Annotated in this window: 50 protein-coding genes (1 of these 50 cut by a window edge); 26 read left to right on the forward strand and 24 right to left on the reverse strand. The window is 72.7% G+C overall.

Annotated features, from left to right (window positions below; translation table 11 throughout):
• Window positions 1–16: 16 nt before the first annotated feature.
• Window positions 17–427, reverse strand: coding sequence for a GvpU-like protein (locus tag IE278_RS10715; RefSeq protein WP_189771106.1), 411 nt, complete (start codon window positions 425–427; stop codon window positions 17–19).
• Window positions 428–943: 516 nt separating this feature from the next.
• Here IE278_RS10715 and IE278_RS10720 point away from each other — a divergent pair.
• The 4 genes from IE278_RS10720 to IE278_RS10735 all read left to right on the forward strand — a co-directional run bounded on the left by IE278_RS10720 (window position 944) and on the right by IE278_RS10735 (window position 5,152).
• A complete protein-coding gene (locus tag IE278_RS10720; RefSeq protein ID WP_189771108.1) occupies window positions 944–1,291 on the forward strand; it encodes a MerR family transcriptional regulator in 348 nt (115 codons plus the stop codon).
• Window positions 1,292–1,541: 250 nt separating this feature from the next.
• Window positions 1,542–2,480, forward strand: coding sequence for an SCO2400 family protein (locus IE278_RS10725; RefSeq protein ID WP_189771110.1), 939 nt, complete (start codon window positions 1,542–1,544; stop codon window positions 2,478–2,480).
• Window positions 2,481–2,569: 89 nt separating this feature from the next.
• Entirely contained in the window at window positions 2,570–3,862 is a 1,293-nt protein-coding gene (locus IE278_RS10730; protein ID WP_189771113.1) for a PP2C family protein-serine/threonine phosphatase, read from the forward strand.
• Between the two features lie 660 nt (window positions 3,863–4,522).
• Window positions 4,523–5,152: a GNAT family N-acetyltransferase gene (locus IE278_RS10735; RefSeq protein ID WP_246570246.1), complete on the forward strand. Its 630-nt coding sequence runs from the start codon at window positions 4,523–4,525 to the stop codon at window positions 5,150–5,152.
• A gap of 76 nt (window positions 5,153–5,228) precedes the next feature.
• On the opposite strand, the gene IE278_RS10740 is transcribed toward IE278_RS10735, so the two are convergent.
• Window positions 5,229–6,260, reverse strand: coding sequence for a hemolysin family protein (locus IE278_RS10740; RefSeq protein ID WP_189771115.1), 1,032 nt, complete (start codon window positions 6,258–6,260; stop codon window positions 5,229–5,231).
• Window positions 6,257–7,654, reverse strand: a complete 1,398-nt coding sequence (locus IE278_RS10745; protein WP_189771117.1) for a hemolysin family protein — start codon at window positions 7,652–7,654, stop codon at window positions 6,257–6,259. Before IE278_RS10745 ends, IE278_RS10740 begins: the two co-directional genes overlap by 4 nt.
• Before the next feature lie 328 nt (window positions 7,655–7,982).
• On the opposite strand from IE278_RS10745, the gene IE278_RS10750 reads away from it, so the two are divergent.
• Window positions 7,983–8,981 carry a sporulation protein gene (locus IE278_RS10750; protein ID WP_189771119.1) on the forward strand — a complete coding sequence of 333 codons (999 nt, stop codon included), beginning with the start codon at window positions 7,983–7,985 and terminating at the stop codon, window positions 8,979–8,981.
• A gap of 19 nt (window positions 8,982–9,000) precedes the next feature.
• Here IE278_RS10750 and IE278_RS10755 read toward each other — a convergent pair whose 3' ends face one another.
• Complete coding sequence (locus tag IE278_RS10755) at window positions 9,001–9,432, reverse strand: BlaI/MecI/CopY family transcriptional regulator (protein WP_189771122.1); 432 nt, start codon at window positions 9,430–9,432, stop codon at window positions 9,001–9,003.
• A 79-nt stretch (window positions 9,433–9,511) separates the two neighbouring features.
• On the opposite strand from IE278_RS10755, the gene IE278_RS10760 reads away from it, so the two are divergent.
• Together IE278_RS10760 and IE278_RS10765 are read left to right on the forward strand one after the other, a co-directional pair.
• Entirely contained in the window at window positions 9,512–10,087 is a 576-nt protein-coding gene (locus tag IE278_RS10760) for a TerD family protein (protein WP_189771124.1), read from the forward strand.
• A gap of 31 nt (window positions 10,088–10,118) precedes the next feature.
• Complete coding sequence (locus IE278_RS10765) at window positions 10,119–10,340, forward strand: twin-arginine translocase TatA/TatE family subunit (protein ID WP_189771127.1); 222 nt, start codon at window positions 10,119–10,121, stop codon at window positions 10,338–10,340.
• Window positions 10,341–10,752: 412 nt separating this feature from the next.
• Here the strand turns inward: IE278_RS10765 and IE278_RS10770 are convergent, their stop codons facing one another.
• The 4 genes from IE278_RS10770 to IE278_RS10785 all read right to left on the reverse strand — a co-directional run bounded on the left by IE278_RS10770 (window position 10,753) and on the right by IE278_RS10785 (window position 14,872).
• Window positions 10,753–11,997 carry a cation:proton antiporter gene (locus tag IE278_RS10770; protein ID WP_189771129.1) on the reverse strand — a complete coding sequence of 415 codons (1,245 nt, stop codon included), beginning with the start codon at window positions 11,995–11,997 and terminating at the stop codon, window positions 10,753–10,755.
• 3 nt (window positions 11,998–12,000) lie between these two features.
• Window positions 12,001–12,486: a cation:proton antiporter regulatory subunit gene (locus tag IE278_RS10775; RefSeq protein WP_189771131.1), complete on the reverse strand. Its 486-nt coding sequence runs from the start codon at window positions 12,484–12,486 to the stop codon at window positions 12,001–12,003.
• 357 nt (window positions 12,487–12,843) lie between these two features.
• Window positions 12,844–14,250: a flotillin family protein gene (locus IE278_RS10780; protein ID WP_189771133.1), complete on the reverse strand. Its 1,407-nt coding sequence runs from the start codon at window positions 14,248–14,250 to the stop codon at window positions 12,844–12,846.
• Window positions 14,251–14,356: 106 nt separating this feature from the next.
• Complete coding sequence (locus IE278_RS10785; RefSeq protein WP_189771135.1) at window positions 14,357–14,872, reverse strand: NfeD C-terminal domain-containing protein; 516 nt, start codon at window positions 14,870–14,872, stop codon at window positions 14,357–14,359.
• Window positions 14,873–15,310: 438 nt separating this feature from the next.
• On the opposite strand from IE278_RS10785, the gene IE278_RS10790 reads away from it, so the two are divergent.
• Window positions 15,311–16,381, forward strand: a complete 1,071-nt coding sequence (locus tag IE278_RS10790; protein WP_189771137.1) for a PucR family transcriptional regulator — start codon at window positions 15,311–15,313, stop codon at window positions 16,379–16,381.
• Window positions 16,382–16,422: 41 nt separating this feature from the next.
• Here IE278_RS10790 and IE278_RS10795 read toward each other — a convergent pair whose 3' ends face one another.
• The 3 genes from IE278_RS10795 to IE278_RS10805 form a co-directional block, all read right to left on the reverse strand.
• Window positions 16,423–17,946, reverse strand: a complete 1,524-nt coding sequence (locus tag IE278_RS10795) for a serine/threonine-protein kinase (protein WP_373311968.1) — start codon at window positions 17,944–17,946, stop codon at window positions 16,423–16,425.
• 291 nt (window positions 17,947–18,237) lie between these two features.
• Window positions 18,238–19,224 (reverse strand): FkbM family methyltransferase, encoded by a 987-nt coding sequence (locus IE278_RS10800; protein WP_189771139.1) that lies wholly within the window; start codon window positions 19,222–19,224, stop codon window positions 18,238–18,240.
• 41 nt (window positions 19,225–19,265) lie between these two features.
• Window positions 19,266–21,086 carry a glycoside hydrolase family 15 protein gene (locus IE278_RS10805; RefSeq protein ID WP_189771140.1) on the reverse strand — a complete coding sequence of 607 codons (1,821 nt, stop codon included), beginning with the start codon at window positions 21,084–21,086 and terminating at the stop codon, window positions 19,266–19,268.
• A 199-nt stretch (window positions 21,087–21,285) separates the two neighbouring features.
• On the opposite strand from IE278_RS10805, the gene IE278_RS10810 reads away from it, so the two are divergent.
• On the forward strand, window positions 21,286–22,257 hold the full coding sequence (locus IE278_RS10810; RefSeq protein ID WP_189771141.1) for a hypothetical protein: 972 nt from the start codon (window positions 21,286–21,288) through the stop codon (window positions 22,255–22,257).
• Between the two features lie 22 nt (window positions 22,258–22,279).
• Here the strand turns inward: IE278_RS10810 and IE278_RS10815 are convergent, their stop codons facing one another.
• Window positions 22,280–24,361, reverse strand: a complete 2,082-nt coding sequence (locus IE278_RS10815) for an AfsR/SARP family transcriptional regulator (protein WP_189771142.1) — start codon at window positions 24,359–24,361, stop codon at window positions 22,280–22,282.
• Window positions 24,362–24,646: 285 nt separating this feature from the next.
• On the opposite strand from IE278_RS10815, the gene IE278_RS10820 reads away from it, so the two are divergent.
• The 3 genes from IE278_RS10820 (at window position 24,647) to IE278_RS10830 (ending at window position 27,112) form a co-directional block, all read left to right on the forward strand.
• Window positions 24,647–25,540: an alpha/beta fold hydrolase gene (locus IE278_RS10820; protein WP_189771144.1), complete on the forward strand. Its 894-nt coding sequence runs from the start codon at window positions 24,647–24,649 to the stop codon at window positions 25,538–25,540.
• A gap of 161 nt (window positions 25,541–25,701) precedes the next feature.
• Window positions 25,702–26,535, forward strand: coding sequence for a class I SAM-dependent methyltransferase (locus IE278_RS10825; RefSeq protein ID WP_189771146.1), 834 nt, complete (start codon window positions 25,702–25,704; stop codon window positions 26,533–26,535).
• A gap of 154 nt (window positions 26,536–26,689) precedes the next feature.
• Complete coding sequence (locus tag IE278_RS10830; RefSeq protein WP_189771148.1) at window positions 26,690–27,112, forward strand: luciferase domain-containing protein; 423 nt, start codon at window positions 26,690–26,692, stop codon at window positions 27,110–27,112.
• Between the two features lie 248 nt (window positions 27,113–27,360).
• Here IE278_RS10830 and IE278_RS42915 read toward each other — a convergent pair whose 3' ends face one another.
• Window positions 27,361–28,269: a L,D-transpeptidase gene (locus IE278_RS42915; RefSeq protein WP_189771151.1), complete on the reverse strand. Its 909-nt coding sequence runs from the start codon at window positions 28,267–28,269 to the stop codon at window positions 27,361–27,363.
• A complete protein-coding gene (locus IE278_RS10840) occupies window positions 28,259–28,768 on the reverse strand; it encodes a SigE family RNA polymerase sigma factor (RefSeq protein WP_189771153.1) in 510 nt (169 codons plus the stop codon). Before IE278_RS10840 ends, IE278_RS42915 begins: the two co-directional genes overlap by 11 nt.
• Before the next feature lie 185 nt (window positions 28,769–28,953).
• On the opposite strand from IE278_RS10840, the gene IE278_RS10845 reads away from it, so the two are divergent.
• The 3 genes from IE278_RS10845 (at window position 28,954) to IE278_RS10855 (ending at window position 33,831) form a co-directional block, all read left to right on the forward strand.
• Entirely contained in the window at window positions 28,954–30,087 is a 1,134-nt protein-coding gene (locus IE278_RS10845) for a sigma factor-like helix-turn-helix DNA-binding protein (protein ID WP_189771155.1), read from the forward strand.
• Complete coding sequence (locus IE278_RS10850; protein ID WP_189771157.1) at window positions 30,084–31,862, forward strand: transglycosylase domain-containing protein; 1,779 nt, start codon at window positions 30,084–30,086, stop codon at window positions 31,860–31,862. Before IE278_RS10845 ends, IE278_RS10850 begins: the two co-directional genes overlap by 4 nt.
• 166 nt (window positions 31,863–32,028) lie before the next feature.
• A complete protein-coding gene (locus tag IE278_RS10855) occupies window positions 32,029–33,831 on the forward strand; it encodes a SpoIIE family protein phosphatase (RefSeq protein WP_189771159.1) in 1,803 nt (600 codons plus the stop codon).
• Between the two features lie 50 nt (window positions 33,832–33,881).
• On the opposite strand, the gene IE278_RS10860 is transcribed toward IE278_RS10855, so the two are convergent.
• From IE278_RS10860 to IE278_RS10870, 3 genes are read right to left on the reverse strand one after another with little or no spacing between them, the layout of a single operon-like run.
• Entirely contained in the window at window positions 33,882–34,448 is a 567-nt protein-coding gene (locus tag IE278_RS10860; RefSeq protein ID WP_189771161.1) for a hypothetical protein, read from the reverse strand.
• 55 nt (window positions 34,449–34,503) lie between these two features.
• A complete protein-coding gene (locus IE278_RS10865) occupies window positions 34,504–35,280 on the reverse strand; it encodes a TIGR03943 family putative permease subunit (RefSeq protein ID WP_246570247.1) in 777 nt (258 codons plus the stop codon).
• Window positions 35,277–36,287, reverse strand: coding sequence for a permease (locus IE278_RS10870; protein ID WP_189771163.1), 1,011 nt, complete (start codon window positions 36,285–36,287; stop codon window positions 35,277–35,279). Before IE278_RS10870 ends, IE278_RS10865 begins: the two co-directional genes overlap by 4 nt.
• A gap of 422 nt (window positions 36,288–36,709) precedes the next feature.
• Here IE278_RS10870 and IE278_RS10875 point away from each other — a divergent pair, with 422 nt between their 5' ends.
• Entirely contained in the window at window positions 36,710–38,053 is a 1,344-nt protein-coding gene (locus IE278_RS10875) for a helix-turn-helix domain-containing protein (protein WP_189771165.1), read from the forward strand.
• Window positions 38,054–38,115: 62 nt separating this feature from the next.
• Window positions 38,116–38,439 (forward strand): DUF6401 family natural product biosynthesis protein, encoded by a 324-nt coding sequence (locus IE278_RS10880; RefSeq protein WP_189771167.1) that lies wholly within the window; start codon window positions 38,116–38,118, stop codon window positions 38,437–38,439.
• Between the two features lie 195 nt (window positions 38,440–38,634).
• On the opposite strand, the gene IE278_RS10885 is transcribed toward IE278_RS10880, so the two are convergent.
• The gene (locus IE278_RS10885; RefSeq protein WP_189771169.1) at window positions 38,635–39,429 is read right to left on the reverse strand and encodes a mechanosensitive ion channel family protein; all 795 of its coding nucleotides are present in this window, start codon (window positions 39,427–39,429) and stop codon (window positions 38,635–38,637) included.
• Window positions 39,430–39,543: 114 nt separating this feature from the next.
• On the opposite strand from IE278_RS10885, the gene IE278_RS10890 reads away from it, so the two are divergent.
• On the forward strand, window positions 39,544–40,836 hold the full coding sequence (locus IE278_RS10890; protein WP_189771171.1) for an amidohydrolase: 1,293 nt from the start codon (window positions 39,544–39,546) through the stop codon (window positions 40,834–40,836).
• A 24-nt stretch (window positions 40,837–40,860) separates the two neighbouring features.
• On the opposite strand, the gene IE278_RS10895 is transcribed toward IE278_RS10890, so the two are convergent.
• The gene (locus tag IE278_RS10895; RefSeq protein WP_189771173.1) at window positions 40,861–42,108 is read right to left on the reverse strand and encodes a hypothetical protein; all 1,248 of its coding nucleotides are present in this window, start codon (window positions 42,106–42,108) and stop codon (window positions 40,861–40,863) included.
• Window positions 42,109–42,298: 190 nt separating this feature from the next.
• Window positions 42,299–43,471 carry a PP2C family protein-serine/threonine phosphatase gene (locus IE278_RS10900; RefSeq protein WP_189771175.1) on the reverse strand — a complete coding sequence of 391 codons (1,173 nt, stop codon included), beginning with the start codon at window positions 43,469–43,471 and terminating at the stop codon, window positions 42,299–42,301.
• Between the two features lie 567 nt (window positions 43,472–44,038).
• Here IE278_RS10900 and IE278_RS10905 point away from each other — a divergent pair.
• Entirely contained in the window at window positions 44,039–44,455 is a 417-nt protein-coding gene (locus IE278_RS10905) for a hypothetical protein (protein WP_246570248.1), read from the forward strand.
• A gap of 94 nt (window positions 44,456–44,549) precedes the next feature.
• Here the strand turns inward: IE278_RS10905 and IE278_RS10910 are convergent, their stop codons facing one another.
• Complete coding sequence (locus tag IE278_RS10910; protein WP_189771177.1) at window positions 44,550–44,987, reverse strand: SH3 domain-containing protein; 438 nt, start codon at window positions 44,985–44,987, stop codon at window positions 44,550–44,552.
• Between the two features lie 188 nt (window positions 44,988–45,175).
• On the opposite strand from IE278_RS10910, the gene IE278_RS10915 reads away from it, so the two are divergent.
• The 3 genes from IE278_RS10915 (at window position 45,176) to IE278_RS10925 (ending at window position 48,134) form a co-directional block, all read left to right on the forward strand.
• Complete coding sequence (locus tag IE278_RS10915) at window positions 45,176–46,237, forward strand: ATP-binding cassette domain-containing protein (RefSeq protein ID WP_189771179.1); 1,062 nt, start codon at window positions 45,176–45,178, stop codon at window positions 46,235–46,237.
• Complete coding sequence (locus IE278_RS10920) at window positions 46,234–47,106, forward strand: ABC transporter permease (RefSeq protein WP_189771181.1); 873 nt, start codon at window positions 46,234–46,236, stop codon at window positions 47,104–47,106. Before IE278_RS10915 ends, IE278_RS10920 begins: the two co-directional genes overlap by 4 nt.
• Before the next feature lie 122 nt (window positions 47,107–47,228).
• A complete protein-coding gene (locus IE278_RS10925) occupies window positions 47,229–48,134 on the forward strand; it encodes a hypothetical protein (protein WP_189771183.1) in 906 nt (301 codons plus the stop codon).
• Here the strand turns inward: IE278_RS10925 and IE278_RS10930 are convergent.
• On the reverse strand, window positions 48,049–49,383 hold the full coding sequence (locus tag IE278_RS10930; protein ID WP_189771185.1) for an aminotransferase-like domain-containing protein: 1,335 nt from the start codon (window positions 49,381–49,383) through the stop codon (window positions 48,049–48,051). The two genes, IE278_RS10925 and IE278_RS10930, sit on opposite strands and share 86 nt — an antisense overlap.
• An 82-nt stretch (window positions 49,384–49,465) precedes the next feature.
• Here IE278_RS10930 and IE278_RS10935 point away from each other — a divergent pair, with 82 nt between their 5' ends.
• Window positions 49,466–50,254: an alpha/beta fold hydrolase gene (locus IE278_RS10935; RefSeq protein WP_189771187.1), complete on the forward strand. Its 789-nt coding sequence runs from the start codon at window positions 49,466–49,468 to the stop codon at window positions 50,252–50,254.
• Window positions 50,255–50,914: 660 nt separating this feature from the next.
• Complete coding sequence (locus IE278_RS10940) at window positions 50,915–51,988, forward strand: endonuclease/exonuclease/phosphatase family protein (RefSeq protein ID WP_189771525.1); 1,074 nt, start codon at window positions 50,915–50,917, stop codon at window positions 51,986–51,988.
• A gap of 123 nt (window positions 51,989–52,111) precedes the next feature.
• Here IE278_RS10940 and snpA read toward each other — a convergent pair whose 3' ends face one another.
• A complete protein-coding gene (snpA, locus tag IE278_RS10945; RefSeq protein WP_189771189.1) occupies window positions 52,112–52,801 on the reverse strand; it encodes a snapalysin in 690 nt (229 codons plus the stop codon).
• Window positions 52,802–52,987: 186 nt separating this feature from the next.
• On the opposite strand from snpA, the gene IE278_RS10950 reads away from it, so the two are divergent.
• Window positions 52,988–53,917: a LysR family transcriptional regulator gene (locus IE278_RS10950; RefSeq protein ID WP_189771191.1), complete on the forward strand. Its 930-nt coding sequence runs from the start codon at window positions 52,988–52,990 to the stop codon at window positions 53,915–53,917.
• Window positions 53,918–54,062: 145 nt separating this feature from the next.
• Here IE278_RS10950 and IE278_RS10955 read toward each other — a convergent pair whose 3' ends face one another.
• Window positions 54,063–56,165 (reverse strand): PhoX family protein, encoded by a 2,103-nt coding sequence (locus tag IE278_RS10955; protein WP_189771193.1) that lies wholly within the window; start codon window positions 56,163–56,165, stop codon window positions 54,063–54,065.
• A gap of 238 nt (window positions 56,166–56,403) precedes the next feature.
• Here IE278_RS10955 and IE278_RS10960 point away from each other — a divergent pair, with 238 nt between their 5' ends.
• Window positions 56,404–56,961: the beginning of a VWA domain-containing protein gene (locus IE278_RS10960; protein WP_189771195.1), read on the forward strand. Its footprint extends 1,119 nt past the window's final position; only the first 558 of its 1,677 coding nucleotides appear in the window; its start codon is at window positions 56,404–56,406; its stop codon lies beyond the right edge, outside the window.

The raw sequence follows: 56,961 nt of genomic DNA on the forward strand, positions 1-56,961 counted from the left end.
GAGGTGTACCGGCGGTTCAGTGGTCGGAGTAGCTGAAGTCGCCCACGGTCCAGGCGCTGACATCCGTGATCGCGACGCGGTACATCCCGCCGGTCTCGGGGATCCCCACATTGCCTTGCAGGATTCGGGCGAGATGGAAGTGCAGATGTGTGGGCGCCTCGGCGCGGTCGCCATGGTCGGTGTGATCGGCGCGGTCGGTGTGATCGGCGCGGTCCTGTGGGCGGTCCGCGAGGAAGACGCCGGAGAACGGGCCCAGATGGTCGGAGTCCTTCAGCACCTCGGAGACCCGCTCCCGCCACACGGCTTCGGGGGCCAGTCTGCCGGTGATGACAGCACCACCTACGACCACGGTCAGTGACATCCGATTGCTCTGCCCGGACTCCACCAGGGCTGAGATACCGACGAGCAGTTCGTCAGGGTTCGACATGGGAGCCGATTCTATCCAGCGGTCGCCCCTGCCCACCTCCCGCACGGATGACACCCAGATACCTGGGACTCATGCCGATAAAAATCTACCTTTGCCAAGGTAGACATTGGCCGTGCGCGTGGCTAAGGTTTCTCTTGTGCGCAGTTCAGAGCGGTCGTGGAGTACCGAAGCCATACGGTTCGCAGGACGGTGACGGGACTGACGACCGCACTGGGTGGCTCGCGGGTAGAGGAGCCGCCAACAGCACCACCACGGATTTCGAGAAAGGACGGAAGGACCAGACGCCATCAGGATCGCCCGGCCGAGAACATTCGACCGGGTCCGCCAGACCCCGGATTGGAAGGTGGTCCCCGGTCACGCAACCACGGTCCCCGTACTCCCTGCCCTCTCCCGGGCCGGGCGGCGGAAACAGAAGGTCGGCGCGACAGTAGCGTCGGCAGATGGTGTTCAATTTCCTTCGGGGCCCTGGTGCCGTACGGCACCAGGGCCCCTCGACGCGTTGCAGAACGAGGTGACATGACAGCAGAAAATCCGCTGGGCGATCGACTGGAAGACGACGACTACCCGGCGTACACGATGGGCCGGGCCGCCGAGATGCTCGGCACCACTCCTGGTTTCCTCCGGGCCATCGGCGAGGCCAGGCTCATCACTCCGCTGCGCTCCGAGGGCGGGCACCGGCGCTACTCCCGCTACCAGCTGCGCATCGCGGCCCGCGCGCGCGAGCTGGTCGACCGGGGCACCCCGGTCGAGGCCGCCTGCCGCATCGTGATCCTCGAGGACCAGCTCGAGGAAGCACAGCGGATCAACGCCGAGTACCGGCGTGCGGCGGGTCGGACGGCTTCGGAAGGTTCCGGGACGTCCTGACCCGGCTCCGGACGCGCGGTGGCCGGTCGGGCGGTTCCCCGCGCCTCGGGGCGGGCGGGCGCGATGTCCTGATGCGCGCGGCATTGCCCTCGGGCCCCCGGCGAATCCGTGCAGGAGCGTCACACAGGCTGCACACAGTGGCTCGGCCGCCTGGTTAGCGTGGCTGGCGCTCGACCCCACGTACCCACGTACGACGACGACCGGGCACGGAACCGGCGGGGCGGCGACCAGTCAACTCAGGAAGACGCTGATGGACTACTGCTCCTCATGTCGTCGGCATCTCAACGGCGCCCTGGTGTGCCCCGGATGCGGCGCCTACGCCCCCGACATCGCTCCGGTCACCGTCAGCCGCCACCCCGTCCAGCCCCGGGTCACGATGGCCGCGGCGAGCACGCCGACGGACCACGCCCCGGAGGTGCCGGATGTGCCGGACGTCTCGGTGTGGGAGCCCGCCGCTCCCGGCCCGTCCGGCGTCGGCGACGACGACGACCCATACAACGGCCACGGCGCGTACGACGTGGGCTTCGAGGGGGTGGCGCCCGCACCGCAGGGGCGGGCCGCACGCCGTCGTCAGCGCATCCGCTGGAAGAAGAACCAGCGCCGGGCCGTGGTCGCGACCGCCGTCGCGCTCGTCGGAGGCGGCCTGACCTTCACCGCCATGGACCGGCTCCCGGCCGACCGGGCGGAGGCCGCGTCGGCTCCGGAAACCGCGGGCCTGGGCACGAATACGCAGACGGGCGCGGGCTCCGCGGTGGAAGAGGTGCCGGAGTACACGCGTCCCTCGTCGACGCGGCCCGACACCCAGCGGTCCTCGACGGCCACGTCCCCGCGGTCACCCGCGAGCGGCCGGTCGGCCGAGCGGGGCGCCGTCGCCCCGTCCTCCGCCGCCCCGCAGGGGTCCCGGCCGGACGCGCTTCCCGCACCCGGTACGGCGTCGGCGTCCGACCAGCGGTCACGGAGCGCGTCCTCGGCCTCTTCGTCGGCCTCGTCCTCAGCCTCTTCCCCGGCCTCCTCCTCCGCTTCGTCCTCGTCGTCGTCCTCCCCGCAGCCGTCCACGCCCGCCGCCACCGACGAACCCAGTGGGTCGGGCGGCACGGGCGGGCCGGACTCCGGGACGTCACCGGCGAGCCCCTCGCCGTCGGCGACGGCGCCGTCGCAGCTCTGCCTGCTCGTGCTCTGCGTCGGCTGACACCCACGGGTCCGCACGGGCCGGGCTCACCGGCCGGGGTCGTTCGCGCCGGGTCGCACGGGGCACGGTGACGGAGTAGACATGGGGGCATGAACGGCAGCGGTGCGCCCGGTGGGGGACAGGGGCCTGCCGGCGAGTCGTACATCGACTTCGCCGAGGTCTTCCAGTCCCTGCCCAGCCCCGTGCTGCTGCTCACCCCCGGCCTGGTGATGCTCGACGCCAACCGGGCCTATGTGAAGGTCTCGGGGCGCGGCCTCGACGAGTTGCGCGGCCGGTCGGTCTTCGACGTGTTCCCCGACAGCCCCGCCGACCGGCGCGAGGGCGCCCGAACGCTCCGGGCGTCGCTGGAACGGGTGCTGGCCACCGGCGAGCGGGACACCATGGCCCTGCAGAAGTACGACGTCGAGGTGCCGGGCGGGCCCGGCGTGTTCGAGGAGCGCTACTGGAGCCCGGTCAACTTCCCGGTCCTGGACGGCGACGGCCGGGTGACGCTCGTCGTCCACCGCGTCGAGGAGGTCACCGAGCTGGTACGCGCCCGGCAGGCCGCCAACGACCCGGGCGACGCCTTCGCCACGCTCAGCCGCGAGGACACCATGACCGCCGATCTGCTCACCCGTTCCCAGGAACTGCAGGAACTCAACGAACGGCTGCGCGAGGCCCACGCCAGGTCGCACGAGGTCGCCGTCACCCTCCAGCGCGCCATGCTGCCCGGCACCGCGCTGCCGCGGCACCCCTTCGCCGCCGTGCGCTACCGGCCCGCGGCCAGCTTCCTCCACGTCTGCGGCGACTGGTACGACCTGATCGACCTCGACGCGGACCGGCTGGCCACCGCGGTCGGGGACGTGGTCGGGCACGGTCTGGAGGCGGCCGGGGTCATGGGGCAGCTGCGCAGCGCGCTGAGCGCCGCGATCCGCGCCACCGGCCGGCCCGCCGCCGCGCTCACGACCCTCGCGGAGCACGCGCGCACGGTCGAGGGCGCGCTCGCCACGAGTGCCGTCCAGGCCGTCGTCGACCGCGTCGGGCACACCGTCACGTACAGCTGCGCGGGCCATCCGCCGCCGCTTCTCGCGCACGTCGACGGGTCCGTCGAGATCCTCGACGGGGCCACCGACCCGCCGCTGGGCGCGTGCGACGCGGCCATGTCCCGGGGCGAGGCGACCGTGGGGTACGCGCCGGGCGCCACGCTCGTCCTCTACACCGACGGGCTGATCGAACGCCGTGGGGAGGACATCGACCTCGGCCTGCGCCGTCTGGCCGACAGCGTCGAGCGCCACCAGGCCCTGGATCCCGAGCTCCTCGCCGACGCGGTCCTGGCCGATCTGCTCCCCGCTTCGAGACGCGGTCCCGACGACGACACGGCGCTCGTGGTCATCCGTCTGTGACGCGCCGGTCGGGCGGCCGAGGAGAGCGCCGCCGACGCGGCGCGTGTGGTGTGACGGTCGCCGCCGGTGTCGTGCCCACCGGCGGCGACCGCACCGCCCATCCACGCAGCCCCCCGGCAGCGGTTTCAGGGCATGGGATCCCTCGTCGGGTCGCGGCGGCACGCGGGAGTGCACCGCTGGCGGGTCCGCAAGGGACATGTGGTCAGGGGCCCGCTCGCGAGGGAAGCGGCGGGAAGGGGTACTCGCTCGGCGTTCTCGACCGCCTCGTCCTGGCACCCGGGATCAGGGGCTGGTGCACCCGGGGGCCGGGGGCGCGAGGGAAGCCGTGGACCACGGCTTCGTCATCGGCGGGCTCGGGTCCTGGCCACGGGGTCCAGGTGAGCCTCGCTCATCATTCTGTTCCGAGCGTAGGCGAGAGCGGCGGCCCTGCACAGCCCCTGTGACCGTCGTCCGTCGTACGTCGCCCGTCGGGCCAGGCCGTCCACGGCCACACACGAGCGGCCCGCGACCGGCCCGCGCATGCCCTCGTACGCATGCGAACGCCCGCGAGACATGACGGGACATCACCGATCGGCTCGGAGGCCCCGTTTACCCCGGCGGCTCCTGCTGTGATGATGCCGAGTCCGGGGATACCCGTCCCGCGGCCGGGGGGAGGCCCGTATGGCAGAGGTGTACTTGCGCAGACTGTCCCGGTGGCAGGCGGAGCAACAGCGGGACGCCGTCGCGAACGTGTACGTCAGCGCGTACCGGGGCGCGGCCGGGGAGGAACACCGCGACCGCCAGGACTTCCTGCACCGGCTCGAACAGCATGTGCAGCACACGGGCTTCGACATGGTGGTCGCCGACACCGCCGGGACGGTCGGCTGCGCGTACGGGTTCCGGGTGCCGCGCACCGGCGAGTGGTGGTCGGACCTCCAGGGGGACCTGCCGAGGGACATCGAGGAACTCACCGCCTCGGGCCGTGCGTTCCTGCTCGCCGAACTGATGGTGCTGCCGGCCCACCGCCGCCGCGGCATCGCCACCCGGCTGGTCGAGCGGCTGCTGATCCGGCTCGACGCCGATCTGGTCGTCGCCGCCACCGGCCGGGCCACGGACCACCCCACCGCCGGCCGCGGCACCGGGGACGGGGGTGGCGAGTCGTCGGGCGCCGCGGCGGAGGCGTTCCGTGCCTGGGGGTGGTCCAGGTTCGGTGTCCTCGGTCCGCACGTCGCCCCGGACATCGCTTTCGGCGCCGGTCCGGGACAGGAGCCGATGACCGGGGAGGTCTGGATCCGCAGGCCACTGCGGTGACCCACCCCACCGCGGCCGATCCAATGGCGGCGATCAGTGGTCGGTAATTACTGACCACTGATCAACAGGGCATCGGTCAGACCCCCGCGGGGGACGGTCCGACCAGTTCCGACAGGACGTCCTCCATCGTGACGAAGCCGAGGACCTTGCCCGCCTCGCCGGTGACCGCCGCGAGGTGACTGCCCGTGGCCCGCAGCGCGGTGAGCGTGTCGTCGAGCGGGGTGTCGATGCGGACGCGGGTCACCGGGTGCAGGGCGGCCCGGGGGAAGGGCCGGTCGCGGTCGATGACGCCGAGGGTGTCCTTGATGTGGAGGTAGCCGAGCAGCGTGCCGTCCCTGCCGGTCACGGGGAACCGGGAGAAGCCGGCCTCGGCCGCCGCGCGTTCCAGCCGCGCCGGGGTCACCGTGTCGTCGACCGTGCGCATCCGCTGGGCCGGTACAAGGATCTCGCCGACCGGGCGGGTGCCCAGCTCCAATGCGTCGCGCAGCCGTTCGCCGTCGGCGGCGGTCAGGAGTCCGGCCTCGCTGGAGTCGACGACCATCCTGGCCAGCTGATCGTCCGTGAACGCCGACTCCACCTCGTCCTTGGCCTCCACGCGCAGCAGTTTCAGCAGGGCGTTGGCGAAGGCGTTGATTCCGAAGATGAACGGCTTCAGGGCCCGGGTGAGGGCCACCAGCGCGGGGCCGAGGAGCAGCGCGGTCTGCGCGGGCGCGGCGAGCGCGATGTTCTTCGGGACCATCTCGCCGAACAGCATGTGCAGATACGTCGCCACGGTGAGCGCGATCACGAACGCGATCGGATGCACCAGGCCGTGCGGGATGTGCGCCGCCTCGAAGGCGGGCTCCAGCAGGTGTGCGATGGCCGGTTCGGCTACCGCGCCGAGGACCAGCGACGAGACGGTGATGCCGAGTTGGGCGGTGGCCATCATCGCCGAGATGTGCCGCAGACCCCACAGGGTCATCCGGGCCCGCTTGTTGCCCGCCTGGGCCAGCGGTTCGATCTGGCTGCGGCGTACGGAGATCAGGGCGAACTCGGCGCCGACGAAGAACGCGTTGGTCAGCAGGGTCAGGGCACCGATGAGCAGCTGGATCGTGGTGGACGTGTTCATCGGGACTCCCGCGCGCTCTGGCCGACCGGTTCGCCGTCGTGATCACCGTCGTGATCACCGTCGTGATCGCCGCCGGGACCGTCGTCCGGCTCGGCGGCCGGTCCGGTGATACGGACGCGGTCGGCCCGGTGGTGCTCCACGGCGAGGACGTCCAGCCGCCAGCCGTCCAGGTCGAGGACATCGCCCTCGGCCGGGATGCGGGCCAGCCGGGTGGCGACCAGGCCCGCGACCGTCTCGTACGGTCCGTCCGGTGCGCGCAGGCCTATGGCGGCCAGCTCGTCCAGCCGTACACCGCCGTCCGCGTCCCAGGCCGCGCGGCCGTCCGCCGTGGCGGGGGCGGGCAGCAGGTCGGGGATCTCGACGGGGTCGTGCTCGTCGCGTACCTCGCCGACGACCTCCTCCACGATGTCCTCCACCGTGGCGACGCCCGCCGTGCCGCCGTACTCGTCGATGACGACGGCCATCGTGCGGGCCGTGCGCATGCGCTCCAGGAGCCGGTCGGCGGGCAGGCTGTCCGGCACCAGGAGCGGGGCGGTGGCCAGCTCGGTGACGGCGGTCCTGGCCCGCCTGTCCGGCTCCAGGGCGAGTACGTCACGGATGTGGACCGTGCCGACGACCTCGTCCAGGGTGTCGCGGTAGACGGGGAAGCGGGACAGGCCGGTGGCGTGCGAGAGATTGGCGGCGTCGGTGGCCGTGGCGTGCGCCTCAAGGGCGCGCACGTCGACGCGCGGGGTCATCACGTTCTGGGCGGTCAGTTCGCCCAGGTGCAGCGTACGGACGAACAGTTCGGCGGAGTCCTGCTCCAGGGCGCCCTGCGCGGCCGAGTGCTGGGCCAGCGCGACGAGTTCCTCGGGGCCGCGCGCGGAGGCCAGCTCCTCGGCGGGCTCCAGACCGAAGCGGCGTACGAACCGGTTCGCGGTGTTGTTGAGGTGCCGGATGAACGGGCCGAACGCGGCCGTGAAGCCACGCTGCGGTCCCGCGACCACCTTGGCGACGGCCAGCGGGCGGGAGATCGCCCAGTTCTTCGGGACCAGTTCGCCGACGACCATCAGGACGACGGTGGAGACCACCACGCCGAGCAGGGTCGCCGTGGTCGAGGCCGCGCCGCCCAGACCGACGGTCCGGAGCGGGCCCTCCAGGAGGACGGCCAGCGACGGTTCGGCGAGCATGCCGATCACCAGGGAGGTGACGGTGATGCCCAACTGGGCGCCGGACAGCTGGAACGTCAGCTTCCGTACGGCCTTCAGCGCGCCGTCCGCGCCCCGTTCGCCCGCTTCGGCCGCCCGCTCCAGGTCACCGCGCTCGACGGTGGTCAGCGAGAACTCGGCCGCCACGAACACCGCGCAGGCGAGGGTGAGCGACAGGGCGAGCACAAGCAGCAGGATCTCGGTCACCGTGCCACCCCCGCTCCCGTACGCATGCGTCTCGGGCCGGAAACGGCACGGTTGGTACTGGGAGGTTCACCCATGGTGGAACCGCTGCTCCTTGGTCGTCGTGGCGGGCCGTCGGTCACCCGCGCGTTCCACCCAGTGTAAAGGAATCGCAAAGTAGCCGGTCCAGAGGTGACGGGCACGAGTGGCGCAGCTCACGTGCCCGCCAGGTGGGGGCGTGGACGGGGGGCCCGGTCCTGTTCCAACCGGCCGCATCTAACCTCTACTTGAACCTGGACCTCTACATGCACGTAGAGGATGACCACCCGCACATGAAGGAGTGGACCCCTCAATGGTGTTCAAACGGCTGCTCGGATCACTCGGCGTGGGCGGCCCCACGGTGGACACGGTCCTGAGCCCCGCCCCCGCCCTGCCCGGCGGGACCCTCTCGGGCGAGATCCGGCTCAGGGGCGGCGCCTCGGACGTCGACATCGAGCACATCACGCTGGAACTGGTCGCGGGCGTCGAGGCCGAACACGAGGACGGGGAGAGCGAGAGCGGGATCGTCTTCGACCGGTTCACCGTCGGCGGCGGCTTCCGGCTCGCCGAGGGCGAGGAGCGGACCGTCCCGTTCGGCATCACGCTCCCGTGGGAGACCCCGGTCACCGAGCTGTACGGGCAGGAGCTGGGCATCGCCCTCGGCCTGCGTACGGAACTCTCGGTGGCGGGCGCGCGGGACAAGGGCGACCTGGACCGGCTGAACGTGGCGCCCCGGCCCGTCCAGGAGGCGATCCTGGAGGCCTTCGGGCAGCTCGGCTTCGGCTTCAGGTCCGCGGACCTGGAACTGGGCCGGATCGGCGGCACGGGCCAGCAGCTCCCCTTCTACCAGGAGCTCGAACTCACCCCGTCGCCCGCGTACGCCCACGCGGTCAACGAGATCGAGGTGACCTTCCTCGCCGCGCCCGCCGGTATGGAGGTGGTCCTGGAGGCCGACAAGCGCGGCGGCCTCTTCTCCTCCGGCGACGACACACTCACCCGGTTCACCGTCTCCCACGAGGGGGTCGGCCACCAGGACTGGAACGCCGTGGTCGACGGCTGGGTCCGGCAGCTCGTCGAGCACCGGGAGTCCTACGGTCCCGACGCGGCGTACGGGCACGACCGGCACGAGCCGCACGAGCGGTCGGTGCCCGGCCTCGGCGCGGGGGTCGCCGCGGGTGCGGCGGGGCTCGCCGTCGGAGTCGCCGGCGGGCTGGTGGCGGCGGAGGTCGTGGACGAGGTGGGCGACTTCTTCGAGGGGGACGAGGAGGAGGGCGAGGACGAAGCGGAGTCCGCGGAGGGAGAAGAGGAGTAGGGGAAGGGCGGAGTGGGGGTCAGTCCTCCCTTTCCGCCTCGGGGTGGGCGGGCTGCGCCTCGGGGTGGGTGAGCTGGGCCTCGGGGTGGGCCAGCAGTTCCCGCAGCAGCCGTTCGTCGCCGGGCTCCAGGGATGTCACGAAGCTGGCGAGTACGGCCTCCCGGTCCCGCTCGCCGTCGAGGACCCGGCGCATCCGGCGGGCGGCCAGACCCGCCTCGTCCGACGCCGGGGTCCACACGAAGGACCGGCCGGCCCGCTCCCGGGTCACCGCGCCCTTGGCCAGCAGCCGGGTCAGGATCGTGATCACCGTCGTATAGGCGAGATCACCCCCGAGCCGCTCCTGCACCCACCCCGCCGTCGCGGGCCCCTCCCCCGCGCGCAGGGCCGACAGGACCTGCGCCTCCAGCTCACCCTGTCCCCGCCGCGGGGAACGCTGCCGCCGGTCCGTCACGTCCTGTCTCCTTCCTTATTTTCTACAGTGCTGTAGATTCTGCCCTACGAGGTACGTTCGCACCACTAAGGAGATCGGCGTGGGAGTTTCCCTTTCCAAAGGCGGCAATGTCTCGCTCAGCAAGGAGGCACCGGGCCTGACCGCCGTACTGGTCGGCCTCGGCTGGGACGTACGGACCACCACGGGCACCGACTACGACCTCGACGCCTCCGCGCTGCTGGTCGACGAGTCGGGCAAGGTCCTCTCCGACCAGCACTTCATCTTCTACAACAACCTGAAGAGCCCGGACGGCTCGGTCGAGCACACCGGCGACAACCTCACGGGTGAGGGCGAGGGCGACGACGAGTCGGTGAAGGTGAACCTGGCGGGTGTGCCGGCCGAGGTCGCGAAGATCGTCTTCCCCGTCTCCATCCATGACGCCGAAGCCCGCGGGCAGAGCTTCGGGCAGGTCCGGGGGGCCTTCATCCGCGTCGTCAACCAGGCGGGCGGCGCCGAGATCGCGCGCTACGACCTGTCCGAGGACGCGGCCACCGAGACGGCGATGGTCTTCGGTGAGCTGTACCGGCACGGCGCGGAGTGGAAGTTCCGTGCGGTGGGCCAGGGGTACGCCTCCGGGCTCGCGGGCATCGCCTCCGACTTCGGCGTCGGCGTCTGACGGCGGCGGGACTGAAGGGGAGGGCACGCACATGTTCGGGCTGAGCGAGCTCGCCGTCATCCTCGTCGTCGTGATCGTCGTCCTGGCCGTGAGGAAGGGCCCGGCGCTGGCCCGCTCCGCGGGGAAGTCGGCGCGGATCCTGAAGGCGGAGAGGAACGCGGACGCGGACGCGGGGGCGGACGCTCCGCGGGTGGTCCAGGGGGAGGTCATCCCCCCGGACGGCCCGCCGCGGGGGGCTGGGCCGGGGGCCTGAACGGGGGGTGCGGGTCGGTCGTGGCCGGCCGCGCCGTTCCCCGCGCCCCTTAGGTGAGTGGAGGTTGCGGCTGACCGTCCAGTACAGGTCAGTTACAGCTGAGCGCGCCGTTCCCCGCGCCCCTTAAGTGAGTGGGGGTGGCGCCTGACCGTCCAGTACAGGTCAGTTACAGCTGAGCGCGCCGTTCCCCGCGCCCCTTAAGTGAGTAGGGGCTGGGGTGCATCGTCCAGTGCGGGCCGTTCCCCGCGCCCCTGGGTGAGTCGGGGTGCGGGGCGGTTCGGGCTGGGCGTCCGTGAAAGCCAGGGCGCAGCCCGGCTTTCAGGGGCGCGGGGAACGGCGCGGCCAGCACAGACCGACCCGCAGCCGAAACCCCACCGGCCAAAGGCACCCCGCAGGGACCCGCACCAGACATTCACTTCTCCGCGGGAGCGTCCGGGCTCGGGACCAGGTCCCGGTCCCGGTCGCGCGCCGCGTCGGCCGCCGCCTCGGACGAGGACGACCGCCGCCCGAGCAGCAGCGCGGCCACCGGCTCCGTATACCGCGCCGTGAGCGGCCCGACGATGACCAGGATCAGCACATACGCCGTGGCCAGCGGCCCGAGCCGCGGCTCGATCCCGGACGTCACCGCCAGCCCGGCGATGACGATCGAGAACTCCCCGCGGGCGACCAGCGTGCCCCCGGCCCGCCACCGCCCCTTCGCCGAGATCCCCGCCCGCTTGGCGGCCCAGTACCCCGTCGCGATCTTCGTCCCGGCCGTGACCACGGCCAGTGCGAGCGCGGGCAGCAGCACCGGCGGAATGCTCGCCGGATCCGTGTGCAGCCCGAAGAAGACGAAGAAGACGGCCGCGAACAGGTCCCGCAGCGGCGACAGCAACCCGTGTGCCCCCTCCGCCACCTCCCCCGACAGCGCGATCCCGACGAGGAACGCGCCCACGGCCGCCGACACCTGCAACTGCTGCGCCACTCCGGCCACCAGCAGGGTCAGCCCCAGTACGACCAGCAGCAGCTTCTCCGGGTCGTCGCTCGACACGAACCGGGAGATGTGGCGGCCGTAGCGGACCGCGACGACCAGGACGAGCCCGGCGACGCCGAGCGCGATGGCGAGCGTGGCACTGCCCGCCGCCAGACCCGCGCCGGCCAGCAGCGCGGTGATGATCGGCAGGTAGACCGCCATGGAGAGGTCTTCGAGGACCAGGATGCTCAGGATCACCGGAGTCTCACGGTTGCCGAGCCGGCCCAGGTCGCCGAGGACCTTGGCGATGACACCGGAGGAGGAGATCCAGGTGACTCCGGCGAGGACGACGGCGGCCACCGGCCCCCACCCGAGCAGCAGCGCCATCGCCGCGCCGGGCAGGGCGTTCAGGGCGGCGTCCACGAGGCCCGCCGGGTACTGGGTCTTGAGGTTGGTGACCAGGTCGGTCGCCGTGTACTCCAGCCCGAGCATCAGCAGCAGCAGGATGACGCCGATCTCGGCGCCGATCGCGACGAACTCCTCGCTGGTGCCCAGCGGCAGCAGTCCGCCCTCGCCGAAGGCCAGGCCGGCCAGCAGATAGAGGGGTATCGGCGAGAACTGGAAGCGTCCGGCGAACCGGCCGAGCAGCCCCAGACCGAGGATGATCGCGCCGAACTCGATCAGGAAGACCGCGGACGAGTGCACGTGTCACTCCCTTCCGAGTATGGTCGCGGCCGACTCCACGCCCTCGCGGGTGCCGATCACGATCAGGGTGTCCCCGCCGGCCAGCCGGAAGTCCGGCTTCGGCGAGGGGATGGCCTCGGCCCGGCGCAGTACGGCGACGATCGAGACGCCGGTCTCGGTCCGCATGCACGTCTCGCCCAGCAGGCGGCCGTTCCAGTGCGAGACCGACGACAGCTCGATGCGTTCGGCGACCAGGCCCAGTTCGGTCGTGGAGAGGAGGCTGGGGCTGTGGTGGGCGGGCATGAGGGCGTCGATGAGCGCCGCGGATTCTCCTGCGGAGAGCCGGACGGACAGGGCGCAGGCGTCCGGGTCGTCCTTGCGGTACGCGCTCAGGGTGCGGCCGCCGTCGCGGTGCGCGACGACCGAGAGGCGGCGTTGCTCGCGGGTCGTGAGGTCGTACCGCACCCCGATTCCCGGCAACGGCGTACTGCTCAGGCGTGGAGTGCCCATGGGTGGTCCCCTGTCCGATGTCGATCTGCTGATCCGTTCACCCTACGGCGGGCCGAGAAATGAGTTTCTGCGACGTAGCCGCGCTTTCTGCCTGCGGCCCGGCGCCCCTTGGGTGAGTGGAGGTGACGGTCGCCCGTCCAGTACGGGTCAGTCATGGCTGAGCGCGCCGTTCCCCGCGCCCCTGAGGTGAGTGAGGGTGCGGCTGCTCGTCCGGTACAGGTCAGTTGCCGCTGAGCGCGCAGTTCCCCGCGCCCTTGGAAGGCCGGGGCCGTTTTTTAGGGGCGCGGGGAACTGCGCGGGTGACCCCCACCGGCCGCAGCCGACAATTGGGCCCGGAACCGGTTTTTATGGGGCGTGTCAGTCGGTTACCTCCACCTTGCCGTTCGTGGGCGGGGCCTGCGGGTTCGTGATCCTGCGTAGGAGGTCCGGGAGGTCGACGCCGGTCGTGGAGTTGAGCAGTTCCACCCCCTGCGCGACGTTGTCCGCGACCGTGCGGGACAACTGGCTCGCCCCGTCCGTCGAGATGACCGTCATCTTGCCGATCGCACTGAGCGGCTCGGACGCCTTCGCGACGACCTGCGGCAGCACCTCGACCAGCATCTGCAGCACCGCCGCGTCGCCGTACCGCGAGAACGCGTCCGCCTTCAGCCGCATCGCCTCCGCCTCGGCGGAGCCCCTCGCCGCGATCGCCGCGGCCTCCGCCTCCCCCTCGATCCGTACGGCGTCGGCGAGCGCCGCCCGGTGCGCCTTCTCGCCCTCACCGGTCAGCCGGGACCGCTGCGCGTCCGCCTCGGCCTGCTTGACCAGCGCGACCCGCCGGGCCTCGGCCTCCTGCTCGGCCTGGTAGCGCGCCGCGTCGGCCGGCTTGCGGACCTTGGTGTCCAGTTCGCGGTCGGTCAGCGCGGCCTGCCGCTGGGCGACCTTCTCCTGCTCGGCGAGGACTTCCTGGCTGCGGGCCGCCTGGGCGAGCGGACCGGCCGCCGCGGCACGGGCCGCCGCCTCGTCCGTCTCGGCCTTGATCTCCGCGGTCTTGAGCGCGAACGTCCGCTGGGCGATCGCGATCTCCTCCTCGGCCTTCAGCCGCGCCTGCTCGGCGGCGCGCCGGGCGACCGCCTCCGCGATGTCGGCCTCCTGCTTGGCGCGGGCGGCCTCGGGGCGGCCGAGGTCCTCCAGGTAGGAGCCCTCGGTGGTGATGTCCTGGATCTGGAAGGCGTCGAGCACCAGGCCCTGCCCGGACAGGCTCGCCTCGGCCTCCTCCGCGACCTGCCCGGCGAACGCGGCACGGTCCCGGATGATGTCCTCCACCGACATGCGGCCCACGATGGAGCGCAGGGCGCCGGACAGGACTTCCTGGGTGAAGCCGACGATGCCGTTCTGCTGCATCAGGAACCGCTGGGCGGCGGCGCGGATGGAGTCCTCGGTGCCGCCGACCTTGACGATGGCGACGCCTTCGAGGTTCGCCTTGACGCCGCGCAGGGTGACCGCGCCGCGTACCGCGATCGGGATGTGCCGGCTGGACAGGTCGAGAGTGAACTTCTGCTGGACGAACGGCACGACGAAGACACCGCCGCCGACCACGACCTTCTGGCCGCTGTTGTCGGTGAACACCCGTCCGGTGTCCGGGTCGGTGGACTTCTTGCCGCGCCGGCCGGTGACGATGAAGGCCTGGCTGGGCCCGGCCACCTTGTACCGCGTGACGACGACGAGTGCGAGCAGGACGAGGAGTACGACGACTCCCACGACCGCGACGAGCACTGGACTCATGTTGAATTCCCCCTTTGCCACCCCCGAGGCGGCGGCTCGGTACGGACCGAAATCAAGAACTGGTGACTGAGGACCACGGGGCGGCGGCTGCCGGGTCCCGGCTGCTTCAGCGCTGGACCGGGCGGACCGCCACCGACGTCGGTGACAGGGACTCCTCGACCCAGATCTCCGTGCCCCGGGCCACCGCTTCGGGGCTCTTCGCCGCGAGTTTGAGCGGCTGGCCCGCGAGATACACGAGCACCTCCCCGTAACCGCCGACCGGGATCGGGGTGACGACGGAACCCGAGCTGCCGACGAGGTCGGTGCCGCGCGGTGTGGCGGACGGCTCGTCACGCATCAGGGCCCGGCTGAACCGCCAGGTCAGTCCGCCCGCCGCCGCTCCGGCCCCGACACCCACCGCGGTGGCGGGGCCGGCTCCGAGTCCGGTGGTGCCGAGGACGAGGGCGCCGCCGAAGCCGAGCATCGACACGAACCCGGCGACGACCGGCAGCGAGAGCAGTCCGTCGAAGAGGCCGTCCAGGAAGTGCGCCCCGCCGAACAGCCCTTCCAGTACGCCGTCGAAGACCAGCGTCAGAAGCAGCAGCACCACACCCGCGATGCCGAGACCGAGAAACACGTTCATCCGGCCGTCTCCCCCCACTGTGCCGATCACCTCGGCGGACTCGCATTCTGTCAGGTTGATGCGTTATACACATTGCCGGATTCCGGCAGTCTTTATGCTTTCTTGATGCCGCTTCGGCACAGGTCCCGCGTGGATTTGGGACCCGTGGCGCCGCCCGGCACCGGGGGCGCGCGAAGACTGCCGGGATCCGGCAATGCGGAGACCCTGCTGTCCCGGGCACGATGAGTCGGCAGGAACGGGGAGCAACGGGGGACTGCTACGGGGGACGGACAGGGGCCTCGGTACCGGACACCGTCCACGGACGGCCGGTACCGGCGCCCCGCCTGCCGTGTCCCGGCAGCGATCACCCCGCACCGCCCCGCACCCCTGTCCCATGCGCTAGAAAGGCGTCGACGATTCATCGAGGGAAAACGGCTCAACGGCAGGACAGGGGCACGCATGGCGGCGCGGGACGTACCCGAGGAGTACCTGGACGGGTACGCGCGCATCCTCGCGGACGCCTCCGCGACCGGCCGCCGGCTGACCCGCGACGAACTCGACTCCCGGCGGTCGCTGGGCGAACGGGCCGCCGAGGCCGGCTTCGGACTGCGCGCCCTGGTCGGCGCGCACCTCACCGCCGCCCGTGTGCACTGGCCCGCCACCGCAGGGGAGAGCACGCTCGCCGCCGTCGAGCAGGCCGTCGACGCCTTCGCCGAGGGCTACGAACGGGCTCAACTCCTCGCCGTACGCCAGGAGGAGGCCGCGCGCCGGGAGTTCATCGACGACCTGCTGCACGGCCGCAGCGACCTCGGCCTGCTCGCCGAACGCGCCGAACGCTTCGGGCTGCGCCTCTCGCACGCGCACGCCGTCGCCGTGGCGAGGGGCGGCGCCGGCCAGGACGGTTACGACGGTTACGACGAGGGGGACGCCGTGCCCCGCGAGGTGGAGCGCGCGCTGATCGCCCGGTTCGGCGACCGCAGCATCCTCGTCACCACCAAGGACGGGCGCCTGGTGTGCATCGCGCCGGGCGATCAGGACGACGTACTGGCGTTCTTCGCCAAGCAGGCGTACGCGGCCACCGACGGCGGGCAGGTCGCCATCGGCCGCTCCCAGCCTGGGCCCGGCGGGGTCGTCCAGTCCTACGAGGAGGCGCTGAACGCCCTCGACCTGGCGGACCGTCTGGAGTTCGACACCCCTGTGCTGCGCTCCGCCGACCTGCTCGTCTATCCGGTCCTGACCCGGGACCGGCAGGCCATGGCCGATCTGGTGGTCAGCGCGCTGGGACCGTTGCGGGCGGCCCGCGGCGGCGCCGAACCGCTCCTCGACACCCTCACCGCGTACTTCGACTCGGGCTGTGTCGCCGCGGAGGCCGCCCGGCGGCTGGCGCTGAGCGTCCGCGCGCTCACCTACCGGCTGGAACGCATCCACAAGCTGACCGGGGCGAACCCGGCGGACCCGGTGCACCGGTACACGCTGCAGACCGCGGTCATCGGGGCGCGGCTGCTGGACTGGCCGGCGAAGGACTTCTGAGGAGCCCGCTCCTCAGCCGCCCGCTCACCGTGCGCGGCCGTTCATTCCTCGCCGTCGTCCGCGTCGTCGTCCTCTTCGAGGTCGTCCGCCGGGTCCTCCTCGCCCTTGCCCGGCTTGCGCGGCTTCTCCGCGTCCTTGGCGGGGTCCGGTACGACCTCCGGAATCTCCTGCGTGACGGAGGGAGAGGCGGAGGGCACCGTATTGACGTCGGACGTGCCGCCGGCTCCCTGGCCCTGTTCGCCGCTCTGGTCCCCGCCGGCGTCCTGGTCCTGCTCCTGGTCCACCGCTCCGGCCACGGGCTTCCCGGTGGCCGACCCGCCGGACGGGCCTGCGCTCGCACCGGCGGAGGGTGTCGCGTCCTTCGACCCGTCCTCCGACGAGGTGTTGTCCGGCGAGAACATCGACATGCCCGCGAGCACGGCCAGTACGAAGAGCACCGCGCCGGCGAGGATGCCGAACACCCGGGGTCTGCGGCGGACGGCGGTCCCGACACCGCCGCGTCCGCCGCCACCGCCGGTGGGCCGCGCGCGACGGGAGGGCCCGGAACGGGCGGAGTGCGAGGGCGGCGGCGACGGGGAGGGCAGCGGCCCGGAACGGGCGGCGTGGGCGGAGCGCCCGGTCGGCTGCGCGGCGGTCGCCGGCAGCCGGTACGTCGTCGGGGCCCCGCTGTCGGTTCCGCCGGACTGCGGCGGCGCGCCCGCGTACGACACCTGGGTACGCGGCTGCTGTGCGGCCACCGGCAGCGGCTCGGCCCGTCCCTGCCAGGCTCCCGTGCCGAACCAGTCCGCGACCTCCTGGGCCGTGGGCCGGTCCTCGGGCTGCTTGGCGAGGAGGCCGAGGAGGTAGTTCTCGAAGGCGGGCGGCAGCTGGATCCCCCGCTCACGGGGCGGCACCGGCGCCATGTCGATGTGCTGGTGCAGGGTGACCGTCGCGCTCTCGCCCTGGAACGGCGGTCTGCCGGTGAGCAGTTGGTAGAGGACGCAGCCGAGGGAGTACACGTCGGAGGCGGCGGACGCCGGGCGGCCCAGGGCGCGCTCGGGGGCGAGATAGAGGCTGGTGCCGACGATCTGGCCGGCCGTGGTGAGCGCGGACGACGGGTCGTCGACGAACCGGGCGATGCCGAAGTCGCCGATCTTCACGGTGCCCTGGGCGTCCGCGAGGAGGTTGCCGGGCTTGATGTCCCGGTGCACGATCCCCTCGCGGTGCGCGGCGGCGAGCCCCGCCGCGGCCTGGGCGGCGATGGTGGCCACCCGGTCCGCGCCGAGGGTGCCGGACGCGGTCAGCTCCTGGGCGAGACTGCGGCCCTCGACCAGCTCCATGACCAGGTAGAAGCGGTCGTCCCAGGCGCCGAAGTCGAAGACGGCGACGACGTACGGGTGGCTGAGCCTGGCCGCCGTCTGCGCCTCCAGCCGGAACCGCGCGGACGCGGCGCTGTCCGCCTCGTCCCCCAGCAGCAGCTTGACGGCCACGGCGCGGCCGAGCACCTCGTCGGTGGCCTGCCAGACCTCGCCCATCCCGCCTCGGCCGATGGACGCCTGCAACCGATACCGCTCCGCGACGAGCACCAGCGAATCATCCTCAACGTCAGAAGACCAACACGGAGACCGCGAACGGCACTTCATGCGACGCAGAAGCGCGAGGTGGGGGGATTCGCAGTCTCCCCAGCCTACCGATCCCGCGAGCCTCCCGACGCCTCGCCGATGCCCCACCAGTGCCCCACCAGTGCCCTGGGGCGCGCTTGGAGGTCCGGCTGTGGGTTCGCTTCGGCTGCGTTCTACCGATTGCGCAGTTCCCCGCGCCCCTGAAGACGGGCCCCGCCCGCTCGGAAGCGCGGGGAAGTGCGCGATCGGTGGCGCTCAGCCCGCGGGCGGCGGTGTGCGGACCATCACGCAGTCGAACTCCACCACGCGCCCCGTCGCCGGGTCGCGCGTCACGGGGTACATGCCCGTCACCCCGAACCCCGCCGCCTCGTACGCGGCCACCGCCTCCCCCATCGCGGGGCTCCCCTCGTACAGCCGCAGGGCCGCCACCTCCGACTGCATCCCGACGAACTCCGAGATCCGCTCACCCGCCCCGGCGAACACCTCCAGGTCGAAGCCCTGCGTGTCCATCTTCAGATACGGCCGGGGGTCCTCGACCCCTTCGAGGGCCTTCTGCATCACGTCGTCGAGCCGCCGGATCTCGATCTCCTCGGTGCGCCCCTTGGCGAACCGCCGGTACCGCTCCTTGCCGTACTCGCTCGGCGGGAGCAGGGAGTTCATGGATTTCCAGTCCACGTGAATGGACTGCACGGTCTCCTCCCGGCCGAGTGCGAAGTTGTACACATGCCAGTCCGGGTCGTTCTCGGCGGACTTCCGCAGTTTCTCGAACGTCGCGGAGACCGGCTCGAACGACACGATGCGTCCCGTGTAGCCGAAGCGCCGCAGACCCTTGCCGTACTGCCCGCTGTTGGCGCCGACGTCGAACACGCAGTTCACGCGGTTCAGTTCCAGCAGCGCGGCCACATGCTGCGTACACAGGTAGTGCGCGGCGGCGAGCTGGAACTCCCGCTCCCCCTCCGCGGGTACCGCCTTGTCGAGAAGCAGGCGCGCCCCGGTGTCGCCGAGGGGAACGCTCTTCACGTTCCGCACGGCGGATCCGCGGGCCACCACCCAGGTGTCCGTGCCGGCGTCCGTGACCGCGTACCGGCTCTTGCCGCGGGTCACCAGATCGGCGCCGCCTCCCACCGGGACGACGGTCCGGTCGCCCCGCCGGAACAGCAGGGAGGTACCGGGACCGAGATCGACCACCTTCACGCCTATCCGGGGAAGGATTCCGAGCAGTCTTCTGTAAAGGGTCGGCATCCGGTCAGCCTCGCAGAAGACGCCTGGGATTCACCGCCACTTCACAGAACAAGTTTTCCCGGCCGGCCGGGCGCGTGGCGGTCGAGTTCGTAGGCCGCTCTGATGAGGGGCACATGTGTGAACGCCTGGGGGAAGTTGCCCAGTTGGCGCCCGGCGACGGGGTCGTACTCCTCCGCCAGCAGGCCGACGTCGTTGCGCAGGAGCAGCAGCCGTTCGAAGAGGGTCCGGGCCTCGTCCTCGCGGCCGGTCAGCCGCAGGGCGTCCGCCAGCCAGAAGGAGCAGGCGAGGAAGGCGCCCTCGCCGCCGGTGAGGCCGTCGGGGCCGCCGGTTCCGCCGGCGTTCGTCGAGTAGCGGCGGACCAGGCCGTCGTCGGTCGCCAGCTCGCGTTCGACGGCGGCGACCGTCCCGACCACCCGCGGATCGTCCGGCGGCAGGAAACCGGTGCGCGGGATGAGGAGCAGCGCCGCGTCGAGCGCCCGCGAACCGTAGGACTGCGTGAACGTGCCGCGCGCCGGGTCGAAGCCCCGCTCGCAGACCTCCCGGTGGATACGGTCCCGGATCTCCCGCCAGTGGGCGACGGGCCCCGGGCGTCCGTGGTCCTCGGCGAGGCGGACCGCGCGGTCGAAGGCGACCCAGCACATGACCTTGGAGTGGACGTGGTGGCGGGGTTCGCCGCGCATCTCCCACAGGCCCTGGTCGGGCCGGGACCACACCTTCTCCAGATGGTCGAGCACGGCCCGCTGGAGCGCGATGAGATGCCGTTGGGGCCGCAGCCCCGAGCTGAGGGTCAGGGCGAGAGTGTCCATCAACTCGCCCGGCACGTCGAGTTGTTGCTGAACTGCGGCGCCGTTGCCGATCCGCACCGGCCGCGAACCCTCGTACCCGGGCAGCCAGTCCGCCGTCCACTCGGTGAGTCTGCGCTCGCCGCCGATGCCGTACATGATCTGGATGTCCTGCGGGCGGCCGGCCACGGCCCGTTCCAGCCAGCCGCGCCAGGCGTCCGCCTCGGCGGTGAAGCCGCTGCGCAGCAGGGCCTCCAGGGTCATACCGGCGTCGCGCAGCCAGCAGTAGCGGTAGTCCCAGTTGCGTACCCCGCCGGGCTGTTCGGGCAGGGAGGTGGTCGGCGCGGCGACGATCCCGCCGGTCGGCTCGTAGGTGAGGGCCTTGAGGGTGATGAGGGACCGTACGACCGCCGCACGGTAGGTGCCGTCGTACGTGAAGGGCTTCAGCCAGTCGCTCCAGTACTCCTCGGTGCGGCGCAGCGCCTCGAAGGGGTCCACGGGGCCGGGGGCGGGCAGGTGGGAGGGCTGCCAGGTCAGGACGGACGGGATGCGTTCGCCCGCGGTGACGGTGAAGTCGGCGGTGTGGGCGTGGCCGTGCGCGGTCAGCGGGACGGGCGTGGACAGCCGTACCGCCTCGGGTCCGGCGACCCCGGTGAGCTGCCCGTGCTCGCGGTGCATCCAGGGCACCACGCTCCCGTACCCGAAGCGCAGCCGCAGGTCCATGCGCAGGTCGACCGTGCCGGACACGCCCTCGACGATCCGTACGACGCTGGGGGCGCCGTCGCGGCGCGGCATGAAGTCGACGACGGTCGCCCGGCCGGTGTCCGTCTCCCACTCGGTCTCCAGGACGAGGGAGTCCCCGCGGTAGCGGCGGGTGGCGGCCGGGGCGACGGGGTCGTCGTACGCGGCCACCGGGGCGATCCGCCAGCGGCCGTTGTCCTCGTCGCCGAGCAGCGCGGCGAAGCAGGCGGGGGAGTCGAAGCGGGGCAGGCACAGCCAGTCGAGGCTGCCGTCGCGGCCGACGAGGGCTGCGGTCAGCAGGTCCCCGACGAGGGCGTAGTCCTCGATCCGTCCCGGCATGGGGCCAGTCTGGCCGCGGTGCCGGGCGGGGGCATCCCGAAAACCGGGCGAAGGGCATCGCGACGGCGGCTCGCAGACCTGCCCGTGGGCGGCTCCCGGCTCACCCGGTCGGCCCGGTGCGCTGGTGGGAGGTGCCGGGCGGTGGTGCCGTGGGAGGGATCCGGAAGATCCCTGTCGTCGGGAGCCGTAGGAGGCATCCGTGCTGAACCGTCCGCCCCGCCGTCACCGGCGTACCGTCCCCGCCCTCGCGCCGGCCCTCGTCCCGGTCCTGGCGGTGGCCGCGCTGCTCACGACGGCCGGATGCTCGGGCGGCGGCGGAAGCGGTGCCGGGGCCGCGGACGAAGCGGCGGCCTCCGCCTCCGCCGCGGCCGCGCGGGCCCCCTCGCCCTCCCCGTCGGTCACCGTCGCGCACACGCTCACCGAGGCGCAGGCGAAGTCGGCGCTGGTCACCCCCGCGGACCTCGGCGACGACTGGACGGGGACCGAGGGCGCGGCGACCTGGCGGGACGCCCTCCTCAAGGGCAAGGCGGACGTCACCGACTGCCAGCGGCTGCTCGACGGCCTGTACGCCGAGAACCTGCTGGGCGAGCCCGCCGGATCCCGCGCGGCGGCCGGCTTCGACGACACCGACGCCGGGGCGCAGCTGCGGTACCAGGTCGGGGCGTACGACCGGGCGGCGCTCGACTCCTCGCTGGCCTGGCTGAAGACGGTGCCCGAGACCTGCGGGCAGTTCACGGCCACGGATGTCAGGGGCGGGCAGTTCACGGTCCGGGCCGTCGCCGCGCCGCTGCCCGGGCTGGGCGAGGCGAGTGAGGGGCTGCGGGTGACCGTGAGCGGCGACGGCGGCGGGTGGCCCGCCGTGCTCACCCTGGACTTCGCCGCCGTACGGGTCGGCGACAGCGCGCTCTCCCTCACCGACGGCGGGCTCGACGACGTGGACGCCGAGGACGTCCGGCGGGCCGCCGAGGCCGGTACGCGGCGCCTGGAGGAGGTCCTGGCCGGCCGGACACCGGCGGCGGCGCTCTCGGCACCGGCTTCCGCGTCGGACTCGGCTGCGGTTCCCGCCCCGGACGCGGACGCGGACATGGACGCGGAGTCGGATCAGCCGTCCGTGCAGCCTTCCGAGCAGAGCGGCGACGAGGACGAGCCGGACGCCGACGAGCTGAGCTGACCGGCGACCGCGGGGATGGCGGTCATCGCCGGTCGGTGAGGTACCGCTCGACCGGGCCCAGGGTGAGCAACCCGCTGCCCGCGCCCGCGAGTTCGGCGGCGGCGGGGCGCAGGCGGTCGCGGGCGCGTTCCAGTGCGGCACGGTCACCGAGGCGGCGGGCGGCCTCGGCCTCCAGCGCGCAGCAGGCCTCGTACAGGAGGTCGTGCGAGGGCTCCGGGAGGGCGCTCAGGGCGGTACGGGCCTCGGTGCGGCGGCCCGCTTCGAGCAGCGTGAACGGCTCGGCCCAGGGGTGGTAGGGGCCCCCGTCGGGCCGGGGGCCCTGGCCCGGTTCCGGGGCCGGATCCACCGGATGGCCGTGGGTCACGCGCAGGCAGAGGAGGGCGAGGGGGAGGAGGCCGCGTTCCAGGCCGGGCATTCCCGCGCCTTCCAGACGGGTGGCGGCGGCGCGGTAGGCCTCCTCCGCGGCGGCCGGCTGCCCGGTCGCGCTGAGGCGCAGCGCTCCGTACCACTCGGTGAAGACGCCCACGAGGGGTAGTTCGTGGCGTTCGGCGAGGCGGTCCGCGGTGGCCGCGTGGTGGTCCGCCGCGTCGAGGTCGCCGAGTGCCGCGCGGGCCTGGAGGCGGATGAGGTGGCCGAGGACCTCGTAGGTCACCAGGCCGTGGCGGGCGGACAGTTCGACGAGTTCGGCGCCGATCGCGTCGCGCCGCGGGGCGAGGCCCGCGCGGGTGCAGGACTGCATGAACGTGCCGTTGAGCGCGAAGGCCAGCAGGGCGGGGTCGTCGAGGCGGCGGGCGAGCGTTTCCGCCTCCCGGGCGGCCTCGGGGCCGCGCCGGCCGGTCGCGCCGCGGGTCTCCAGGGCGATGGTGGCCAGGAGGCGGCAGCGGGCCGGGGCGTGCGCGGGGGTGCCGGGCGGCAGGGCTTCGAGGGTTCGTTCGGCGGCGGCCACGATGTGGGCGGCGGCCGTGGGGTCGTCCGCGCGGGTCCAGATCGCCGGGACGTCGTACGCGCCGATCACCCGGGCGGTCAGCTCCGGGTCGGCGAACTCCTCCGCCGCGGCGATGGCCGCCGTGCGGTGGCGGCGGGCTTCCGCGAGGCCCGCGCCGCCGGTGACCGCGAGGTTGCGGAGCAGGCCGATGGTGGAGTGGAGACGGGTGCGGGCGCCGCCGGCGACGGTGCGGTGGTAGGCCGCGGCGGCCTGGGTCCACAGCTGGGCTGTTCCGTTCGTCGCGGTGTCGGGTGCGGGTTGTGGGGGCTGGGTGCGCCGTTCCCCGCGCCCCTGGGTGAGTGGGGGCTGGGGCGGATTGTCGGGTGCGGGTTGTGAGGGGTGGTCTAGGTGGGGGGCATGGGTGAGGATGTCGGATTGTAGGTGGCGGAGGTGGGGGGACGGGTCCACTCCTAGTTGGTTCGCCAGGACCGTGCGTGCTCTGCGGAGGACCGCCAGGGCGTCTCCCTGGCGGTGCTGGCGGTAGAGGGCCAGGGCCAGCAGGCGCCAGGCGTTCTCCCGCCAGGGGTGGTCCGTGAGGTGGGCGTCCAGGTCGGGGACCGCGTCGGCGGGGCGGCCCAGGGCGAGCAGGGTCTCGGCACGGCGTTCCACGGCCTGGAGGCGCAGCTCAGCTAGTCGGGCCCGTTCGGCGCGGGACCAGTCCTCCCCGGCGAACTCGGCGTACGCCGGGCCCCGCCACCAGCCCAGAGCCTCCTCCAGGGTGGAGAGCGCCGCCGGGGCGGGCAGGTCGGCCGCCCCCGCGAGTGCCGCCTCGAACCGCCAGGCGTCCACCGTGTCCGGCGCGGCACGCAACGCGTATCCGGGGCCGTCGGTGACCAGCAGCCGGGCCGGGGTGCGGGGTGGCCGGTCCGGTTCCAGGGCGCGGCGCAGGGCCGCCACGAAGGTCTGAACGGCGCCAACGGCTCCGGCGGGCGGCTCCGTCCACAGGTCCTCGACCAGCCGGGCGACGGGCACCACCCTGCGGCGGGCCACGATCAGCCGGGCCAGCACGGCCCGGTGCCGCGGCCCCTTCAGGGCAAGCTCCCGCCCGTCCCCGTCCCCGGCCCCGGCCCCGGCGAACGCGACGGTAGGCCCGAGCACCCCGAACACGACGCCCACCATCCGCTCCTCACCTGCCCTACCCGGCCCACCTGGCCTTTCGCACCCGTCAACGCTACTGCGCCCACACCGCTGATCCCCGCTGATCCCCCGCTGATTCAAGCCCTCCAAGCTGAACCCAACAATCCACCCCGCCCCCACTCACCCAGGGGCGCGGGGAACTGCGCACTTCAACCCCCACGACCCGCACTGGACGACCCAGCCCCACCCCCACCGCCCTTCAGGGGCGCGGGGAACGGCGCACCTCAGCCCCACCCACCCGCACCCGGCACCCCCCGGAGGACCCCCATGACGAACCCGCGCCCCACAATCCCCGGCTTCGCACACCACCGCGTCCCCGCCTCCGACGGCATCGAGCTGAACGTCGCCGTAGGAGGCGCAGCCACCGGAACCCCCGTCGTCCTCCTCCACGGCTTCCCGCAGACCCACCTCATGTGGCGCCACGTCGCACCGAAGCTCGCGGCCGAGCACACCGTCATCTGCCCCGACCTCCGCGGCTACGGCGCGAGCGACAAGCCCGCCGACCCCGACGGCACCGCGTACGCGAAGCGCACGATGGCCGCGGACGTCGTCGCGGTGGCGAAGGCGCTGGGCCACGAGCGTTTCGCGCTGGTCGGCCACGACCGCGGCGCCCTCGTCGCGATCCGCGCCGGCCTCGACCACCCGGAGACGGTCACCCACCTCGCCTCCCTCGACGTCCTGCCGACGCTCGACATGTGGGAGGTGATGCGCGGGACGTCGGCGGCGATCGGCTTCCACCTCTATCTCATGGCCCAACCGCCCGGCCTGCCGGAGCAGTTGATCGGCGCGAGCCCCGACGCGTTCTTCGGTCACTTCCTGGACGTCTGGACGCGCGACCCGGCGGCCGTACCGCCGGACGTCCGCGCCGCCTACCTCGCGGCGTCCGGCGCGGCCGTCCCGTCCATCGTCGCGGACTACCGCGCTTCGGCGGGCGTCGACGTCACGCACGACCGCGCCGACCGCGAGGCCGGCAACCGGCTGCGGATGCCGGTGAGCGTGCTCCAGCAGGACTGGGGCGCCGCCCTCGGTTTCGACGCCGCCGCGCTGTGGTCCGCGTGGGCCGACGACCTGCGGCACAGCACCGTCTCGTGCGGCCACTTCATGGCCGAGGAGGCCCCCGACGTGGTCGTCGAGGCGATACGGGACCTGCTGCGCAGGTGACGCGACGCCGACACGACGCCGGCACTACGCGGCACCACGCTGACGCGACGCGAGGGGCTGCCAACCTCAAACCGCTCGGTTAGCTTGCCTTGGGAGACCTGCCCCGCGCGGCCGACCGGAAAGCCGACCGGACAAGAGGGTCGGTGGAAAGGAGTGGGCCGGTGGACAAGCGCAGGCCCCGACTCGGCGAGGTCCAGGAGACCCTGCTCATCCCCCTCTACGCCCGTGCGGTGGAGACGCGTAAAGCGCACGGCCTGCTCAGCGATCCACAGGCTGTGGAGATGGTCGACTCCCTGGACTACGACTTCTCCCGTTTCGACGGCGCGCGCAGCCTGCTCGGGGCGAACCTGCGCACACTGCTCTTCGACCAGTGGGTACGGGAGTTCCTGGAACGGCACCCCGCCGGCACGGTCGTGGAGATCGGCACGGGCCTCAACACCCGGTTCGAGCGGCTCGACAACGGCACGGTCCACTGGTTCGACCTCGACCTGCCCGATGTGATCGCCCTGCGGCGGGGTTTCTTCAAGGACACGGACCGGCGGCACATGCTCTCCGCCTCGGTCACGGACCCGCAGTGGATGGAACAGGTGCGGGGCACCAGCCCCGGCCCGTACTTCCTGGTCGCCGAGGCGGTACTGGTCTATCTGGAGGCGGAGTTGGTCCGTTCGGTGTTCCAGCAGGTCGGCGAGGAGCTGCCCGGCGCCCGCTTCGCCCTGGAGACGGCCGCGTCCCGCGTGGTGGACGCCCAGGACAGCCACGACGTGCTCGCCCAGGTGACGGCCCGGATGCGCTGGAGCTGCGACAACCCCGGCGCGCTCGAACAGTGGGAGCCGGGCCTCACCCTCGCGGACTCCCGCACCCTGGCGCACCTGCCGGCCCCGGTCGCGCACCGGCTGCCCCTGCGCTACCGCCTCCTGCTCCCGGTCGTGGCGACGCTCAGGCGCCGGGACATCGAGGCGTACCGCTGCAACCTGTTCCGGTTCGCCGGGGACTAGAGGCGGCCCGGCGGGGCGGCTCGGCGGGGCGCTCCCCGGCAAGGGCGACACCGTTCACGGTCCCGGGGGTGATCGAGTAACCGGCCGTGCCGTGCGAGTAGTCGGAGGTTGCTGGGGGTGGTCCTCCAGGTGAAGCGTGCGCGAGGATGGGGTTATGACCGCGGCCCCTCGCGCCATTGCTCTTCTGGAGACCTGGCCGAATTTGGTAAGTGGCCCGCCCCGGTGCGCCGTTGGGCATGCCTTCGCTTCGGCGGGACACGAGATCGTCCACTTCCACTCCGACGACTCCGCCGACCTCTACCTCACACCCACGGCGGTCGAGCGCCTGCTTCCCCAACTCCTGCACGCCAGCGCGATCAGAGTCCGCCCCGGCGCCTCCTGGATCACCGTGCTCCTCGACTGCGACGCCGACGTCCAGCTTCTGCTGGGGCTGGTGAGTGTCGCGCTGAAGGAGCAGGGCGCGATCCCGCTGCGGCGCCCGACACCGGCCTGCGACTGGGAGCGTCCGGCGGTGGTCCCCGGGCCGCGCCCGGGAGCGGCCCGCCGCGTGGTGGACCGGCTCATGCCACACCACTGACAGCCACGGCAACGGCAGCCGTCCGTACGAGGCCACACCCGCTCCTCCCGAGAGAGGGAGGCACGCCAGGAGGAGGGGGTGGTCATCGGGAGGCAGTCGTGCGGACCTCCGTGGAACTGCCCCCACCCTCACGCCATGTCACCGCTCCTGCAACTAACGCGCAGTAAAGCTCACACCAGGACTTGGCCCGCAACGTCCCGGGGCCCGGTCTCAGGACCCGATCTCAGGGCCCCGTCTCCGGGCCCGGCTCAGGGCCTCGTGTCCCTGCCCCTGGCCGTCCCCGCCGACTCCTTCGCCCGCGCCTCGTCCGCCAATTCCTGCGCCCTCGCCGCATTGGTCGGATCCAGCGACGCCGGCGCAGTCTCCGTCCCCGTCCCCGCGGGCGAGACCTCCACACCGTCACCCGCCCGCGACGGCACGGGCTCCGTCGGCCGTGCCGTGGCCGTGGCCGTCCCCACCACCTCCACCACCGCTCCCGGCCTGAGCACCTTGTACAGCCACATCGCGTCCACGTTGCGCATACCGATCGCGCCGCCGGTGATGTCGTAGCTGCCGGGGGCCTTCTCGTCCCAGGTGAGGGCGAGGAGATAGTTCGTACGGTCGTCGGGGCCGCGCAGCCGCACCACCCAGGTCGCCTTGACCTCGTACGCGCTCCAGCCCGCCACCGGGCCCGACACCATCGCCTCCTTGTACTTGGCGGTGACCGTCATCAGCCCCGTCGGGGTGGGCGTCTTGCCCGCCCCGGCGGAGATGGGCAGGGTGCGGCCCTCGGCGGTCAGTTCACGCCGGTCGAGGTCCACCGTGGCGGCGACGACGACCGGAGAGGGCCTGGCGGTGGCGGGGGGCGTTTTCACGCCGTAACTGGCCGCGGGCGGAACCGACCGGGCACTTTCGCCATCAGTGAGCACCACGGCCAGGATCAGGGCCAGCGCGCCCGCCCCCGCCGTACCGACGGCGGCCAGCGAGGCCTTGCGGCGCCGGCGGCGGCGTACCGCACGACGGCGGATCTCCGCGCCCGGGACGGCCGCCGGTGTCTCGTGATCCTGGGCCAACTCGCGCAGAGCGACGGACAGTTCGGAGCGGTTCGAGCCGTCGCCGGGATCCTCGCCGGGGCCCTCGTGCCCGTACCGGCGGCCGGGCGTGAGCTCATCGGACACGGTCGTCCTCCCTCTCACCCAGTTCGTCGGCCTCGCCGAGCCGCCGTGCCAGCGCCGCCCGGCCACGGGACAGCCGGGCCTTGACCGTCCCTGTGGGCGCACCGGTTTCGGAGGCTACCTGTTCGACACTCAAGTCGCACAGATGGTGCAGAACGACAGCCATGCGCTGCGCCTCGGGCAGTTCCCGCAACGCGGCCACCAGCGCGGCCCGTTCGGGCCCCGGCCCCGGAGTGTGCTCCGGCGGCGGATTGCGGCGTACGAGTTCCAGCCAACGCCGGGCCCGCCGCCAACGGCTCACCGCGAGCCGCATCGCGACCGTACGTATCCAGGCCTCGGGTGCCCCGTCGGCGAGGAACTCCCGCCGCCGGTCCCAGGCCCGGACGAATGCCTCCTGGACGACGTCCTGCGCCTCACCGTGGTCACCGGTGAAGGCGTAGAGCTGCCCGGTCAGCCGGGGGAACGCGGCTGCGTAGAACCCGTCGAACTCGTCCTCGGTCATACCCCCCGCCACACCCCCTGCCGCTGTTCTCGGAAGTCCCGTGCAACCCGGCTGCCTCTGTCGTGCGTACAGGTCACGTACGTCACGTACGCAACACAGGTCGCGTAGGTCGCGTACATCGAAGCACAAGCACCGCGCAGGGCCGATCCGGAGGGAGTGGCGCGCATCGTCGCGCTCGACTGACCATGGACGACGACTTCACCGCCCGCGCCGGGGAGTACTGGCCCCGGCTCACGCGCACGGCCCGTCTGCTCACGGGGAACTCCGCCGACGCGGACAGACGCGCGAGAGCCGCGGTGGCGGAGGTCTACGCGCGGCGCCGACTCGCGGGCGACGACGCGGAGTTCTACGTGCGACGGGCACTGGTACGGGGCTTCCTGCGACGCCGGCCACGGCTGGTCGCCCGTCTCGGGCACTCCAAGCACTCCAAGCACTCCAGCTCCACGCCGGAGCCGTACGCGGCCGATCCGTTCGACCCGCTCACCGAGGTGCTGGCGGGTCTGCCGCCCCGTCGGCGGGCCGTGGCCGTGCTCCGGCACTGGGACGGTCTGACCCATCGCGAGATCGCAGCGCTCCTCAACTCCTCACGCGGGGCGGTGAAGGCGGTGGACCGCCGGGCGGAGAAGGCCCTGCGCGCCCATGCCGCACACCACGAAGGAATACGTGACCCGCAAGTCCCGGACCACGACGGCTCGTTCGAGGTCCCGCCGCTCCCCGCGCCCGCCATCGAGGCGGCCGGGCGCACGCTCCGCACGCGGCGCCGGCGCACCACCGCGGTGCTCACCTCCGTGGGCGCCCTGCTCCTCGTACCCCTGGTCGTGGGGGCGGTGCGCGGCACGGGAACCGGGTCCGGTGGCGTCACGGTCTCCGTGGAGAGGGCGGCGGTCCGTGTCGTGACACCCGGCGAACGGGTCGCCGCCGCGCCCGGTGTGCAGTTCTGGCTCTCCAAGGACGGCACGCACCTGTCGGCTCCGGGGCAGCCGAACCAGTTCCGTGACGTCGGGAAGGGTGAGGCCGGAAGTCCGGCGCTGACCCTCTGGGCGGACTCCACGACCGGGAAACGCATCTTCCTCTCCGGTGTCCACCGGGGCAGCCGCGAGGCGTCCCGCGTCGAAGTCCGCACCCCCGACGGCACGTTCGCCGCCCGGCTGCTCACCCTGGCGGGCTCCCCCGGCTGGTCCTCCTGGTACGTGGACACCCAGCTCACCGGCAGTGACGGCGCCGGCGCCGACACCGACGACACGTCCTCGCCAGGCATCACGGTGAAGGCCTACGACTCCGCCGGCAACCTTCTCGCACGGACGGACACCCCCTCATGAACGCCCGCCCGACCACCCGTGTGACCGGCCGCGACCTGCTGCGCCGCGGCGGCGCCCGCCTCCGCGGCATCGGCACGTTCCTGCGGCGGACACGGCTCCGCAGGCGCCGCACCCGCGTCCGCCGCCTGCGCCGCGTACTGGCCGCCCTGCTGACGCTGTTCCTTCTCGTGTGCGCCGCGGTCGTCGTCGCGTACCGCATGACGCCCATCCCCGAGCCGCATCCGGAGACCGTCAGCCAGAGCACGGTCTTCGTGGACACCGAGGGCGACTACCTCGGCAGGCGCGGACCGGTCGACCGCCAGGACATCTCCCTCAAGCAGGTCCCGCGGCACGTCCAGGACGCCGTGATCGCCGCGGAGAACCGCTCCTTCCGTACGGACTCGGGGGTCGCCCCGTCCGCGATCCTGCGGGCCGCGCTCGCGACGGTGACGGGCGGCGACCGCCAGGGCGGCTCCACGATCACGCAGCAGTACGTGAAGAACGCGCTGCTGACCCCCGAGCAGTCCCTCAAGCGCAAGGCGCACGAGGCCCTCATCGCCGTGAAAGTGGACCGCACGAGGGCCAAGGACGACATCCTGGCGGGCTACCTCAACACCGTGTACTTCGGCCGCGGCGCCGCCGGTGTCGAGTCGGCCGCGCGCAACTACTTCGGCATCGGCGCGCGCGACCTGACGGTCTCCCAGGGCGCCGCCCTCGCGTCGATCCTCAACCTGCCCTCGTACTACGAACGGGCGGGCGCGGACGCGAAGGTGACGGGGACGCTGGAGCGCCGCTGGGTGTGGGTGCTCGACGCGATGGCGGACTCGAAGGCGATCAGCGCCCGCGAGCGGGCCGCCGCCCGTTTCCCCGCCTTCCGCTTCTACCCGCCGGGCGGCACGAACGGCCAGCGCCAGTACCTGATCGACACGGCGTCCGCCGAGGCCGCCGACCGGCTCGGCATCTCGGAGGACCAGCTGGCGCGCGGCGGCTACAAGGTGCACACCACCTTCGACCTCGGCCTCCAGGACGAGACGGCGGAGCTGGTGCGCGAGCGGACGTCCCAGGCCGTCAAGGGCGCCCGGCTGCACACCGCCGTCGTCGCGACCGTGCCCGGCGACGGCGCGGTCCGGGTGCTCTACGGCGGGGCGGACTACGCCCACCAGCCGTTCAACGACGCCGTCGACGGGGCGGTCGAGGCGGGCACGGTCCTCGAACCGTTCGCCTACAAGGGCCTGCGGTTCGGCGACCCGCTGAGCGGACTCCTCAGGGAGACGGCTCCCACGCCGCTGCGCCTGAACGCGGCGTACGCCACGCTGGCCGCCGACGGCACGTACGCGGCCCCGTACACCGTCGCGAAGATCACCAAGGCGGGCCGTACCGTCCACACCGCACGTCCGAAGACGCGTACCGCGATGCACGGGAAGGAGGCGGCGGTGGTCACCGAGCTGCTGAACGTGCCGGGCGCCGAAGGGGGTGCGTTCGTGCCAGGCGCCGAGGACGGGGCCTTCGTACCGGCCAGGGCCGTGCCCGCCGGGCCGGTCGTGCACTCGGCGGGCGCGGGGAGCGGGCCCGGCACCCGGACTTCCTGGCGGAGCGTGTACTCGCCCCGGCTCGCCCTCACCCTCGCCCTGTTCGCCGAGCGCGGCGGGAAACCCGTCCGGGTCGCGGGCCTCACCGGCGACCTCCCGCCCGACGCGTACGCCGCGCTGACGGCGAACGAGGTCTGGCGCCTGGCCGGCTCCCCCGGCGGCCGAACCCCCGAACACCCCAAGCCCACGACGGCACCGGTGCCCTAGGGCGGGTGGCCCCCGGGGGCGGGCCGCTGATTCCGTCGCCGGGCCGCCGGGCCCGGCACCCCTGCCGCCGGGCCCGTCACCCGGACAGGTCAGTCCGTTGGTGGGGGTGGTGGGGGCGTGATGCTGTGGACGGGTGCCCGGTGAACAGGTTCGGCCCGACCCGCGCATGTTGCTGACCCAGGCGGAACTGGCGGCGCTCGCGGACGCCGTGCGCCGCTCCGAGAACGTGGGGGAGTCCGCGGAGCGGCTGCTCGGCGAGCTGACGCTGACCCGGCGGCTCCTCGACCACTGCCCGGCCGGTATCGCCGTGCTCGACAGCGAGCTGCGCTACCTCTACCTCAACGACGCGCTCGCCCGGCTCAACGGCGTCCCGGCCGCCGAGCACCTCGGCCGCCGGCTGCGGGACGTGCTGCCGGGCCTGGAGTCCTCGGAGCAACTGCTCGCGAAGGTGCTGCGTACGGGAGTTCCGCAGGTCGTCACGGTCGGCGGACAGACCCCTGCCGACACGGCGGACGACAACCGGTGGTGGCTGGGCGCCTACCACCGGCTGTCCGGACCGGCCGGAGAGGTCCTCGGCGTGGCCGCCGTCGTCATGGAGGTCACCGACGCGCTGCGCGGGCGCGAGGACCTCGTCCGGGCACGCAACCGCATGGCACTGCTCGACGAGGCGAACCGCAGCACCGGCGCGACCCTCGACCTCGGCCAGGCCTGTCAGGCGCTGGCCGACCTGCTGGTGCCGCGCTTCGCGGACTACGCGGCGGTGGACGTCGTGGACCCGGAGGGCACGCCCGAGGTGCCCTCGGACCGGTATCCGCTGCGGCTGCGCCGGATCGCGCTCGCCACCACACCGGAGCTGACGGAGGTGTCCTCGCCGCTCGGCCTCCTCGGCGAGTTCGTCGTGTACCGGGCCGGTTCGCCCATGGCCCACGTGCTGGCCGACCGGCGCCCGCTCGTCCTCACCCACCCGGCCGACGAGGCCATGCGCCAGTTCTCGGTGTCGTACGAACGCAAGGAGCACTTCCGCCGGATGGGCGCGCACTCCGGGATCTATCTGCCCCTCGCGGTCCACGACGAGCTGGTGGGCGCGGTGATCGTGTTCCGGGCCGGTGACTCCGCCCCCCTCACCGACGCGGACGCGGCACTCCTCGGCGACCTCACCGACCGGGCCGCCACGGGCATCGCGCACGCGGTCCGCTACACCCGCGAGCACGAGACGGCACTGGAGATGCAGCGGGCCTTCCTGAACACCCCGACCGTCACGGGCCCCGGTGTGGAGACCCTGGGCCGCTATCTGCCGGCGGGGGCGGGGGCGGAGGTCGGCGGCGACTGGTTCGACACGCTCGCGCTGCCCCACGGCCGCACCCTGCTGGTGGTGGGGGACGTCATGGGGCACGGGATCCGCGCGGCGGCCGCGATGAGCGAGTACCGCTCGGTGCTGCGCACCCTGGCCGTCCAGAGCAGCACCCCGGACTTCATCCTGCTCCAGGCCGAACGCACCGCGCTCACCCTGGAACTGGACCGGGTGGCGACCTGCCTGCTGGCCCTCCTCGACCCCCGCCGGGAATGCGCCACCTTCTCCAACGCCGGCCACGTCCCCCCGCTGCTCGTGGCCCCCGACGGCACCCGCACCCTGCTCGGCCTCCCGGTCTCGCCGCCCCTGGGCGTGGGCCTCGGCACCTTCTCGGCCACGACCGTCCCCGTCTCCCCCGGCTCGGTCCTCCTGCTGTGCACCGACGGCCTGATCGAACGCCGCGACCGCGACATCGAGACCGGCCTCACCACTCTGGCCGACCTCCCCATCGACCCGGCGGCCCCCCTCCCCGCCCTCCTGGAGACGGTCACCGCCCATCTGGACCCGGCCACCTCGGAGGACGACGTGGCCATCCTCCTGGCCCGCACCAGCCCGCCGCCCCCGCACACGGACCACCTGCCCTGGCTCCCCCAGGGCTGGATGCACGAACGGACCTGACGACCGGCCACAGTCACCGGCCACCGGCCATCACGAGCACCGCCACCGCTTCACGCCTCGACGATGATCGTGCCTATCGTCGAGTCCGGCCCCGGCCCCTGCGGACGGTCGACCTTCCACCAGCCCAGGACGTCCGGGTACTCCGGCTGGGGTATCGCACGGCCTTCGGCGGTCATCAGACGGCCCTGGTACGCCTGCGCGTAACGGGCCCGCACCGGGTACACGCCGGGTGCGTCGGGGACGACGAGGTCGCACGACACGTTCACCCACTCCGCCGGACCCGGGTTGTCCTCCGCCAACGCCTCGACGCTCGTACCGGCGTTGACCACCTTCACACCGCCCCCGCTGCGCTGCTTGCCGTTCCACACCGACGCCTGGGCCCGGTCCTCGCCCGCGAGTCCGACGATCACCTGGTTGACGGCGTTGCCGCACAGCGAACAGTCGTGCAGCACATCGAAAGCGAGCCGGTACGAACCGCCTCCCCGGACTCTCGCCACGGCACCCCCGCCGTCGATCCGCACGTCGCGGATCCTGAAGCGCGACGGCTCCACCATCTCCGTGCCAAAGGGGTGGGCCGTGGTCCGGTCGGCATCGCCGTGACTCGTCTTGTCGCTCATGTGCCAAGTGAACAGGGCACCACTGACAACGCGTCGGCCGTTCGGTGCGACCAGCTCAACGCTTCTCGTACGGGTCCGAAGGCGCCGTCGTCCTCTTCACCGACACGGCGTCCAGTACCGGGCGGGCCGCGTCCGTGCCGGGCCTGCCCGTGGGGTGCCAGGTGCCGGTGACCTTCACCCAGGTGTCGGCGGCCGGGGCGTCCGCGCCGCGCACCTCGACCTTGAGCGCCTGCGCGTCGGCGGCGCAGCAGGTGACGCGCAGCCGGGCCACGGACCAGGCACCGCCGTCGTCGCGGGTCACGAAGCCGGTCAGCCGGACCGTGCGCCCCTTCAAGGACGCGCCCGTGTCCCACTCCGCCCGCGAGGCGAACACCCCCAGGGTCAGGTCGAGGGGATCCCCTGCCGGGAGCTCCGGGAAGGTACCGGCCCCCTGCGCCGCGACCCGCGCCTCCTCCCGCTCCGCGCTGTACGAGCCGAGCGCGGGCGGCGGGAAGAGGAGGAGGGCGAGGGCGGGAGCGGTGAGCAGCCAGGCGATACGGGGGTTACGGGTGTGATCGTGACCCTCTCCCTCGACATGGCTGTCCTCCTCGCCCTCCCCCTCCTCCTCGTCCCACTCCCGGCCGTGGTCGCGGGTGAACAGGCCCAGCAGGCCGAGGGCGATCAGTGCCGCGCCGGAGACGACGAGGTAGGGGCGCAGGCCCTCCTTCACATAGCGCAGGTACAGCTCGCTGAAGAGCGCGATCCGGAGCAGCGCCGACCCGCACAGGATCAGCAGCACACCCTGCGGTCGCAGACGGAGGCGCAGCGGCGGCACGTGGAGACGGAGGCTCACAGCAGCCACCCGCCCACCAGCACGCTGCTCACCACGGCCACCACCCACGTCACCGACGAGAACCGCACCGCGAACGCCCGCCCGAAGGTCCCCGCCTGGAGGGCGACGAGCTTCAGGTCGACCATGGGTCCGACGACCATGAACGCCAGCCGGGCCGTCGGCGAGAACCCGGTCAGCGAGGCCGCCACGAAGGCGTCCGCCTCGGAGCACACGCACAGCACGACGGCGAGGACGGCGAGCAGCAGCACCGACAGCCAGGGCGAGCCGGTGAACACGTCGAGCAGGGACCGCGGCACCAGGATGTTGAAGGTCGCCGCGGCGGCCGCCCCCAGCACGAGGAAGCCCCCGGCGTGCAGGAAGTCGTGCTGCAGCCCGTCCCGGAAACCCCGCCACCCGCGTGCGGTGGCCGCCGGTCCACCGCCGCGCCGTACGGACGGCAGCCACTCCTCCCTGCCGAACCGCACCCACAGCCACCCCATCGCGACCGCGGTGGCGAGGGACGCGACGAGCCGGGCGCCGACCATGGCCGGATCTCCCGGGAAGGCGATGGACGTGGCGACGAGGACGACCGGGTTGATGGCGGGCGCGGAGAGCAGGAAGGCGAGCGCGGCGGCCGGCGCGACCCCGCGCCGCATCAGGCTGTCCGCGACGGGCACGGACGCGCACTCGCACCCCGGCAGCACGACGCCCGCCGCTCCGGCGACGGGCACGGCGAGCGCCGGGTTCTTCGGCAGGACGCGTCTGAAGACCCGCTCGGGCACGAAGGCCCCGATCGCCGCCGACACGACCGTGCCCAGCAGCAGGAAGGGGATGCCCTGCACGGCGACGGCGGTGAACACGGTCCACCAGGCGGCCATGGCGGGGGTGGCGAGATCGAGCACGACCATCGGCCCGAGCACCGATCCGACGGTGACGACGGCGAGCAACGCCACCCCACCGACCACCGCGTACACGAGCGCCCGGGCCGCCACCCGCACGCCGTCGGCTACATTCCGTCCGTTCTCCATACGAGAGAGCAGGCTAGCGACGGCACCTGTGCGTACCTGGGCGGGGCCTGTCAGGACCCCGTAGGGAAACGACAGCCGGGCGGAGCCCTCAGTGAGGCACTGCGTTGGCCGCACTCACAAGCGCGGCGAAAGCGACCACGGCCGCACCGAACGCCGCGATGAAACGACCCGGAAGGTAGCGCGTGGCAATGCGTCGGAACACGGCGACAACCTCGCAACGTCAACGTAGGCCAGCGTATTAAATGTGCTTCATCGTGCGCTTAACGCGCCGCTTAACCTAGGGCGTGTTCGCCTCCGGGGCAAGGGCGGCATTGAGCCGATCGAAGGCCTGTCCGAGCCTGTCCACAAGACTTAACTTGACCGTTTCAACAGGAAGTTGGATAGCGGACAGGTGTAAGTCGACTTACTGGCATGCTTACGCCATGGCCGAGCGCGACGACCCGGGAATCATCGGGCGCAGAGTGCAGCAACTGCGTACGGAACGCGGGCTGACACAGAAACAACTGGCGGAACCCGCCTACACCCCCGCGTACGTCTCCACGCTGGAGGCAGGACGCGTACGGCCCTCCGAGGAGGCACTGCGGCACATCGCCGAACGGCTCGGCATCGCCTACGAGGAACTGGCCACCGGGCGGCCCGCCCATCTCGCCACCGATCTGCGGCTGAGACTCACCGACGCCCAGCGGACCCTGGCGACCGGCGAGGCGGAGATCGCCGCCGAGCAGTACACCGCGCTGCTCGCCGAGGCGGAGGCGCACGGCCTGAACGCCGAGTGCGCCGCCGCGCTGCTCGGCCTCGGCGAGTGCGCCATGGACACCGGTGACCTGGCGACGGCCCGGCTGCGTTTCGAGGAGTCGGAGAAACGGCTCGCGGACGAACCGCTGCCCGTGCGCGTCCCGGCCCTGCGCGGCCGGGCGGTCTCGCACTACCTCGCGGGCGAACTCCGGTACGCCTGCTACCTGCTGGAATCCACCATCGACGAGCTGAACAAGGGCGGGCTGCACGACCCGGACGCCCTGCTGCTGCTCTACGCGGCGGTGATCGCGCCCTACATGGACATGGGGGCGCACGCGCGGGCGGCGCAGGCGGCGGAGTTCGCGCTCGCGCTGGCCCCGCAGGTCGGCGATCCGGCGCTGCTGGCGCGTATGCACCGGTCCGTCGCCCGGACGATGATCGCCGAGGGGCGGATGGCCGAGGCCGACGCGTCCCTGGGCAAGGCGGCGGAGCTGTACCGGCAGCTCCAGATCCGCACCGAGCTGGCCAACTGCCACTGGATGCGCGGATATCTGTACGCGCAGAACGGCGACCTGGAACGCGCCGAGAGCGAGTTGCGCGAGGCGCAGGCCATGCACTCCGCGCAGCGCGCCGCGCTCTACACCAGCCAGGTCGCGGTGGAACTCGCGGACGTGCTCCACCGGCGCGGCAAGTCGGAGGAGGCCGCGACCCTCCTGCACGGCGTACTGGGCGACCTCAGCTCGGAGCGCGGGGCCGTGCACTCCGCGGGCGCGCACCGGCTGCTCGGCATCATCGCGGAGGACGCCCGGGACACGGAGGCGGCCGAGGAGCACTACGTCCGCGCGCTCAGCCTGCTGGAGCGGGCGGGCGCGGCGGGCGACCTGGCCGACCTGTGCCGCCTCCTCGGCGACCTGCTGCGGCGTACGGGCCGGATAGACGCGGCGCTGGACGCGTACCGGACAGGTCTCGGTCACCGCACCGCGCCCGGCACGACGACCCTGGGCCCGGCGCCGGCCCACCCCCCGCTCTGATGTGACGGAAACCATCCCAAATCCCCCTCCTCGCACCACTCCGTCCGCTTTACGGTGGACGGATGTCGCCCCTGACCCCCCTCGTCGAGATCACCCGCGCGTACGCGCCTCGCTTCGCGGAGTTCGCGTTCGAGCCGGCGTTCACGGCGGCGGTGGACCAGCATGTGGCGGAGCTGCGCGAGCGGCTGATGGCGGCGGGGTCCGGTCTGGTCCCGCTGCCGCCGGACCGCGAGTCCCTCACGGACTACGCGCTCGGTTTCCTGGACGGGCTCGCGGAGACGGACTGGCGGGAGCCGGTGGGCCACGACTACGCGGTGTGCCGCCTGACGGCGATCACCTGGCTGGCCCACCACCACAACCTGATCCCACCCCAACGCGACCACTAGCCACCCGAGTCCATGCGGGGTCCGCTACCAGGTGCGGCCAGCGGATGCCGCCCGCGCAGTTCCCCGCGCCCCTGGAGGGGCGCGGGGAACTGCGCGGCCCACTCCGACCGGCCCGCACCCCACATCCGGGCCAGCCCTCAAAGGGGCGCGGGGAACGGCGCGCTCAGGCCCGCCGGGCAGCCGGGGGGACGGCCGTCACATGTCCAGCGTCGAGCCCCCGTCCGGACCCGCGGAGCGCTCCGTGCGTTCGCGAGCCGGCTGCCCCCGCAGCGCGTCGTCGCGCCCCGACTGGTACGCCGACATACTCCCCTTGGCGTTCATCGACTCCCGCTCGGCCGTCTCCAGCCACCGCTCCCACCGCTGCCGCATCGGCATGATCATGCCGCCGCCCACACCGACGATCAGGATGCCCGCCACGGCCGCGAGCGCCGCGTACAGGACCGGCTGCGTGACCGCCGTCGCGATGCCCGCCTGGCCGAGCGCCGCGATCACGCCCAGCGCGAGGATGCACGCCCACATCATGGTCGCGACCGTCTTCCCGTAGGAGACGGACGACAGCGCGCTGCCCACGATCGTGCGGACCCCGTTCGCGATGGCCATCGCGATCACCACGAGGACCACGGCGACGATGCCGCGCGGCAGCCAGGCCACGATCCCGTTGATCATCTCACTGACGGGGTTGGCGCCGAAGACGCCGAGCGCGAGCTGCAGCGTGATCAGCATCAGCGCGTAGTACACGATCTTGCAGACGATCCCCGTCATGTCGTACTTGGACTCGCTCAGCAGCCGTTCCGTGCCCGCCCGTTCCGACAGGCGCTCGGAGCCCGCCTTGCGCAGGACCCGGTCCAGGACGCGGGCGATCATCTTCGAGATGACCCAGCCGATCACCAGGATGACGAGGAACCCGATGAGTTTGGGGACGAATGTCGCGATCTTCGACCAGGCGTCGTCGAGCCCCTGGGTGAAGTTGATGGCGAGCGTGCCTGCCATGCCGCACTTCCTTCGGTGGGTGTCGTCCCCCTCCCTTGTGGATAGCAGCGACACCCGGCCACAACCGCGCTGAACACCGCCGTACGAGTGATACCCGCCGCATACGCTGCCCTCGTGACCTCTCCCACCCCCGCCCCCGCGCTCTCGGCCGCGGCCCGCACCGCCCTGGACCTCACCGCCGACCTCCCGCTGCCCGCCCTGGAGGACCTCTACCGGGACCTCCACCGGCACCCCGAGCTGTCGGCGCGCGAACACCGTACGGCCGGGATCCTCGCCGGACGTCTGCGCGAGGCCGGGTACGAGACGGCCGAGAACGTCGGCGGTACCGGCGGCCCGGGGGTCGTCGGGGTGCTGCGCAACGGCGACGGGCCCACCGTCCTGCTCCGCGGCGACATGGACGCGCTGCCGGTCACCGAGGAGACCGGGCTGCCGTACGCCTCCGAGACGCCCGGCGTCATGCACGCCTGCGGCCACGACCTGCACGTCACCTGGCTGACCGGCGCCGCCGACGCGCTGGCCGCCGGGCGGGACACCTGGTCCGGCACGCTCCTGGTGGTCGGGCAGCCCGCCGAGGAGACCGGTACGGGCGCCGCCGCAATGGTGGCGGACGGCCTGTACGAGCGTTTCCCGCGCCCGGACGTCCTGCTCGCCCAGCACGCGGCCCCCGGCCCGGCCGGGCTGTACGCGCACACGCCGGGCCTGATCATGTCGGCCTCCACGGACGTCGACATCGTCGTGCACGGGGTGGGCGGGCACGGCTCACGGCCCGAGGCGACCGTGGACCCGGTGGTGACGGCCGCGTACATCGTGACGCGGCTGCAGAGCGTCGTCTCGCGCGAGATCGCGGCCCGGGAGTCGGCCGTACTGACCGTGGGGCGCATCGAGGCGGGTACGCGGCACAACATCATCCCGTCCGAGGCGCGGATCTCCCTCAACCTCCGTACGCAGTCCGCGGAGGTACGGGAGCGGATGCTCGCCTCGGTCCGGCGTATCGCGGCGGGCGAGTGCGTGGCGGCTGGCTGCCCGCGCGAACCCACCGTGACGGTCGGCGGGGATTTCCCGGTGACGGTGAACGACGCGGACACCGACCGCCGGGTCGCGGCCGTGCACGGCGAGGTGTTCGGCGCGGGCACGGTTCTCGACTTCGGCCCGGTCATGGGCAGCGAGGACTTCCCGTTCCTCGCTGCGGGCGGCCCCGGCGGCGCGCTCCCGTACGCGTACTGGTTCGTGACGAGCACACCCGCGGAGGTCTGGAACGCGGCCGCCGCCGAGGCCGGTGACGATCTCCTGGAGCAACTCGCGGCCGTCCCCAGTAACCACAGCCCGCGCTTCGCCCCCGACCTGGCGACGGTCGGCCCCGGCGTACGGACGCTGGTGTCGGCCGCGCTGGAGATGCTCGCCCGCTGAACCCCGTCTCCTCACACCCCCGGGTCAGTGGGTCTGGAGCCGGCTGAGGTTGCGCCGGATGTCGTCCAGCGCGCCCTGCCGGCGTCCGGGAACCCGTCCGCGCAGGTCGGCCAGCGCAGGACCCAGCTCACGGGCCCGCGCCGAGTCGCCGATACGGCCCCACTGGTGGTGCGCCCGGTCCACGGCCGCCTCGACCCCGGGCGCGTCCGGCGGCTGCCCCGCGGTCAGCCGCGCGTCGGCCACCGCCAGCCAGATCCGGCAGCTCAGCTCGGCGTCGCCCGCGAACATGGCCAGGTCCGCCCGTACCTCCATCCAGTGCACGACCTCCTCGGCGCCCGGCCCGTACGTCCGCAGCGCGGTCCGCTCCCACCGCTCGGCCAGCGCGGCGGCCTCGGCGTGCCGGCCGTTCTGCACGGCGGCGGTGATCTCGGCGTGCGGATCGACCGGAGCGGGCTCGGGAACCGGCACCGCCACGGGCGGGCTCGCGGGCATCGGTACGGCGGCGAGGTAGGGCACGGGCGCGACGGGGTACGTAGGCGGCGCCGCGGGGTGCACGGGCGGCGCGGCGGCGGGTGCCGCCGCGTACCCGTGGGCCGTCGCCGGCCCCGGCATCGGGATCCCTGCCAGGTACCGGGGTTCGGCCGCGAGGACGAGGTCCCGGCGGGCGGAGTCCGGGTCCTCGGCGTACGAGCGGGTCAGCGCCTGCTGGTGGAGGTCCGCGAGCGGTGGACGGTGCCCGCTGCGCAGGATCGTGGCGAGGGACTTCATGTACGTGGGCACCGCGAGCGCGCGTCGCGGGGGAGGCGGCGCCACACGGCCGTACAGCGCGACTCCCGGGCCCCCGGTGAGGGGCTGGGCGGCCAGTTGCTGCCAGGTCTCCGCGTCAGTGTGCAGGTCGACGAGAAGGGTCGTACTGCCCGGGGCGCGCAGCCGCAGTTCCTCACGGATCCAGTGCCACGGGAAGCCGGTGTAGCGGACGGTCGCGGGGGTCGTCCGGGCGAGCGCCAGATGCGGGCGCCGCTGACGGCGGTCCAGTTGGAGCTGCCCGGTGAGGAAGACCGTCAGCGGGCCGGGGGCCGTGGCGGCGGCCCGCAGCCGGGTCAGGACCGCCTGCGGCTGCAGGGGGTCGGCGAGTTCGACGACGTTCGCGGTGTCCGTGCCGGAGAGCACGGAGGGGGCGACCGCGGCGAGTACGGGGAGCACGGAGGCGGCGTCGACGAGGCAGCCCCTGCCCACCGGTGACGCCGCGATCAGCAGTACGGTTCCGGGCATCGCCGTCTCCCTCCCCTTCGAATCCGCCTCGGCCTTCGATCACTACGGCAGCACGGTAACCGGTGCGGGTGCAAAGGGGGTTGTGGTGGGGGCGATAGGGGGTGGGTGATGCGGGTTTGTTCGACCTCCGCGGGTGGACGAGGACTGGTCGCACCCCACGGCGGAGCCGCCGATGTCACGGCCCCATGCCCTACGGCGACGGCCGCGCCGCTGCCGTGCGGACGGCGAAGATAGTCGTGTCGTCCACCAGATGGCCCGTGCTGTGGCGGAGGGTGCCTTCGCGGACCAGTTCCACCAGGTGGCGGGGGTGGGCGATACCGGGGTCGACGGAGACGGCCAGGGCGACGCGTTCGTGAAGCGGGAAGAAGACGCCTTCGGCGTCGCGCGCCTCGGTCACGCCGTCCGTGACGAGCAGCAGGGTCTCGTCGGGGGTGAAGGGCACCCGGTGGACCGGCGGGACGCCCGAGGCCGGGCCCGCGAGCCCGCCGAAACCGAGCGGCAGGCCGTCGCCGGGCGGCAGGGGACGCACCCCGGACGGGCCCACCGCCAGCGGGGGATCGTGCCCGAAGTTGACGACCTCGATGTGGCCGCCGGGCGCGCCGGGTGGCGGGAACCCGACGAGGACGGCGGTCGCGAACCGTTCCACGCCGCGGTCCGGTACCTCGCCGAGGTCCGCCACGTACTGCCGCTGGCGGCGCATCCGTACCTCCAGCCGTTCGGCGACGACGGCCAGGGACGCCTCGTGGTACGCCGCCTCGCGGAACGTGCCGAGCAGCGCGGCGGCGGCGTCGAGCGCGGGCAGGCCCTTGCCCTGCACGTCTCCGAGGAGGACGCGGGTGCCGTGCGGGCCCGGCTGGATGTCGTAGAAGTCGCCGCCGACGCGGGCCTCGCTGTCAGCGGCGAGGTAGACGGCCGCGTGGTCCAGGCCGGCCCAGGGGGTGGGCATCGGGCGCAGCACGGTACGGCGGGTCGTGTCGGCCACGTCCCGCATGTGCAGCATCCGCCGCTCCTCGCGTACGCGTACCGCGCAGGCCGTCGTCGCGAGGGCGCCGCCCACCGCGACGAGGATGAAGTCGGGCAGACCGGTCTGGTCCTGGTGCGGCCAGGCGGCGTCCACCTCGATGTACGTGACGAGGGCGAGGGCGGCGAAGACAGCCGTGCCTCGCACTCCGCAGATGGCCGCCGCGATGCCGGGAACGAGGACGATCCAGGAGATGATCCTGAACTCGCCCGAGGTGTTGCTGTCGATCACGGCGATCGCGATGAGGAGGAGCAGTGGGGGTGCCCAGGCGACGCTGCGTCCGCGTACGCGAAGCAGTTGCTGCCGCTGGGGCCGCGTTTCCTGCTCCGCGCCGCCGCTCATCCGCCCAGCGAAGCACGCACGCGCGCCCACCGCACGCCGGGGTTCCCGGCTCCGCCGACACTCCCTCTCTCCTGCGACCTGCGGTCCCGCGGGGGGGGGCGGACAGGTCGGTTCCCCGCACGTGACTTCCCCCCTGCGGCGGCGTCGCGGCTGAGCGCGCAGTTCCCCGCGCCCCTGAAAAACGGGGCTACGCCCCCGCACGCTTGCAGGGACGCGGGGAACTGCGCGACCGGCCCCGGCTTCGGCTTTCAGGGGCGCGGGGAACTGCGCACCTCCCGGCCTCGGCCTTTAGGGGCGCGGGGAACTGCGCAAACCCCCCACCCAACCGGCACCCGACAACGAGACCGGGGCGCAGCCCCACCCCAAAGGGGCGCGGGGAACTGCGCGGCCAGCCCTCACCGGGCCCGCACTCAAGGGCAGGCCCGGGGCGCAGCCCCGCCTTGAAGGGGCGCGGGGAACTGCGCAGAACGGCCCCCGCCGGGGCGCGGGCAACGACCACGACTTGCCGTCCCCTCCCCCCAGGTGTGCCCTGGAAGGCAGGGGCGAGGAAGAGAGAGGAGTGCTGTCATGGCTCAAGCGGCACCCACGTCAACCGCACATCCCGGACCGGCAAGGTCAAGGCCGTCCACCCACCACCCCGCCGTCAAGGCGAAACTCGCACTGCCCGCACTCGGCGGCATCATCTACGGCCTGTGGACCTCCGGCATAGCCCGCCACGCAGGCCCGATCACCGGCTGGAACGTCCTCCTGGGCGTGCTCGCGGCCCTCGCGTTCGCCGCTGCGGCCTACGCCGTCCACACCGTCGCCCCCCGCCTCCCACGCGAACTGCGCGCAGCCGCCTGGGCGGCGTTCGCGGGCATCTCGTTCGGCTTCATCTACAGCCTCACGGACGCCGGCGTCCTCAAGACCGTGGGCCTGTCCCTCGTGATCACGGCGGGCGTCTTCGCGATGGTCTTCTACCGCTACTACACGACCGAGGACTGACCCCGGCCCGCCGACAGCGACGGCGACCGTGACCGTGACCAAGCCGAGCGGGGCCCCGGCTGCAACGCCGGGGCCCCGTTCTCCTCGGGCTCGCTCACTGCCCGCCGGGCACCCACTCCCAGCCGGAGTCCGAGGCGTCGGTGTCGTGCCACCGCTCCTTCCACGCCCCCTCGTAGAGGTCGGAGCACTTCGGCACACCCTCTCCGCCGAGGTCGACGAACGCCGCGCTCGCCCAGCCCCGCGCCCCGACGAGCCAGTACCAGTGCGGGTTGCCGAAGACGTGCGAGCCCCGCGCGACGCACGCGACCCGGTCCTGACTGCCGGGCGAGAGCCGGTCGACGACAGCCGAGCCGGTGTGGGGACGGTCCCGCACCTTCAGGTCGCCGCGGGAGACGACGGTCCCCCACACGGGATCGCCGCCACGGCGGTCGCCGCGGTCGCCCGCGGTCGCCGTACCCGCGGCCGCGACGGTCAGCACACCGCCGCTGACCAGGGCGGTTCCAAGGATTCTGAGAGCCAGGGTGACGCGCATGATCGGCCTCCTCTCCCCTGATCCAGGTAACACCCGTTCGGGTCAACCCTCCACCGGAGGCCCCGCCCCCGCGGTCCCCCACCGCCCCACCGATGAGTTTCCGCGGCCCCAGGGGTCTGCATTCCGAAACCAGTCACGAAACCAGTCACCAGATCAGTCACCAGAACGACGCGGATGGGCGGACCGACATGACGAGCAGCAACCGCACCGACCACTGGGCCGGACCGGCCATCGAGACCGCGGGCCTGGTGAAGACCTTCGGCGACACCCGCGCGGTCGACGGCGTGGACCTGCGTATCGAGCCGGGCGCGGTCTACGGCCTGCTGGGCCCGAACGGCGCGGGCAAGACCACGACCGTTCGCATGCTGGCGACCCTGCTGCGCCCCGACGGCGGCGAGGCCCACGTCTTCGGCCACGACGTCGTACGGGAGGCGGACGCGGTACGCGCCCGGGTGAGCCTCACCGGCCAGTACGCGTCCGTGGACGAGGACCTGACCGGCACCGAGAACCTCGTGCTGCTGGCCCGTCTGACGGGCCACGCCAAGAAGGCCTCGTACGACCGCGCGGCCCAACTCCTCGACGCCTTCGGCCTGTCGGAGGCGGCCGGCCGGCAGGTGAAGAACTACTCGGGCGGCATGCGGCGCCGTATCGACATCGCCGCGTCCATCCTCAACACCCCGGACCTGCTGTTCCTGGACGAGCCGACGACGGGCCTGGACCCGCGCAGCCGCAACCAGGTGTGGGAGATCGTGCGGGCGGTCGTCGCCCAGGGCACCACGGTCCTGCTGACGACCCAGTACCTGGACGAGGCCGACCAGTTGGCGTCCCGGATCGCCGTCATCGACAAGGGCAAGGTCATCGCCGAGGGCACGAAGGGCGAGCTGAAGGCGTCGGTGGGCGCGGGCGCCGTGCACGTACGGCTGCGGGACGCGGACCGGCGCCCGGACGCCGAGCGGGTGCTGCGGCAGGCTTTGGGCACGGACGTCCAGCTGGAGCCGGACCCGGTGGCGCTGACGGCCCGGGTCGGCAACGGCTCGCCGGACGGCGCCGCGGCCGCCGAGAAGGCGTCCCGCGCCCTGGCCGAACTCGCCCGCGCGGGCATCACCGTCGACAACTTCTCCCTGGGCCAGCCGAGCCTGGACGAGGTCTTCCTCGCCCTCACCGGAAAGTCCGACAGCCGGCCCCCGAACCCTCCCGAGACACAGCCGCCGACGCAGAAGAAGACGTTGAAGAAAGAGGCCACGGCATGAGCACCGCGACCCAGTCCTCCGGCAGCGCGACCGGCACCGCGGACACCGCGGACCTCGCGCCGGTCCGTACCGAGAGCCTCGCCGCGATCCTGGTCGCCGGTGAGCGCCCGCCGCGCCCGAACGCCCTTCAGGCGTCCCTCACCTTCGGCTGGCGGGCGATCCTCAAGATCAAGCACGTGCCGGAGCAGCTCTTCGACGTGACGGCGTTCCCGATCATGATGGTGCTGATGTACACGTACCTGTTCGGGGGCGCGCTCGCCGGTTCCCCCGAGGAGTACATCCAGTACCTGCTCCCGGGCATCCTCGTGATGTCGGTCGTCATGATCACGATGTACACGGGCGTCTCGGTCAACATCGACATCGCCAAGGGCGTCTTCGACCGTTTCCGTTCGCTGCCCATCTGGCGCCCGTCGACGCTGGTCGGCTATCTGCTCGGGGACGCCCTGCGCTACACGATCGCGTCGGTCGTGATGCTCGCGGTGGGTCTGATCATGGGCTTCCGTCCGGACGGCGGCGTCCAGGGAGTGGTGGCGGGTGTCGTCCTGCTGATCGTCTTCTCGTTCGCCTTCTCCTGGGTGTGGACGATGTTCGGCCTGCTGCTGCGCACGGAGAAGTCGGTGATGGGCGTGAGCATGATGATCCTGTTCCCGCTGACCTTCCTCAGCGACATCTTCGTCCGCCCCGAGACGATGCCGGGCTGGCTCCAGGCCTTCGTCAACAACAACCCCGTCACCCACCTCGCCTCGGCGGTCCGCGGCCTGATGGAGGGCTCCTGGCCGAGCGCCGAGATCGCGTGGTCACTGGGCTGGGCCGGTCTGCTGGTCGCGGTCTTCGGCCCGGTCACGATGCGGCTCTACAACCGCAAGTGACCGCCCTCTGCCGATGAGGAGGGCCGCCCGGGTCCCCCGGAAGAACGCAATCCGCGTCCGGATGCAGTCACCCCGGCCGTGCCCCGATGGCGAAGGGCCCGGCCGGGGTTCTTCCTTGAGGAATGCGCAAAGACCTCTCGGCGCTGCGGAAAGTCCTCTCGGCGCTGCTGATCGTGCTCGCCTGCGTCCTCGTGCCGCTGGGCGGGCTCTCGGCGTGGGCGAAGTACGAGATCGGCGACACCGGGCGGTACGTCGACACGATGGCGCCGCTCGCCGCCGGCCCGGACGTCCAGGGCGCGATCGCGGACACCGTCACGGACGGCATCATGAGCGAGGTCGAGGTGGGGCCGCTGGAGGGGGAGGTCCGCGCGTACGTCCACCGGGCGGTGCGGTCCTTCACCGGTACGGAGGCCTTCCGCGCGGCCTGGACCACGGCGAACCGGGCCGCGCACGACGCCGTCCTGCGCGCCCTGCGCAACGACAGCGAGGGTGCCGTCACCCTCGACCTGGCCCCGGTCACGGCCCGCCTCAAGGCACAACTGGCCGACGACCGCGTGCCGATGGCCCACCGCATTCCCGTCGCGCACACCGAGGTCACGGTCCTCGGCGCCCAGGAGCTGAGCTCCCTGCGGAAAGGCTTCCCCATGCTGGAGATCGCGGGTTTCTGGCTGCCCCTGGCGGCGGTCGCCCTGGCCGTCGGCGGCATCCTGCTGGCCGTACGCCGCCGCCGTGCCGTCACCGCCACCGCGCTCGGCATGGCCCTGGGCGCCGCCCTGCTGGCCCTCGCCACGGTGATCGGCCGCGCCCTGACCCTCTCGGGCCTGCCCGAGCACGTCTCGCGCGCCGCGGCGGGCGCGGTCTACGACGCCCTCACCGAGACCCTGCGCACGGCGACCTGGTTCGTCCTGGCCCTCGGCCTCACGGTGGCGCTGGCGACCTGGCTCACGGACGCCCGCGCGCGACGTCGCGCAGCGTCCGCAGCGCCTGTCCCAGCACCGGTACCGGAACCGACGCGAGCCCGAGCCTGACGGCGTCCGGCGCGCCCTGCGGTCCCACGGCGAAGGCGGCCCCCGGCGTGACCGCGACCCCGCGCGCGGCGGCGGCAGCCGTGAAGGTGTCGGCGCGCCAGGGCGCGGGCAGCTCCCACCAGGCGTAGTACGCGTACGGGTCGGCCCGGACCGTGAACGTGTCGAGCAGTTCCGCGACGACCCGCTGGCGCCGGGCGGCGTCGGCCCGCTTCTTCCCGACGAGCCGCTCGACGGTCCCGTCCCGGATCCACCGCGTGCCCGCCTCCAGCGCGAACCGCCCCGCCGTCCACCCGCCCGACCGCAGGGCGCCGCCCACCGCCCCGACCCGCTCCTCGGGCACGACGAGGAACCCGACGGTCAGCCCGGGCGCGACCCGCTTGGAGAGCCCGTCGACGACATGGACACGCTCGGGTGCGTACGCGGCGAACGGCACGCCTTCTTCATGGAGGAAGGACCAGATACGGTCCTCGACCACGGGCAGGTCCAAGTCCCGGACCACACCGGCCAGTTCGCGCTTCCTCGCGTCCCCCGCCGTCACCCCGGTCGGATTGTGCAGGGTGGGCTGGACGTAGAGGGCGGAGAGCGGGGCGGCGCGGTGGGCGGCGGTGACGGCGTCGGGCCGCAGCCCTTCCTCGTCCGTGGCGAGCGGCACGAGCGTGCAGCCGATCCGCTCCGCGATCTCCTTGACCAGCGGATACGTCAGCGCCTCCACACCGACCCGGCCACCGGGCCGTACCAGCGTGGCGAGGACGCCCGCGATGGCCTGCCGGCCGTTCCCCGCGAAGAGCAGCTGCCCGGGCGCGGGCCGCCACCCGGAGCCGGCCAGCAGCCCGGCGACGGCCTCGCGCGCGGCGGCGGTCCCGGTGGCCGGGACGGTACGGGTGACCTCGCCCAGCACGTCGGCCCGCAGCAGCGGCGCGAGCCCGTCGGCCATCAGCTCCGACTGCCCCGGTACGGAGGGGTAGTTGAGCTCCAGATCGACCGTCGTTCGGGGATCGTGGTCGTGCGCGGCTTCGGCGAGGGCCCTGCCCGAAGGGGGCGGCGCGGCCCGTACGAAGGTGCCGCGTCCGACCTCGCCGACGACGAGGCCGCGCCGGACCAGTTCCCCGTACACGCGCCCGGCCGTGGATCCCGCGATGCTCCGCCGCCGGGCGAACACGCGCTGCGGCGGCAGCCGTTCGCCGGCCTTCAGCCGCCCCGAGTAGATCTCCTCGGCCAGCCGGTCGGCGATACGCCGATAGTCCTCCACGCCACTCCCTCCCGTTCCCGGATTGCACCGAGAGCAAAGATCTTATTGCACCGAGGAGTTGAGAGGATCTAGGGTCCGACCCATGGCCCCCTTCCTCGCATACGATGACAAAGGCCCGCACACCACCACACCGCTCCCCCTCGTCCTGATCCACGGCCACCCCTTCGACCGCACGATGTGGGCGCCGCAGGTGGCGGCCTTCTCCGCCGAGCGCCGGGTGATCGTGCCGGACCTGCGGGGGTACGGCGCGTCCCCGGTGGTCCCCGGGATCACCCCGCTCTCCGTCTTCGCCGAGGACGTGGCGGCCCTCCTCGACGAACTCCGGGTACCCGAATTCGTGCTCGGGGGACTGTCGATGGGCGGCCAGATCGCCATGGAGTGCTACCGGCTGTTCCCGGAACGGATCCGGGGCCTGCTGCTGGCGGACACGTTCGCGGCGGCGGAGACGCCGGAGGGGAAGGCGTCCCGGGGCGCGATGGCCGAGCGGCTGCTGCGGGAGGGGATGGGCGGGTACGCCGAGGAGGTCCTGTACCGGATGGTCGCGCCGTACGCCCCGCCCGAGGTGGCGGCGCATGTCCACCGCATGATGACGGGCACGCCGGCGGAGGGGGCCGCGGCGGCCCTGCGGGGGCGGGCCGAGCGTCCCGACTACCGGGGACTGCTGACCCGGGTCGGGGTTCCCGCGCTGGTGGTGGTGGGGGAGGACGACGGGTTCACGCCGGTGTCGGACGCGCGGGCGATGCACGAGGCTCTGCCGGACTCGGTTCTGGATGTGGTGCCGGGCGCGGCCCACATGCCGAACCTCGAACAACCAACCCACTTCAACAAGTCCATGACCGACTTCCTGACCCGTCTGCCCGACGAGACCTGACCACGCGCAGTTCCCCGCGCCCCTAGAAAAACCGACGCTCACACGTGCGCCACCATCACGACCGTTCGCGCAGTTCCCCGCGCCCCCAAGAAACCGCCGCTCACCTGCGGCGGCGCCCTAGCTGAGCGCGCAGTTCCCCGCGCCCCCAGAAGACCAATGCGCATCCCACGCTTACACCTGCGGCGGCGCCGCAGCTGGCCGCGCAGTTCCCCGCGCCCCTGAAAAGCGGGGCTGCGCCCCAGCTTTTCGTCCCCAGGGCGCAGCAAACGACGCAAACGCTCCCCGCGCTTTCAGGGGCGCGGGGAACTGCGCACCCCGCCCCCAGCAAACCCGCACCCGACAACCGGGCCGGCCGCACCCCCGCCCCAAAGGGGCGCGGGGAACGGCGCGGCCCACCCCCACCGGGCCCACCCCCGAAGGCAAGCCCGGGCCGCAGCCCCGCCCTGGAGGGGCGCGGGGAACGGCGCGGCCAGCTCCCACCGGCCGCACCTGGCGGCAAGCCTGGGGCGCAGCCCCGCCCTTAAGGGGCGCGGGGAACGGCGCGGGCGGCCCCGCCGGGGCCCCCGGGGCGCAACCCCGCACGCACTCCCCCCGTCTTTGAGGGAGGATCCATGCAGATGGCCGGGGTGGGTGGGGGCAGAAGGGGTGGGAGACGTGGCCTTGCGCAGCGCGACGGCGGACACGAGCGAGCGACGGGGCGACCGGCCGGGCGACGGCGACGCCCCGCCGCCGGGACACGGCACCGCCCGCCCCGGCGCCTGGTTCGCCGCCCTCCTGCTCCTCACCGTGAGTACCGTCCTGGCCTGCCGCATCGCCGACACCGACGCCGTGACCCCCATCCCGCAACTGCTCGCCTTCCTCCCCTGGCTCCTCGCCCCCACCGCCCTCGCCCTCCTCTTCGCCGCGCTGTCCCACTGGCGTATCGGCCTCGTGTGGGGCGTGGCCGCCCTCGCCGTGATCGCCTGGTACATCGAGCCGTACGGAAAGACGATGGAACCCGGCGGCGTACCGGTCGCCGAGGTCCGCGTGCTCACCGCGAACGTCGAGTTCGGCCAGGCCACGGACGGCCTGATCGAGGCGGTCTCGGCACAGCGCCCGGACCTGGTCTTCGTCCAGGAGTGCGAGGCCACCTGCGAGAAGAAGCTGGAGCAGGCCTTCGGCAAGAACGGCAGGAACGGGAAGGGCGGCAAGGCCGACAAGGACGGCGGCTACCCGTACCGGCAGGCCGTCCAGAGCGTCACAGCCAAGGGCTCCGACGGTTCCGTCATCCTCAGTCGCCACCCCCTCAAGCCCGCGAAGGGCATCCCCGCCACCATGGGCATGCCCGGCGCCACCGCCGACGTGGACGGCCAGGAGATCCGCCTCCAGCTGGCCCACCCCATGCCGCCGCTCCCGTCCCACCTGGGCACCTGGCGCAAGGAGCTGGCCGCCCTGCGCGACTACGCCGCCGCGAACATCGGCCGGCCCACCGTCGTCGCGGGCGACTTCAACGCCACCCAGGACCACGCGGCCTTCCGCCGCATCCTGGACACCGGCTTCATGGACGGCGCGCGCCTCACCGGCGACACCCGTACCCCGAGCTGGCCCGCCCTGACGGCCCCGGCCTTCGGCGCCCAGATCGACCACGTCCTGGTGTCCCGGGGCTTCACGGCGACGAGGACCCGTTTCCTGGAACTGGGGGACACCGACCACCGGGCCCTGGTCGTGGACCTGACCCTCCGCAAGAGCACGTGACGGCATCCGTATCCGGAAAACACGACGTGGGCCGCCCTCTGTGCAGGAGGGGCGGCCCACGTCCGTGGGGGGTGGGGTGGTGCGTCAGAGAGGGACCGGCCGGGACCGGCCGGCCCCGGTGGCTCAGTCCTGGTTGACCTTCGCCAGGGCCTTGGCGAGCCCGTTGGCCCACAGCTGGTTCACCCGGGCGCGCTCCGCGCTGTTGGGAACGGCGTTCGTGCAGGACGTACCGGGGCCGCCGCCCGACATCAGCTCACTGCACGGCCCGGAGTAGTGGTCGGGGAGTCCGAGCACGTGCCCGGTCTCGTGGGCGGTGACGCGCGTGGAGTTGTACTGCTGGTTCTGCCGGTAGTCGAGGAATATGTAGCCTCTGCCGTGCCCGTCCGTGGACGCGTACGAACCGCGCGAGTCGTTCCCCTCGCGGTACGTGAAACTCGCGCCGCTGGTGCCGGCCTGGAGCTTGACGTTCGAGACGGAGCTGTTCCAGATCGACGTACTGCGGGCTATCTGGGTGGCGAAGGTCGGCGCCGCCGAGGCGTTGTAGACCACGGTGACGGCGGCGGCGGACGTCGGGTTCGCGGCGCGCTTCTCGGCCACGGACTTCAGCACGGCTTCGAAGAAGGCCTCGTTGGCCTTCGCCTCTTCACCGGAACCGTTGTAGCCCGCGCCCGCCACGGAAGCGGTGGTGGTGGCGACGGAGGCGGTCGACGCCGGCTCCGGTGCCTGGGCCGCCGCGGCCGGGACGGTACCGAGCGCGGCAGCGGTGAGGCCGAGGCCGAGCGCGGCGGAGAGCATGGGTGTGGACAGTCGCATCGATGACTCCTTGCGTGGGGGGTGAAGTCGTCACCGAGGAGTTTCGGCTTCTGTGAGGCGGCTGTGATGATGCCAACCGGCGATAGGACACAGCTATCCGTCCGTATCCGACCGCCCGACTCACTTGATTTGGGTGGGGTTTGTGCGTCTGGTGAAAGCTGTACTTCCGCTTTAGGCTCCGGCGGCATGGACCTTGAGGTCAGGCACCTCCGCGCACTGTGCGCCATAGCCGACACCGGCAGCCTGCACCGGGCCGCCCGGCAGCTCGGCGTGGCCCAGCCCTCGTTGAGCACCCAGCTCAAACGCATCGAGCAGGAGCTCGGCGGCCCCCTCTTCCTCCGCGAACGCACCGGCTGCCGGCCCACCCCGCTCGGCCTGGTCGTCCTCGGCCGCGCCCGCCCGTTGGTGGCCGAAATGCGGTCGCTGGTCGCGGAGGCCCGGGCCGCCGCGACGGACGCCGACGGGCCTCAGCTCCGTATCGGCTCCACCGCCAGTCGCGCCCTCGCGGGCTGGCTGCGCCGGCTGCGCGCACGGCAGCGCGAACCGGTCCTGCAGATGGACGTCTCCCCGAACGCCCTGCTGCGCATGCTCGCCGCCGGCCGGCTCGACGTGGCCTTCGTGCACGAGGTGGAGGGCAGTCCGCTGCGCATCCCGGACGGGCTGGCGCTGCGCGTCCTGGTCGACCGCGAACCGCAGTTCGTCTCGCTGCCGGCCGACCATCCGGCGGCCGCGCGTCCGGAGGTGCGGCTCTCCGACCTGGCCGGGGACCGGTGGATGATCGATCCGACGGTCGACGGCGAATGGGACGCCGTGCACCGCATGCTGCGGGCGGCGGGGCTGCGGCCGCGGGTGCTGCACGGGGACTACCACACGGCCGCCTCACTGGTCGCGACCGGCGAGGTCGTCACGGTCTGCCAGCCGACGTGCCAGCCTCGGCCGGAGATGGCGGTGCGCAGGATCGAGGGGGATCCGCTGGGGGTCCGGCTGGTGCTCGCGGCGCGCACGGAGGGGGAGTTGGACTCCGTCTTCCCTGAGCTGTGGGAGGCGTACGCGGAGGTCGCCCGGGAGGCCCCTGGCTATGGGGAGTGGCTTGATTTGGTGGGGGTGGGGGTGTAGGGGCGGGGGTCGTGTGTAGGGGGCGGGCCCGGTGAGGGCCGGCCGCGCAGTTCCCCGCGCCCCTGAAGGCTTGAAGGCAGAAGAGCGAACGACCAAAGAACGGGGGCGCCCTCTGACTGAGAGGGCGCCCCCGTTGCCGTGTGCGTCACACGCCGATGTCTTCGCCGTCCTTGCGCCAGACGGAGACGACCGACGGGCGGACGATCTTGCCGGGGCCGTCGGGCCAGACGCTCGCCGGGTTCTCGACGGTCGCCCCGGTGATCTCGCCGGGGTGCTGCACCGCCACCAGGACACGGCGGTCCTGGACGAGCGGACCGCAGGTCTCGGCACCCTTCGGCACGGTCAGGAACTGCTTCAGCTCACCGCGCCGCTCACCCTTCGTCGCCACGCCGAACAGGCCGTCGTGCGAGCCGAGCTGCGCGCCGTCCGTGGAGATCCACAGGTTGCCGTGCGGGTCGAAGGCCACGTTGTCCGGGCAGGAGATCTGGCTGACCTTGTCCTTCGGGTAGCCCGCGAAGTACGTCGCCGGGTCCTTCGGATCGCCCGCGACGAGGAACAGCGACCAGGCGAAGCTGGTGGCGTCGGCGCGGTTGCGGCGCTCGGTCAGCTCCAGGACGTGCCCGTGCTTGTTGGCGTTGCGCGGGTTGGCCTCGTCCGCCTTGGCGTTGGAGCCGACACCGCGGTTGGTGTTGTTCGTCAGGGCGACGTACACCTTGCCGGTGTGCGGGGAGGGCTGGATGTCCTCCGGGCGGTCCATCTTCGTGGCGCCCACCTTGTCACCGGCGAGGCGCGTGAAGACGTACACCTCCTCGGCGGTCATGCCGGGGACGTGCGAGACGGCGCCCTTCGCGGTGGCGGTGGCCAGCGGGATCCACGTACCGCTGCCGTCGAACTCGCCGTCCGAGGGGAGCTTGCCGGTGCCGTCGATCTCGATCGCCGGGGAGTCGCCGGTGAGCTTGGCGACGTACAGCGTGCCCTCGTCGAGGAGCGTCAGGTTGTGCTCGCGGGCGGCGCGGCTGTTGCCGTGGCGCATCCGCTTGCTGCCGACGAACTTGTACATGTAGTCGAAGCGCTCGTCGTCACCGGTGTAGGCGACCGGGCGGCCGTCGTCCGTGAGACGGATCGTCGCGCCCTCGTGCTTGAACCGCCCGAGCGCGGTGCGCTTGCGGGGCGTCGACGTCGGGTCGTACGGGTCCAGCTCGACGATGTAGCCGAAGCGGTGGACCTCGTTCGGCTCCTGGGCGACGTCGAAACGCTTGTCGAAACGCTCCCACTTGCGCTCGGTGGCGCCGGTGCCGATGCCGTAGCGGGCGTCCGTGGTGCGGCTCGCGTTGGCGAAGTACTGGTTGAAGTTCTCCTCGCCGTGCAGCGTCGTGCCCCAGGGGGTCTCGCCGCCGGCGCAGTTGTTGAGCGTGCCGAGGACCTTCTTGCCGGTCGGGTCGGCGGAGGTCTTGAGGAGGGCCGAGCCCGCCGCCGGGCCGGTCACCCTGAACTCGGTGGTCGCGGTGACACGACGGTTGAGGTGGTGGCGGGGCACGGCGGTCAGCTTGCCGGTCCTGCGCTCCTCCTCGACCACGACGACACCCAGACCGTGCGCGGCCCAGGCGATCTCGGCCTGCTCGCGGGTCGGGTTCGCGGGGTCGTAGCCCTTGAACATCAGGACTTCGTCCGTGTACTCGTGGTTCGCCACGAGCAGCTGACGGCCGCGCTCGCCCGGCAGCGGGAGCAGGGCGAGGAAGTCGCAGTTGTAGCCGAACTGGCCTGCCTGCGCCGCCGCGGTCTGCCGGTCCGGGTCGAAGGCCGGGGCGCCGCGCAGGATGGGCTCGCCCCATCGGATGACCACGTTCTGGCCGTAGCCCTCGGGGACGGTCACGGTGTCGGTGGTGTTCGGCGCGACGGGGGTGAAGCGCAGGCCGCGGGCGGCCTTGCCCTTCGAGCCGTGCGAACCGTGCGAGCCGTGTCCGAGGGTGGTCGCCGCACCCGCGGCGGGCTGGGCGGCGGCAGGGGTCGCGCCCGCGCCGAGGACCGCGCTCCCGGCCGCGGCCGTGGTCACGGTCACCGCGGCGGCGGCCCGCATCATGGAACGACGGCTGAGCGCTCCGGCGATGACGTCGCCGACGTATTCGTTGGCGCTGGTGTTGGGCGCCGGGTGGAAGCAGGCATCACCACAGCGGTACCGACAGGTCATCTCGGAACGGCCGCCCGGGTGTGAACCGGTCGAGCCGAGCAGAGGCAGCAGGTTGCGCACGTTCCCTCCCCTAATGTCTTTGTCTGGCGAGACGCTAGGGGCACGCGCGTGCGAGGGCGCGGACGTGAGGTTAACGGAGAGTGAACTGGGCCCTGCCAAAAGGGCTTTGGCTCCGACGGGTGTGCGGGAACCGGGGCCATGTTCGGGCCCGATAAAGATCTTCGGTCCTGGCGGCTAACCTTACGTGTCCGTCCTGGCCAGGGATTGACGGAACCAACTCATGCGAAGGGTTGCGCACATGGGCATTCTCACCCGCCTGCGGAATGCGTTCGGAAAGTCACGCAAGGGGGACGCTGCCGCTGCCGCGGTCCCTTCCGCATCTGCCGCCGCCGAGCCGACCGTGCCGGCGGCCCGGCAGGAGACGGCTCCCGAGCCCACGCCTGCGGCAGCCGAGCCTGAGGTCTCTGTCCCCGCGCCGGCCACGGAGCGCGAGGCCGAGGCCGAGCGTACGACGGAGCGCAAGACCGAGCGCAAGACCGAGAGCAAGGCGTCCTCGGTGGACGACCTGGTCTCGGCGGCGTTCGACAACGTGACGGTCCCGAAGCAGACGACACCGCCTGCGACCGAGCCGAAACCGGAACCGGAACCGGAACCGAAGACGGAACCGGCGGCGAAGGCCGAACCGGAAGCGGCGGCCGAACCGGCGGCGAAGGCTGAGCCGGAGCCTGTCGTGGCGGCTGAGCCCGAGCCTGTGGCCGAGCCGGAGCCCGTCGTGGCGGCCGAGCCGGAACCGGCAGCGGAGCCCGCGAAGGCGGAAGCCGAGCCGGAGCCGACGCCCGAGCCCGTCGCCGCTGAG

It is taken from the genome of Streptomyces tauricus, from assembly GCF_014650955.1.
Lineage (GTDB): Bacteria > Actinomycetota > Actinomycetes > Streptomycetales > Streptomycetaceae > Streptomyces > Streptomyces tauricus.

Coding starts and splice junctions, on each gene's coding strand:
- IE278_RS10715 (WP_189771106.1), bottom strand. CDS start 427: ATGTCGAACCCTGACGAACTGCTCGTCGGTATCTCAGCCCTGGTGGAG.
- IE278_RS10720 (WP_189771108.1), top strand. CDS start 944: ATGACAGCAGAAAATCCGCTGGGCGATCGACTGGAAGACGACGACTAC.
- IE278_RS10725 (WP_189771110.1), top strand. CDS start 1,542: ATGGACTACTGCTCCTCATGTCGTCGGCATCTCAACGGCGCCCTGGTG.
- IE278_RS10730 (WP_189771113.1), top strand. CDS start 2,570: ATGAACGGCAGCGGTGCGCCCGGTGGGGGACAGGGGCCTGCCGGCGAG.
- IE278_RS10735 (WP_246570246.1), top strand. CDS start 4,523: ATGGCAGAGGTGTACTTGCGCAGACTGTCCCGGTGGCAGGCGGAGCAA.
- IE278_RS10740 (WP_189771115.1), bottom strand. CDS start 6,260: ATGAACACGTCCACCACGATCCAGCTGCTCATCGGTGCCCTGACCCTG.
- IE278_RS10750 (WP_189771119.1), top strand. CDS start 7,983: ATGGTGTTCAAACGGCTGCTCGGATCACTCGGCGTGGGCGGCCCCACG.
- IE278_RS10765 (WP_189771127.1), top strand. CDS start 10,119: ATGTTCGGGCTGAGCGAGCTCGCCGTCATCCTCGTCGTCGTGATCGTC.
- IE278_RS10775 (WP_189771131.1), bottom strand. CDS start 12,486: ATGGGCACTCCACGCCTGAGCAGTACGCCGTTGCCGGGAATCGGGGTG.
- IE278_RS10780 (WP_189771133.1), bottom strand. CDS start 14,250: ATGAGTCCAGTGCTCGTCGCGGTCGTGGGAGTCGTCGTACTCCTCGTC.
- IE278_RS10785 (WP_189771135.1), bottom strand. CDS start 14,872: ATGAACGTGTTTCTCGGTCTCGGCATCGCGGGTGTGGTGCTGCTGCTT.
- IE278_RS10790 (WP_189771137.1), top strand. CDS start 15,311: ATGGCGGCGCGGGACGTACCCGAGGAGTACCTGGACGGGTACGCGCGC.
- IE278_RS10800 (WP_189771139.1), bottom strand. CDS start 19,224: ATGCCGACCCTTTACAGAAGACTGCTCGGAATCCTTCCCCGGATAGGC.
- IE278_RS10805 (WP_189771140.1), bottom strand. CDS start 21,086: ATGCCGGGACGGATCGAGGACTACGCCCTCGTCGGGGACCTGCTGACC.
- IE278_RS10815 (WP_189771142.1), bottom strand. CDS start 24,361: ATGGTGGGCGTCGTGTTCGGGGTGCTCGGGCCTACCGTCGCGTTCGCC.
- IE278_RS10820 (WP_189771144.1), top strand. CDS start 24,647: ATGACGAACCCGCGCCCCACAATCCCCGGCTTCGCACACCACCGCGTC.
- IE278_RS10830 (WP_189771148.1), top strand. CDS start 26,690: ATGACCGCGGCCCCTCGCGCCATTGCTCTTCTGGAGACCTGGCCGAAT.
- IE278_RS10840 (WP_189771153.1), bottom strand. CDS start 28,768: ATGACCGAGGACGAGTTCGACGGGTTCTACGCAGCCGCGTTCCCCCGG.
- IE278_RS10845 (WP_189771155.1), top strand. CDS start 28,954: ATGGACGACGACTTCACCGCCCGCGCCGGGGAGTACTGGCCCCGGCTC.
- IE278_RS10850 (WP_189771157.1), top strand. CDS start 30,084: ATGAACGCCCGCCCGACCACCCGTGTGACCGGCCGCGACCTGCTGCGC.
- IE278_RS10855 (WP_189771159.1), top strand. CDS start 32,029: ATGTTGCTGACCCAGGCGGAACTGGCGGCGCTCGCGGACGCCGTGCGC.
- IE278_RS10860 (WP_189771161.1), bottom strand. CDS start 34,448: ATGAGCGACAAGACGAGTCACGGCGATGCCGACCGGACCACGGCCCAC.
- IE278_RS10870 (WP_189771163.1), bottom strand. CDS start 36,287: ATGGAGAACGGACGGAATGTAGCCGACGGCGTGCGGGTGGCGGCCCGG.
- IE278_RS10875 (WP_189771165.1), top strand. CDS start 36,710: ATGGCCGAGCGCGACGACCCGGGAATCATCGGGCGCAGAGTGCAGCAA.
- IE278_RS10880 (WP_189771167.1), top strand. CDS start 38,116: ATGTCGCCCCTGACCCCCCTCGTCGAGATCACCCGCGCGTACGCGCCT.
- IE278_RS10885 (WP_189771169.1), bottom strand. CDS start 39,429: ATGGCAGGCACGCTCGCCATCAACTTCACCCAGGGGCTCGACGACGCC.
- IE278_RS10895 (WP_189771173.1), bottom strand. CDS start 42,108: ATGCCCGGAACCGTACTGCTGATCGCGGCGTCACCGGTGGGCAGGGGC.
- IE278_RS10900 (WP_189771175.1), bottom strand. CDS start 43,471: ATGAGCGGCGGCGCGGAGCAGGAAACGCGGCCCCAGCGGCAGCAACTG.
- IE278_RS10905 (WP_246570248.1), top strand. CDS start 44,039: ATGGCTCAAGCGGCACCCACGTCAACCGCACATCCCGGACCGGCAAGG.
- IE278_RS10910 (WP_189771177.1), bottom strand. CDS start 44,987: ATGCGCGTCACCCTGGCTCTCAGAATCCTTGGAACCGCCCTGGTCAGC.
- IE278_RS10915 (WP_189771179.1), top strand. CDS start 45,176: ATGACGAGCAGCAACCGCACCGACCACTGGGCCGGACCGGCCATCGAG.
- IE278_RS10920 (WP_189771181.1), top strand. CDS start 46,234: ATGAGCACCGCGACCCAGTCCTCCGGCAGCGCGACCGGCACCGCGGAC.
- IE278_RS10925 (WP_189771183.1), top strand. CDS start 47,229: ATGCGCAAAGACCTCTCGGCGCTGCGGAAAGTCCTCTCGGCGCTGCTG.
- IE278_RS10935 (WP_189771187.1), top strand. CDS start 49,466: ATGGCCCCCTTCCTCGCATACGATGACAAAGGCCCGCACACCACCACA.
- snpA (WP_189771189.1), bottom strand. CDS start 52,801: ATGCGACTGTCCACACCCATGCTCTCCGCCGCGCTCGGCCTCGGCCTC.
- IE278_RS10950 (WP_189771191.1), top strand. CDS start 52,988: ATGGACCTTGAGGTCAGGCACCTCCGCGCACTGTGCGCCATAGCCGAC.